Source organism: Effusibacillus lacus (assembly GCF_002335525.1).
In the GTDB taxonomy this organism is placed as follows: Bacteria; Bacillota; Bacilli; order Tumebacillales; family Effusibacillaceae; genus Effusibacillus; species Effusibacillus lacus.
This window is the reverse complement of sequence record NZ_BDUF01000010.1, coordinates 1-57,671: the sequence shown is the minus strand read 5'-3', so window position 1 is coordinate 57,671 and position 57,671 is coordinate 1. Positions and strand designations below refer to the sequence as shown.

The following is a 57,671-nucleotide window of genomic DNA, read 5'->3' as shown; positions in this document are numbered from 1 at the left end:
CGTTGCCGCTACTTTTCGGATCAATGGCAAATCGGTATTCTCAAAAGAAGCGATCTTGTATAAGGCTGTATCCAAAGTTTCTAGGAACTCAACCGCAGATTCGTCAAAGGGTGTACTAAACGGTATCATTCCAAGTTCCCTGCATCTGTCAAAAATCGGCTTGTGCCATTCCCATGGCGTATAAGCTTCCTGATAAAGCTTATATAAGGACTTGCCTTTCCATAGGCTGTCTGGATCCTCGATAAAAAACTCCCCTTGTTCAACATCAAGTGTCATTGTGTCAGCCGTATAGGTTTGGATCTTCAAAGCATGTGCACCAGCCCTTGCTGCAGCTTCCACTATCTCAAGGGCTCTTTCCAAGGACTGGTTATGATTTCCTGACATCTCTGCAATTACGAAAGGAGGATGGTTGGGTCCGACTATTCGGTTTCCTACTTTAATCTCTGTCACTGTATTCACCCATCTCAAAACACAGCTTTTCCAGCTGTTTATTCAAATCCCGCCAATTTTTTTGAAAAGCAGCTAAAACGACAATATCTTCATAAACTCCGTTTTTAAACACATGTTGAAGGAAGCGGCCTTCTTCCACAAAACCAAGTTTCTTATGATAACCAAGACTTACGCTATTAAAAGCGAATACTTCTGCACACACTTTGTTTAGGTTTATTTCTTCGAACGCGAACTGCAGTGAAAGATACCCCATGGCTGATCCGCTCCCTTTCGGAGCATCACTTTCCCCAATATAGAATCCCCACTGGCATCGATGGTGGTTTCTGTCAATCTGAGTAAAGTTGACGACTCCAAGCGGGATTCCTTTATGTTCAAAGATTTTGCAAATGGGTCCATTCCCTTGTTTGACCCTCTCAAACCAGGATCTGTGTTCAGCCGGGGATATGAGATGATCTGTATACATGTGAGTTCGAATCCGCTCGGAATTTCTCCAGCGAAGAACCAGGTCCAAATCCTGTTCTTCGATTCCTCTTATCAAACAATCCTCACGACGAAGCATGCTATCCCCCCAGGATCGCTCTCGCAACTTCACTTCGGGTTGAAGTGTCCCCCATAAGCCGGAAAGCGTTTTGCCCCATCTTCTTTAGAAGGCCGGGATTTTCTATCGCCCTTCGAATTTCTCCGGCTAATTGAAGCTCATCAATTTCATAGTGCCAACCCAAGTTGATCACCAATTCTTCTTTGGCAGCAGCTTGAGCAGGCTGTATCTGATTTTCTGCTAGAATCACTACCAGGGCGGGCAACCCAAGATAACAGCGTTCCCAGGTCGCCGTTCCTCCTGCCCCAATCGCAAGATCGGCAGCCGCCATCAACTCGGCCATATTTTCAATTTGACAATGATAATTCACATTGGGTATGGAATAACAGAGATCCCGGATCTCGTCTTTTCGGGGATTTGAGGACCCCACCACTACATCCACCTGGATCTGAGGGCTATTCAAACTTTGGATGGCTTTTATCGCTTTGGCTGTTTCATTCGTAATGTCACTGCCCCCGAAAAAAACCAAAATTCGATTCACCTGTCCGTCCCTTTGCCGCAGGCGAGTTCTGGCTTCCAAAAATTCTTTTCGAAGCAATGCATACCTAGGCCCCAAGAATTTAAGACATTCTGTGGAAACCAATTTGTCATATCGTATCTCCAGATCTTCAAACAAGTTCTGATCTAGCAGCAGGTCGCAATCATGCCGACGGTCAGCGAGATCGTCTATAACCATGATTTTTTTAGCTTCAGACCTTTGGTAAGACTCCCACTGCCAATCCAATGCATAGTGATCCACAATCAACCAATCGACACCCTGGACACAGCTACTTAATACTTCTTTCGTTTCTTCTGCATCCAGTTGCCAGCTTACCCCCAACCACGTGGAATTCGGGGTTCTTAGGCTTTCTTCTGCTTGTGCCGAGTAGGGTAACCTTGCTACCTGAAACCCCTTGCTCTCTACGTAATTACACATATGACCTGGCAGTTCCCTGGAGATAAATGATACAGTTGCATGCCGTTCCTTCAGTTCAGTAGCCAACGTCAAGCAGCGCATCAGATGTCCCGATCCAATTTGTTGGGATGAATCCACTCGAAAGAAAATATGCATAGGTTCCATCAAGCTTTCTTTTGTTCGATATGGGCGTTAATGGCAGACCATTCCGGGTGCAGTTCCAATAGTTCAAGGACATCCCTTAAGGTAAATTGGGGATTCGTGGGATAAATGGTTTCCAGGATTCTGGAAATCAGTTCAAAGTCCTCTGGGGTGTCGACCGTCCAACGATGGTGGCTTTGATCTGAATCATATGCCAAATCCCCTATTCGATAGAACTCAGGGTTCCTGTATAGATAAGGAGTAACATGCTCCCGTTCAGAACAGTCAACAGCATTTTCATAAGCTTCACTCAATACTCTGAAGGAGAAAACTTCCGTATCCATTCCTCTTGGATATGTTCGACAATGTACATTGGATACGTAATCAAACTCGGATTGGTGATCCTGGTAATATCGGATATGGCGATCAATTACCTCGGGGTCAATAAGCGGGCAGTCAGATGTAACCCGCACGATCAAATCTGCTTTAAATTCCTTAGCTGCCTCGTAATATCTCGCCAGCACATCATCCTCGGATCCACGCCAATAAGATACCTGCAGACGTTTACACAGATCTACTATAGGCTGATCAGTTTCATTGGTAGTGGTTGCAATGATAATTTGGTCAGCTAAACGAACCCGTCGCAAACGTTCAATCTGAAACTCAAGCAATGATTTACCAAGTACAGTTTTCAAGACTTTTCCCGGAAGCCGGGTTGATGTCATACGGGCTTGTACAATGATCGCTGTCTTCATGCAAGGATCCTCGAAAGTGTATCAATCACATAGTCTTGCTCTCGGTCTGTAAGGCCGTAATACATGGGAAGGCTGATGGCTTCCCTGTAATATTGTTCGGCCTTCGGGAAATCGCCCAATCGAAACCCAAATCTTTGATAATAAGGTTGGGTATGAACAGGAATATAATGAAGATTGACCAAAACTCCCGCTTCCCGAAGTTCTTCAAAGACTTGCCGATGGGACTTCCGGATTTTATCGAGTTTTAAACGAACTACATATAAATGGTAGGCGCTGTACGAATCCGGATGCTGCCAAGGCGTAACAATAGGCAGATCTTTAAACGCTTCGTTATAACGCCTTGCAAGTTCATGACGCCTTTCAATAAAATCATCGATCCGCTTCATCTGACTGGTTCCAAGTGCCGCCTGAATGTCGGTCATGCGGTAATTGAATCCCAAATCAATTTGCTGATAATACCATGGACCCTCCGAAGGTCCCTGCATAAACTCGGGATTGCGAGTCATGCCATGGCTTCGAAGCAGGGTCAATCTTTCATAGAGTTCTTTCCTGTTTGTAAGCACAATTCCACCTTCGCCAGTCGTGACAATTTTTACGGGGTGGAAACTAAATACAACCATATCTGAATACTCACAGGATCCGACTCGTTTGCCTCGATAACTGCCGCCAATGGCATGGGAAGCGTCTTCGATTATAGTAATGCCGTACCTGCTGGCAAGTTCGTGGATCTCTTTCATTTCGCAAGATTGTCCGGCAAAATGAACCGGGATCAGAACTTTGGGCAGTTTTCCTTCAACCTCTGCATGTTTCAGTCTATTCTCCAATTCTGTAACAGACATGTTATAGGTCTGAGGGTCAATGTCAACAAAATCCACTTCGGCACCACAGTATAAACCGCAATTCGCTGAAGCCAGGAATGTGTTGGGGGAAGTCCACATTATGTCTTCCTCTCCAAGACTTGCTGCAAGACAGGCAATATGAAGTGCAGCAGTCGCATTGCTGACTGCAACCGCATACTTGGCTCCACAGTATTCAGCAATGGTTCTTTCAAATTCTTCAATTCTCGGTCCCTGTGTAAGCCAATCCGACTGTAATACTTCAATAACCGCTTGAATATCCTCTTCTGTTAGATTCTGCCTCCCATAAGGGATTGGTTTCATACTCCAATCAACTCCCTGAGTTGCCCAACGGTCAGGAAATGAGGATTTGTATTGGAATTATATTCAAATCCTTGCTCGACAGAAGTTCCTCTTTCCCCAATAAGATTGACTGTATAATCAACCGGATCCACGAAATTGATTGTAGGTTTGATTACATAGTGATCGTGAAATTCCAATGTTAAATGAGAATCGTCTGCTGGGCACATAACTTCGTGCAGTTTTTCCCCTGGACGAATTCCAATAATTTTGATAGGGGTTCCGGGAGACAGGGCTTCCACCAAGTCAGTAACCTTAGTGGAAGGAATTTTCGGCACAAATAGTTCTCCGCCCTGCATACGTTCAAAATTCTTTAATACGAAGTCCACGCCTTGTTGTAAGGTGATCCAGAAACGGGTCATACGCGGGTCAGTAACCGGGAGTTCTTTGGCTCCTTCCGATATCAACTTTTTGAAGAAAGGTATAACCGACCCTCTTGAACCCACTACATTTCCGTACCGTACAACGGCAAACCTTGTCCGATGTCCGCCAGCTATATTGTTGGCTGCAATAAAAAGCTTGTCCGATGCCAGTTTGGTCGCACCATACAAGTTGATAGGATTGGCCGCTTTATCAGTGGAAAGAGCAATCACCTTTTCCACTTCATTATAGAGGGCTGCGTTAATTACATTTTGTGCCCCGTGGACATTCGTTTTAATACATTCCATCGGGTTATACTCAGCAGCCGGAACTTGTTTCAGTGCCGCCGCATGAACTACATAGTCAACCCCTTTCATTGCTTGACGAAGACGATCTTCATCTCGAACATCTCCCAAAAAATACCTCAATGTCGGAGAGTGAAACTCCTGCTGCATTTCAAACTGTTTCAATTCATCTCGGGAAAATACTATCAATTTACGAGGCTTATATCTATCCAGAACAGTTTTAATAAACTGTTTGCCGAATGATCCTGTTCCCCCAGTAATCAGGATTGATTTGTCGTTAAACATCACTTTCCACATCCCTTTGAATGATGGTTACCACTATCTTAGCTAATTGCTTCTACCTTCTCTTTAAATAATTCTCTTTCCGCGTCAATATTCTTACCGTCTATTAACTTAATGAATTCTTCCAGTTTTAGATGATGGCAGCCTTTAATGAAGGCTCCACCTTCAGTTGCGTTGTAGAATTGTATAGCTCTGTTATCCTCGATGTAGCGTACAATCCATCTTAGATAGGACTTCAAGTTGTTTGAAGTAGCCACTTTCCCCGTTTGATAAAAGTTATCTACGAATGTCGTAGTATCCATAGGATCAATTGTTCTGTACAGATGTGTTCCCGTCGCGTGTGTTCGACCGTTGGTATATGCGAGATCTTGTCCCACAAAACAAATGAGATTGGCGCCCATTTTGATCATAAGATCCAAAAGTGTTGTTGCAACAGAACCGCCTGTTAAAATTGCTGGAACTCCCCGATCGGCAGCCAAATTTTCAGCTTCAATAAACCCTTTTTGATATACCATAAATTTCGGGCCGATATAGGTTTCAACTACCCCTGAAAAAACTGTACTTAAATAAAATAATACGGACTTATTACAATCCCTAATTTGCTCCAAAGTATAATGTTTTGGATCCGTAACCATGAAAAAGTCAGGCTCGATTCCTGCTTTTAAAAGAGGAGTTAGCGCTGTACCGACGGCGCCTATAAGAGCGTGATTCTTAACCTTAGTCAGAAGGCTAATGTTTTTGCCTAAGGATGGGCCCGCACTCACAAGCACCATCGGAATCCCGTCAAAAAGTTGATGGAAAGATGACCAATCGTAATAGGGTACACTGACATTTTTACGAAAGTTGTTTAAAAGCAAATTGGATGTGGCTGAAACTGTTTGTCTTTGTATGTCAATATCAATCAAAATTTCTTTCAAATGATTGAGCTCATCGGGAATCAAGGGAAGGGTCGGCTTGTAGACAATCATTTGGCAGTTTTGCACCTTGTCTAGATTCTCGAGAATGGACGGTTCCTTTTTCGTTATCACTAGGTTAATCCTTGGATTCTCCAGTATTTCTCGAAAATCTATAAACCCAAACGAGTAGTGGACAAGTTCCGGATTAAAATCAAATACATACAAAGTCAGACCCGGGTACTCCCGAACGAGTTCTTTGATTTGGTAACCACACCCCAAACCGTAAAGGATCAACTGGGAATTCCCGGATTTACCAAGCGTCTCGTTGATCTTTGCGAGGTTTCCTTCGAGAAAGCGCTTGGCTTCCTTTTTTGGGGTGTATTTACTGTGGACAAACTGTTTTACATCATCTTTTCTATAAGAAATAACGGGATTTCCATCGCGACTTAATTCAAATGAGATTTTATGGCTTTCAACGAATTCACTTGGAAACTCGATGGGGTCGGAATAATGTTTTCCATTCAAAAGGACTTCCTTATTCCTTAAGTACAAATCACTCGAGAACTCCAACACCTGTTACAGGGCCTCCTCTACCTTCTTCAGCCATTGCTCAAGGATGGGAGTAATTTCATAATCTAATAAATCCCCCATCAATACGTAATCCCGGTTTTGCAGTGCTTCTTCAATTTCTATCAGCTTCGGATTTACTTCATCGACCTGAATTCCGGGTATTTTGGAATGATCAAGATTTTGAATTCCCCGTACGGACTGTTGAAGCCAATCGATTCCTTCTATATATAATTGAAACAAATCCAGGCCTTTAGCTTCTTCGTTCCCCTGAAAATACGTTGCCAACTGTTCATGGGCCTCGATAAGTCTAGGGATGTACTCTTGGCATGACTGTAATGTCTCTTCAACCAACTTGTTCATGTTTATCCCCCCATTAGGTCTGATTATCGAAAAAGATGGGATTTGCGTAAGAATTTTGGTTATAGGGATTTTTATTTTGTTTGATAATAGCCAGTTTTTCAATTTCAGATTTAAGCTTTTCTTTCATCCCGAGGACAGCAGTTCGTACGGACGTCTGAAGTTCAGACAAATGTTTGAACCTTAGTTCAAAGTGTTCCTTTTGCTCAATGTTTGATTGAGCCATGCTGACTGTGACTTCACTTTGCAGTAGAGTAATCTGTTCCAAGAGTTTATTGATTTCCACATGAGTGTCTTGTTGTTCTAGTAGAAGCAAGATTTGTTTATAACATGTTTCCATTTCAGAAAGCATCAAATTCAACTTTTCATTTATTGACATCAGGCATTCGCCTCTTTCATCGCTTGAGCCCAAGTGGTTCTCAAGCTAATGAACAAATCAAGAACGTCCTGTGCTTTCCTTTTGCTTTTCTCAATGTTTGCCTGTGCGGCATGACGAATCATGAAATTATAAAGTGATTGAAGCTGTACTGCGATTTCACCTGCCTCCGGATTAATGCTTGCCAATAATTCCTCCAGAATATCCTGTACTTTCTTAAAACTGTTATTTGTAGCTTCCATCTTCTTTTGGTCTATAGACTCCATTACCAATTTCAATTGTTTGATTGCTTCATCATACAGCATTAAAATCAGTTCTTGGGGTCTTGCTGTTTCAATCTGTACTCTTTTATATTGCTGATAGGGATTTGCCATACTCATTTTATATCTCACTGCCTTTCAGATCTTCTATAACTTCGTTAATAACTGGAATCATTTCCTTTGCCGTATGTTGCAATGAGTTGTACAAAGTCATAGACTGATTGCCAATTCGAATCCCCTTTTCTCTTTCTGTCTCATTCGGAACTGGTTTAAAGCCTTTCAATACTTTAAAAATACCAACTTGCATCATAATCGAAAGGAATACGTGCCTTCCTTCCAATTCCTTGATCGAAGCGTCAATTTGGTCCAGTTTTTCAATGAGGTTGGCTATGTCGTTGTTTTTTTGCAATCGGTAGCAAGAAACCAGTTTCTCAGAAATCTTCTTCCCTTTACCAGCTAAAGTCTTGATTTGTTCCACTTCAATTACATACTTTTCCAGTAAATTTATCAATCTCTCGCTGATGTTTCTGTCAAATCGGTTGTTTTTATGGAGTATATCCAATTTCTTTCTGGGATCAAAAGAATCTTTACAATATTTATCGATAAACTGTCTGAAAGACATTTGTTCTGTCCCTTTGATTTTAGCCCCGCCTTCAGTTGCGTTTATCACTACAGGATCTTCATATCCTTGTCGTCTTAAAACATATATATAGTTCTCAAAATATTTCAACATGGAATACATAGAAACATCTGTCAAAACTGTGTCCCTATGATATCCGGGTATAGACAGACTGTGTTTGTTTTCCGAGACTTGAGTGTTCTCAAACAAACTTCCCGAAGCATGGGTCCTGTTGTTTGTATAAGCCAAATCCTGACCAATAAAGCAGATGGGGTTTCCTTTTAATTTCACTGCCAAATCAAAGCAAAAGTTTGCAACAGATGGTCCGGAGCGTAAAAAACCGGGATTCATTTGTAGTACTTCATCATTTATCCAATCATCAAAGTGTTTTTCCCAATTCTGAAAATACCATGCAGGTCCTTTGTGATTAGTTGGAATTTCAGGATGACAGGATCCTGAAAAAAACAAATGGTAGTCTTTTATCGACAAAGATCTGAAATGTTGGGCATTGACCTCTCCGCCATCAATTGTGACTACAATATGGGGAAGGATGTCGTGTTTTGCGAAAGAACGAATTGTTGAACCTGCACATATAATTAACGCTTTGTCATCTATTTCTCGCAATAGTTGAATGTTTTTATCAAGGGAAGGACCTGCCGAAACAATTACAATCGGTCGGTTTTCGAATGAATTCGTTTCCTGCAGCACAGAAAAAGGTGAAGAATTTACTATAGAGGAAAGATTACGCACATAGTTTTTTTGCCACTTCTCAGCAAAGTAAAAAACCGTATTGAGGTCTACTTTCTTTTCACTTATTTTTTTAAAGAACTTTTCGGTTGTAAGTTCGTAATGAGAAGGAAAAAGTTGTTCATATGGAGATAAATGCTGAAATTTTAAAGAGTCTAAATCAACATAATTGATATGATTTGAATATAAGAAATCCAAATCATCTTCAGATGGTTCAATATATAGTACAAATCTGCCATCCATAATTAGATCAGTATAGTCTCTTGCGTTTAAGCTGAAGGACAGCAGTTCTTTGGAAGGTTCGATAACTACAACAGTATCGTCTTCCTCGCAATTGTCTAATAGATTCTCAATATGATATCCCAAACCAAAGCCATAAACAAAATAGGTTGTACCGGGGGTACCTTGTATACTTTGCGTCCATCGGTTTGCTTCTTTCCGGGGATCAAATTTGCTGTGAATCGCATATTTCTTAGAATTTTCGATCACTACCATTGTCGGGTCCCCATTTTTTGCGATAATCGTTTCGTATTTTGTCGAATTTACAGGCTCGATCTCAACATGAAACCGTTGCTTTAACAGTTCCTGATTGCTCTGAAAGAACAAGGTGTACCCCCCTGTTTAACCTATTTTTGCGCAGTTAGACCCGCCAGCTGCCCGGCCAACCAATTTCCCTGGCTGTTCAATTGGGCAAGAGCCGTTTCCATCGCCAAATATTGTGCCCTTAAGTTTTTTTCCCTTAACTCCATCCGAGCTTCAAAAGATTCGATTTGCTTGTCCAAATCCTTGATGATCGAGTCGTAATTTTTGTCTTTCTGGGCGAAAACCCCACTTTCCGCCTTGACGTAGCTATCAATGAATTTGTCTAACTTGTCACCCACTCCAGGTTTCGTTGTGTCTCCAGAGAAGAACAGCACCTTCACATCAGTGGGATTTTTCTCAATGGCTGCTGTGAGTTTGCTGGTATCTAAAGTAAGAACTCCTGTCTTATCTGATGATTTAATACCAATTTGACTCAGGTCCGTATAAGCTCCCACTTTAGCAACCGAATTGTGGAGATCGAAACGAAGTCGGTCCATTAATCGTTTGGCAGATGTATCCCCTTTAAGCGTACCACCTGTTTTTGAATCTTTATCCAATTTGGTTTGATCATTAATGTAGTTAATCAGATCATTGTACGTGTCAATGATCTTTTGAACAGCTGCAGTAGTTTTCTCCACGTCGTTTTTCACTTCGATGGTGGCTGTCTCCCCCAGACTTTGCTTTACTAACGTAAGTGTGACACCCGAGAGAGCATTTTTTACCTCGTTTGAATCCGAGTAAACGTCAAGACCGTTAACTTTAATGTGAGAATCTGCAGCAGTTTGAAGTCGATTGGCAGCCGAATCGTAAAATCCAAGATCTCCGACCAAGACTCCTCCCTGATCATCAGTAAAACTCAAGGTGTTTGCAGCTCCGGTATTAACCCCTTCGATCATCAGGCGGCCGCCAACAACAGTAGCTGTAACCCCTTTAAAAGTAGTATCTGAGATTTTCTTGTTGGATACTGCTTGATTAATCTTTGTTGCTACAGCGTTCGCATCATCTCCAGCAGCTAAGGAGATCGAAAGTGATTCTGCTCCGACATTTATAGTGAGATTCCCAGAACTGCCTAGAGTTGTAAATGTAGTATCGCTGACATACCTATCAACCTTAGCCATGGATACAACTTCAACAGTGTATTTCCCGTTTACCGCCGTGGAGTCGGCTGTCCCCTTCACTATTTCTTCTTTGCTGCTGATCACTTTCTTGGAGTTGAATGTAGCATCCAGTTTCAGATCTGCCAAAGCTGTATCAAAAGCGCTCAGCTTTGTATTGATTTGCTGCCAGATGGATTTCTCACTGCTGTAATTGGATCTTTGTGTTTCCATCCGCTGCAGAGGTAACCTTTCTATTTCCATCAATTGGTTAACTAGGCTATTCCAGTCCAATCCTGAACTAAGGCCTGTAAAACTTATACCGTTCGACATTCTTTCACCTCCTATTTTCTTTCATCAACGATTAATCCAACAGCTTCTCGAATGCGGCCAATCAAATCGAAAAACTCTTCCGGCGGCATAGTTTTAATTACTTTGTTGGTTCCAGCCTCTACAATCTGTACAAAGAACCTTTCACTTTCCTTGTGATATTTGAAATGCAGCATCTGCCCCAAAGAATCCAATACATTATTCGCTCTGTCCAATTGTTCGTTTAAATTGGCTTCGATAACTTTTGTTTCGCGTTCTCCTTCAGGTCTCCATTCCGCTTTGTCAAATTGCAAGTTTCCTTCGATAGCAGAATGTTCACGGGGCATCCCGGCATAAGCTCGGTTTATGGGATCGATTTTCATGTTAAGCCCCTCCTAATAATGGTTGATATGGAAGAACCGACCGCAGGAGTACGACGGCCGGTTCTCTTTTCCCAAAGGCTTTTAGCCAAACTATTAGCCGAGCAATTGGAGAACGCCCTGCGGCTTCGCATTTGCTTGAGCCAACATTGCAGTACCCGCTTGAGCAAGAATGTTGGTGCGGGTGAACTCCATCATTTCTTTTGCCATATCTACGTCACGGATACGGCTTTCTGCGGCTTGCAGGTTCTCAGCGGCAGTATCCAAGTTTGCGATAGTGTGCTCGAGACGGTTCTGAACAGCACCGAGGCTGGAACGCTGGCTGGAAACTTGCTCAAGAGCCTTGTCAATGTCACTCAACAAAGTGGTAATAGAACCAGCAGATTTAGCAGAAATAATGGCAGCCAGGCCCGAAACCTTCACACTGGAACCAAGAGCAGAAGCAGTCATAGTTGCGATTTGCAAAGAGATGGTTTGGCCACTGTTTGCACCGATCTGGAAATCAAGAGCTTTCGAAGCCAGATTACGAGAGCCATCCAACAATTTCTTGGTGTTAAACTCGGTGGTTTTTGCAATCCGAGTAATTTCAGAAGCCAGTGCACGAACTTCCTTTGCGATCTGCTGCCTGTCAGAAGTGGTGTTGGTGTCACTGGAAGCTTGAACAGTCAGCTCACGGATACGCTGAAGAATAGAGTGAGTTTCGTTCAAAGCACCTTCAGCAGTTTGAACCAAAGAAATAGCATCTTGCGCGTTACGGCTAGCTTGGTTCAGACCTTTGATCTGCCCACGCATTTTCTCGGAAATGGCAAGACCCGCAGCGTCGTCACCAGCGCGGTTGATCCGAAGACCGGAAGACAGTTTCTCAAGAGCCTTTTGACCAGCAGTGTTGGTGTTGGACAATTGACGGTGTGCATTTAATGCACTCAGGTTGTGGTTGATAATCATGTTTTGTTTCCTCCCTGAATTGTATTTAGCATCCATGCTAATTAATTTGAAGAGAACCAACCGGGCCCGGTTTGATTTTCTTTCGACAATATTCTTATCGACAAAAAAATTGTTTTATTTATTTTCAGATACGGACGAATACAGTCAAATTTTGGTTTATACTACGGTTATCCAAAAATAGATTGTACTATCCTATAAAATACTTTATTTTTCGTTGTTTTTTGTCTGCAAAAGTATTTGTGAGAGCCCTTCAAGCAGATCAAGTCCTGCTTGACTTTGAACCGCTTCCTGATTTTCCTGCTGAATGGCCAGGAAAATTTCTTTGCGGTGAATCTGAACATGCTTGGGAGCGTTAATTCCGATCCGGACCTGATCTTTATTGACTCCCAAGATCGTTACCTCGATTTCATCACCTATAATTACAGACTCGTTCGGTTTACGGGTAAAGACCAGCATCTCATTCACCCGCCCCTTGTTCAGCATTCGACTGCAGAATAACCAGTGGATGACGTGTGGAATAGTCCCCTTTTTCCAAAATAACCTGTTGCGCTTTATTCATTTTTGTATTCAGGATTACTGGCGCTTTAAGATTCACTGTACTTTCACTTATGGGTTCCCGCAACACGACAATCGACCAAACTTGAACATCCTCTGTTTCTTGAATTTTCAGTTCCTGCTTTACAGAATCTGTAATTTGAATCTCATAGTGTGGCATGACCGTAAAGGGACTAATCAGAATAAAAGCAACCTCCAGATTGCCAGTAGATTGCAAGATAACGAAAGGACTTCCCTCTCCGTGAGATAGCAACACAAATTGCTTCTCCTCCGGAAAGCCGGGCAGTCCTTTGTCAAAGTGAATCAGACATTTCTCCGAGATGTCGATTTCTCCAAAAAACTTGGTCGTAATCCTCAAGTAACTCACCTTTTTCAAATTTTGAAGTCGATAGGTCGTAAGCTAGAGTCAATATCCACACTGTAATTCTGTTGCAAATAAACTTTAATTTCTCCCCTTTGAAAGGAAAGAGCAGGTTTATGGGGGATTGCTTCCAAAGAGATTTCTCCCGGAAGATAATCAACCTTGACACTTCCGGGAGAAATTTCAATATGAATTCCATTATTGATCGTAGGATCCACCACTTTAATAGCAGGGTCTTCCCATATCGATTCTCGTTTAACTAGATCAGCAAACACCTTTTTAGGATCACGCCCCAACTCGATTCGTGCCATGTCATCACCTGCGGCACTAATCTTTCCAATGGCTACTATACCAGCCTGCAAACCTTCACTTCCAAGTTCTTTCGCAAACGAAACAGGAGAATGCATTTGAAACGCTCTACGCAATCCTGAAGAATCAACCGTTAATTCGGCATCAATTTGCTGAATACGTAACCGGGCAGGTTTTTGATTAAGATTAAGATCGGCATGCTCAGAGTCAACATTCAATATGGCAGGGGTATTTCGGATTCCAGTCTGCGCAAAAGTCTGCTGTATGAGTACATGTCCGATTTTCATATCACCACATCCAAATAATCAAAACTCTCTAAGATTACAGTTTACTTATTATCTTAGGAAATCAACCAAGGAAGGCTGAAGAATTCTGGCTCCCGCCCCCAAAGCCGCTCTATGAACGTTCTCAACCATCTTTAAATTTGTGATGGTTTCTGCCATATCTGCATCTTCCACTTTAGAGCGCAGATAGGTTATATCGTACTCAGCGTCCTTTAATCGATTCTGAAGAAGTTCAACCCGGTTCGCTCTCGCCCCAACTTCTGCCCACGCATTCTGAATTTGAGTCATTCTCGAATCAATCGTATCAATTAAAGAACTGATACCTGCAGAATCTTCAGGTGTAGCACGAAGTTTGTTTCTTAGATCATCCAATATTTCGAATGCATTGTTCGAATCCGGAGATGAAGTTGGATTTGCCGTTCCAAACACATCCTGACCGTTGATACTATACTCAAAAGTGACTCCATCAGAAACAAAAAGTTTCAGTTTATTGGTGTCAACAGCATCAGCCCAAGGGCTGGTTGTCGAATATGGAGGGGTATCCGTTTTATACCCGTTAAAAATATGTTTCCCATTAAACTTTACATTTCCAAGTTGAACTAGCTCATCAAGCAACTGGTCAACTTCTTTCGCAATCTTCTCACGAGCGTCTTTGGGAGTTGTATCAGAAGCACCTTGAACCGCCAATTCTCGTACACGATGAAAAATGTCATTAATTTGAGAGATGGTCGTATCAGCTACTTCGAGATACCCTTGAATAGAATCCAGATTTCTCAGATATTGATCGTTTCTTTCCAACTGTGCTTTGTAACGCATCACTGCTCCAACTCCAACCGGGTCATCGGAAGGCTTGTTAATACGTTTGTTTCCGGAGAGCATTTCTTGATATTTTTCAAGCCTGACATTGGTGTTACGCAAGTTACGCAACAATTGGTTGTTTAGCATCGACTGGGTTACACGCATTTATAAACAAACCTCCCTTACTAACGAGTTAATCCCATTCCGTTAATAATCCGGTCAAGAATCGAATCTATCGTCGTTATTACGCGGGCAGCCGCATTATAAGCATGTTGGAATTTAATCATGTTAGCCATTTCTTCGTCAATCGAAACATCACTGATAGAATGACGCTGGTTGGAAATCTGGGTTACGATCGCTCCCTGATTCTGTTCCATGTATTCAGCATGCCTTTGTTCCACACCTAGTTGGCTGATCATGGATTGAAAGAAGTCTTCGAAGGTAGTATCCACTGTACCGTCAGAGTTACTGTCAAATATCTTGGAGTTAATAAGCCCTGCAACTTGCAGTGCGATTGAATTGTCCCCAGCATTCCCTGATGTACCGCTTTGAATATTGGTTTCGCTCGCTTTGATTGTGGGATCCAAATCCATAGTAGCCGCCCCGGTGCCAATAAAGAACGAAGGATGGACACCGTTTACAGAATTGATAATTCCGTTTGCCAATGTGTCCAGTTGGGTCAAATAATCCCCAATTGACTTTTTTGACTCAAGCATTCCCCTGAGTTCCCCACTGGTTACCTGAGTTCCCCCAATACTAAATGTCGCTACCGAAATTGTGGATGGATCCAGCGGACTCATCGTTCCGGTGGTACTATCAAGCAATGTTACCGTGTTAGGTGCGGGAGCTGTAGTTTTTAAGGTGTATCCGTCCGGACCATCAGTTACGGACACATCAATCATCTCGGCAATTTTATCTACTAGAAGGTCTCTTTGGTCGCGAAGATCATTTGCGTTATCCCCCAGCATCTCGAGCGTTTTGATCTTCCCATTGAGATCATTGATTTCGGAAATAAGTGAATTTACTTCGCTGGCTTTGCTTGTAATGGACAAATTAATATCGTTATCAAGAGTATTCAAACGGGCTGCAACGTGTTGAAAAGTTTCCACCAAAGAAATCGCCGTTTGTCTGACCACTTTCTTGGCACTCACACTATCAGGGGATTCACTCAAATCATGCCAAGATTTAAAAAACTCATTAATAACGGTTGACAAACTGGTATCCGAGGGTTCGTTGAGGATAGCGTCGATCTTATCGAGATTTTCCCTCTTTACTTCCCATTGCCCCATCAATGAGCTTTCATTTCGATACTGCCTGTCCAAATATTGATCCCGCATCCGCCGAATCGAATCCACCCAGGAACCCTGGCCCAACTGCCCCGCTTCCGTCCCGCGGGACATGGCAGGATATTGAAGCGGATGGAAAGCGGACATGTCCACTACCTGCCGGGAATATCCTTCTGTATTCGCATTCGCAACGTTATGCGATACCGTATTCAATGCAGTCTGTTGCGTATAAAGAGCCCGTTTCATTGCTTCCAGACCGTGAAATGTTGAACGCATGGCGTACCTCCAGTTAAGTGATTCGTCTCCACCATATATTCGTCAACTGACGAACGGATTCTTGTTTCCAGTCCTATTTCCTGATCACACTTGTGTATCAAAGAACCTTCTCGGACCGGCAACTGCTTGTCCTGAATCCCCATTGCCCGAATAAGTTCCCGAATCAGGCATTTCCGTCATCAAGTCAATCGTATGTTCCACTAACTCAAGGGATTGTCTGATCAATTGCCCGTTTAACTCATTTGCCATACGAAGATCCCCCATGATCTTTACAAACTTACCGGTTAGCAGGTTAAACTTGGCAGCCCGTTCTTTGTCCAGGTCCAGTTGCACAAGTTTTGACGCAGTCAGTTCTTCAATCGGCAGCCCAAACTGTTCCGCGATTAACCGGCCTTGCCTGATCCGCTCTTCTTCCAGCTTCTCCACCCGGCGAATAAACTGCACCTCTTGGTTCACGATTTGCTGCAGCTTTTCTATGTCCCCTTTAATTAATGCCCGTTTCTTCTCTTCTGCCACCTGCAGAAAGGCTTCGTGTTCTTCCAAGAGTTGTTCAACTGTTTCAATCAATTGCCCGAATGGCATGTTAATACTCTCCTTATTCCCCTAACAGGTATCTGGCAATTTTGTCCGCGATCTTATGTTCATTTACCTCATAGGTTCCATTCTCGACCAATTGTTTAAGTTGTTCCAGTCTATCTGTGCGGGAGAGTCGTTTGTCTCCGTTTGCCGGTGTCATTCCCACCTGAGCCATTTCCAAAGCTTCCTGCGAGATGCTCAATTCATCTTTGCCGCTTGATTTTGCTTTGACAAGACCTGGTTTGGCAGCCGGCTGGTTCTTTTGATAAGCCTGAAGGGACTGAATCCGCCCATTTTCATAGATTTTCATGAATCCCACCCCCGAAAATTAAGAAAACCGATACTCCGAGTCTCTATCGGATATATCGGTAATTTGGCGTTTTATAGTAAACCCCATTTTTGGCCATATCGGGAAATTAAATCGATCTTGCTAATTCATTCTACCCAATTCACCACAAATCGTTACTTATCTCCGATCAAACCGGTTTTTCAAGTAAAAATCGTCTCTCCCCCTGGTCTTGTGAGGATCGTGAGCAGCAGCGGTCTCTCCATGAGTGATCCTGTTGATCTCCGCCTTCAACTCTTCTGTGCAATTCCGGCAAAAACGCCCCATCCCAATCGGAATCCCGCACCGTTCACAGGGATAGGTCATATTGGGGAAATGGGTCGCAATCAAACGCCCCTCCCGGATATACCGGTAGATCTTGTCAAGCGACACGCCTGTCGCCTCATTCACCTCCTGCGGCGAAGCCCCCCGGTTCTCCCGCAGGAATCCGCTTACCTTGTAGAAATCGTTCTCGTCTGCCTTGACACAATCAGGACATATATCTTTCATATATCGATTAAACAGCCGTCCACACTGCTTGCAGTTGGTAAGAGCCATCGCCGGCACCCCCTTTTTCGTCAACAACATTATACTGGATAATTTATTCATGAACTAGCAAGTTAACAATATTTTGAAATTTACCTGGCCACAGTTATCACATACACCTGCTCTGCCCCCGCCTCCATCAAAGCCCTGGCACAGGCTTCCGCCGTGGCGCCCGTGGTGTAAATGTCGTCAACCAGCAAGACACTGCTTCCGGAAACTGCGTCCAGAAAAGCAGGGTCACATACGTAGGTTCCCTGCAGAGCCTTTAAACGTTCCTGTCGGTTCCGTGTTGCTTGGCCTTTCAGGTGAATTTGACGCTGCAGAGCGGGGAGCAAAGGGATATTCGAATAGGAGGAAAGGTGGAGGGCCAGACGTTCCGCCTGGTTGTACCCGCGTTCCTTGATTCGTTTGGGGTGGGCAGGCACCGGAACCAGCCAGTCAGTGGAAAAATGGGCCATGTGCAGATTCCAACCCTGACACAAACAAGACCCCAGGATGGGGAGAAGCTTCTCTTCCCTTGAAAACTTGAATCGATGAAGCATGTCTCGGAGGACACCCTCGTACTTTCCATAAGAACGGGAAAGTACGAAAGCGGATCCGCGAATGCATTCCGGGCAGCGTCCCGGTTCTTCAATATGCCGTCCGCAAAGCAGGCAGTAAGGCGGCTCTATGGGAATCAGATCAGCCTGGCAACGGGGGCAGAGGGGGATCTCGGAGGCCCATCCTGCCACCGGCTCCCGGGGTAAAGATACCGGCCAGTCACCTGATGGGCCATTTCGATTCCAGGTCGAGTTCTCTTCGGGCAGAGAACTGCGGCAGGAAAGACAGGAACGCTCCTGGGGATACAGAAGCCCCAGGAGCGCCTCCATGTAATCCCGCAAACTCATCCCATGTAATAGGTAATGGCCAGCATTCCCGGGCCCACGTGTGTCCCGATCACAGGGCTCAGTTGAGTTAGTTGAGGGTCGAGATCCGGAAACTCGTTCCCGATTCGTTCCTGAAACTGCTTCGCTTCCTCTGGTCTGTCCGTGTATACCACGGAGAACCGGCTCGGCTGGCCCGGCTTGGCTTCCTTGTCCGCTCGGAACAACTCCACAATCCGGTCCAACGCTTTGCGTTGCGTCCGTACTTTATCAAACAAGTCCAGCTTTCCGTCTCTTGTTACATGAATAATCGGTTTTACCTGCAGCAGGGAGCCCAGCAGAGCGGACACACCGGAGATTCTGCCCCCTTTGTGAAGGTGGTTGAGGGAATCTACCACAAAGTAACCCCGGTTGTTATCCGCAATGTATTGCAAGCGGGCAGCGATTTCTTCCTTGCTTTTCCCCGCGTCCCGCATCTCCACCGCTTCCCTGATCATGGACTCCAGCGGAAAGCTGGTAATCTTCGAATCAATCACTGTAATGTCGCCTTCCACCATACCGGCCGCCGTCCGGGCTGTGGAGAAGGTGCCGGAAAGGTTGGCGGAAAGAAACGCGCCGATAATGGAATCGTGGGTTTCCAGCAACTTTTCAAAAGCCTGCACAAACTCCCCAACGGCCGGTTGGGACGTGGTAGGCAGTTCCTTCAAACCCGGGAGCATTTGATAGAACTCGTCCGCCCGGATCTCGATCCCCTCCCGCCGGGATTCGGTGCCGAAATTGACCGATAAGGGAACAACTGTGATCTGGTGCCGCTCTATGTAGTCATCTGACAAATGCGCCGTACTGTCCGTTACAATCGCAATCTTGGCCATGATAAACCCCCTTTGCCGCTTTTTTGTTCCACACATCATGTGTACAACATTATAGCAAACGGATGTCCCGTCTCGCACGTTTTTTCTACCATTTGTTCGCACGGCACCTGCACTCGCACCCAACCATATCCTGTATTTGCCGTACCATGCAAAAAGCCTTTGGGCACAGGGGCCCAAAGGCTTGAGCGGTCGTTTTTGTTTCACTTGCGGCTTTTCTCGCTTTGCACCGCGTTGATTCCGAGGGCAGTTACCATCTTTCGGAACACTTCCGTATTGTCCATGTATCCTGTGAACAGTTCGGAACCGGGTCCCATGGCGTTGATCGGCACATCATCAAAGGTATGCACTTCCACCGCTTCATCGTGCGGCAGGTTGCCTGTGAAATGAACACCGTTCGGATCTCTGTCCGGATTTGCGATATACCACGGCTTGTCTTTCACGTTGGGATCTTGGATAGTCGGGCTCATCGGCTTCTGATTCGTCAAGAAATCATCGTTGTAGTCCGGATGATTGCCCCAACCGACAGCCAGTTTCCATTCGGAATCCGGATTGTCCGGGAAGCCGTCCCCGTCTTTGTCCTCATAGGTCGGGAACTTGGAGTTCTCATAGGTTCCGACAAACTCCCGCAATTCTTCCCCGGTCTTGCCTTCTGCCGCCTTCGTGTTGTAAGTCCCGTTCAGCGTCATGGAGTGTCCATGATCGGACGTTACAATCACCAAAGTGTCTTTGTGCTCCTCAGCATATTTTTTGGCCAAACCGACAGTCTTGTCGAACTCGATTGTGTCCCAGATCAGGCGTTCCATGTCCATCGGGTGCGCCTGTTTATCGATGGAAGCCGCTTCCACCATCAGGAAAAATCCGTTTTTGTTGTTGTCGAGGGCATCGATCGCTTTTGCGGTCATTTCCATCAAGTTCGGCTGATCCGTGTCTTTGCCCAACACTCCGTTGTTCGGCCTGTATTCACGGTCAAAGTATACGTCCATGTTACCGGACTTGAACAGACCGAGAATTTTGTCGGTGTCTCCGAGCTTGTTCAATTCTGCCGCATTGGCCGCATACGAATATCCTTCCGCCTTGAATGCTTCGATCATATTTTTACCGTCTTTGCGCTTGCCGCCTTTGTCAGCCGGCAGGAACCATGCAGATCCGCCGCCCATCAACACATCGGGACGGGAACCATGCTCAAAGAACATATTGACAATCGCTTCCGATGTGCTGCGCTTGCGTGTATGGGTTGCCATCGCTGCCGGAGTTGCATCCGTCACGTCAGAGGTTGTTACAATACCGGTAGCCATTCCTTTTGTGCGCTTGACCATCTCCACAATATTTTCGACACGCGGATCGTCAAGCGGATCCGATGTGTTGTCCGGATACACGCCTTCGGCGCTGACTGCCGTTTTGTGTCCCGTAGCGTAAGCGGATGCGGAGTTCGCGGAGTCGGTCACGATGGAATCCATGCCGGAAGTGGTTACCATACCCATGTGATCCATCTTTTCCATCTCCAGCCAGCCCTTGAACTTGCCTTCCTCAATGCCTTTTGCGACAACGCGGGCTGCCGTCCGAATGTTGGCGCTCATGCCGTCACCGATCATCAAGATTACATTCTTGGCTTTTTTCCCGTTTCCAAAAGCTTGATATACCTCATATTTCACCGTTTTCGTCAAGGTCTTGTCACCGATTTTCACTTCAGCCTTCACTTCAACGGCGCCTGCTTTATCAAATGAAACGCTGCGAATCGTAAACTCGGCGCTGTTTTCGTTCGAATTCGTGCGATCAGCCGTCTTTCCAAAGAATTTTTCCGCATCAATTCCGTTGATCGTGACTTTGATGTTTTCCTTCTTGGCAATTCCGTTGTTCAATTCCACGCGAAAATCAAACTTTTGCCCTGCGAGGATGGTAGCGCGATCAATCGGCAAAATCGTGATGGCAGGAGATGCCTGTGGTTGTGTTTGCTCACCTTCTGCAAACAGAGCAGATTGCGGCACGGTTGACAAAGCTGTTATTACCCCCAGCATGGCAACAGCCAGTTTCCAACTCAACTTTCTCCTCATGTCTCGTCCCCCTAAAAGAAAAGTCTGGTAACCTCTTTTCCAACTTTACTAGACTTTTATTAAGCGAGGATTGAAGAACTGTTAACGTTTAGTTAAAAGCCCTGTTGGATCATTTCCAACAGAGCTTTTCTATCCCCTTCCGATTCCTTTCCACCCCTGACCTTAGTCGCCTGTAGCGGTTTCCTCCGGATCTTCATTCTGCCGCTTGATGTTGATCGCCGGAGCATTGTTGTGCATATAGGAGTGAGGTAAGCCAGTCCCGTCCGGATTTTCGATGGTATCCTGATCGTAGAAAAATCGGTCCATCTCCATGTTCGCATCTATGGTTTCGGAATGGGAGGTTGACTGCTGGTTGGCTCCCCTCACTTGCGGGTCAGGCATTGGAAGACCTCCTTCAATAAGTTTCTCTCAGGGGGTATCTTTTCCTGACGTGCTATTTTCTAACCGGGTGCCGCCCCCAACTTCCCTGACTACTTAATAATGTGCCGGCTCCCCATACCCCTGAACTTTTGAACAGTGCCCCGTTCTTCCATACCCAGTTCGATGCCAGGAATAAGACTGTGCGTCAGTCCTATTTTGGGATTTAGCCAACTATCCCATAAAATAAGACTGTAATCCAGTCCTATTAGGACCACCTATACCTCCACCCGGTATAAAACAACCGAAAAAGACTGCCCTTCAGTCTTATTTTGGGGTGAGGCCTGCACGAGGCGAAATAGGACTGAAAAAACGTCTTGTTCTTAAGCGAGTTATCTGGGCGAGGAGGCGGGAGCGGTCCAAAAACGAAATAACGGATTGAAAATCCGTTGTCACCACTCTGAGTTTACATAACGCCAAGAAGGTGGATTATAGACCGCCAAGCCACTCCGCTCACTCATCCCCTTGCCGCTTTGGCAGCGTAAACGAGAACGTGCTGCCCCTGCCGGGATAGCTGTCCACCCACACCTTTCCTTTGTGGGCCTCCACTATGTGCTTGACGATGGCCAGTCCCAACCCTGTGCCGCCGGAACGGCGGGCCCGTGCTTTGTCCACCCGGTAGAACCGCTCAAACAAACGGGGCAAATCGTCTTGCGGAATGCCAATCCCCGTGTCTTTTACCCGGACGATGACCTGATCCACACCGTCCTCCACGGTTACATCAATCCGTCCTCCTTCGGGCGTATAGGCAATCGCGTTTCCGATCAGATTGATCAGCACCTGCGACACCCGGTCTCGGGCCACTTCCGCATAGACAGGTTGACCTGCCGGGTGGGATTCGAGAACCAAACCGTTTTGCCCGGCCTGATGCACCAGTTTGTCCACAGTGGTCCGCACCAGTTCATTGATTTCACATGGTTCAAACTGCATGACCACATGTCCCGACTCAATCCTGGACAACTCCAGAAGATCGTTGACCAGACGGCTTAACCGGTCCGACTCCTCATAGATAATCTTGATAAACTGGCGGCGCATATCCGGATGTTCCAGGGCGCCATCCAGAAGGGTCTCCGCAAACCCCTTCACGGCAGTGATCGGCGTCCGCAGCTCATGGGAAACGTTGGCCACAAATTCCGTCCGCATCTGTTCCACACGACGCCATTTGGACACGTCATGAAGCACCACAACCGCGCCTACGATGGAATCATTTTTCCCTTTAATCGGTGTCGCGTACAATTCGACGCTCGTATCCGCGGGAGACATCAATGTAATTTCTTTGCGCTGCGAATCTCCTGTTACCAGCACCTCATCGATCATGGAGGAAAGGCCGTAAGAACGACCGACTTCCCAATGCCACTGCCCCAGCAGACTGCGCCCGGAATGGCTGAGCAGGTTCTTGGTCGCCTGGTTCACAACCTGGATCCGTCCCGACCGGTCCACCACCATCACACCTGACTCCATGCTGGCAATGATTCCTTCCAGCTTGCTTTTCTCCTGGGTCAGATCTTCAAACTGGTCAGAAATCCGGTCGGCCATCAGATTGACAGATTCCCCCAATACCCCCAGTTCGTCCTGGCTTCGGTACCGTACCCGTTCGGTGAAAGCCCCCCTCGCAATTTGCCGGGTCACTCTTGTAATTTCCTCAATGGGTCGGGCAATGCCTGAGGCGAAGTACATTCCCACCACCGACGAGATTACGGCAACAGCCAGCAAGGAAATGCCAACCGAGACCCATAGGTTGCCCAGTTCCTTATATACCGGGTTCAAAGGGATACCCACCCGTACTGCCCCCTGGACCGTTTCCCCATCCACAATTGGAACTGCAACAAACAGAGAGTTGGAGCCTTTGGCGGAATCCAGCCGGGTCTCGCTTCCAATCCGGCGATTGAGCGCTTCCTGCACCTCCGGCTTGACAGCCGATTCTTCCACAGATCCCGGATGAGTATCATAAAGAGACTTTCCGTTCCGGTCATACACTGTGATCCGCTTGCCCGTGGAAGAGTTCACCGTTGTTGAGACTTCCGCCAGAAACGGCAAAGAAGAATCGGGTGTCACCATATACGGCGACACCCAATTGGCAACGATCTTGGCTTCGTCTATGAGTGTTTTCTTCAGATTCTCCATGTAGACCCGCTCGATGAACTGCAAGATATAGACCCCGGAGATCAACAGCGTGACCACAATCAGAATCATATAGGTGAATGTGATTCGTCCGCGAATTCCCTTCACATTACGCCTCTCCCTGGACCAACTTGTAACCGACGCCGCGAACCGTCTTGATGTATTCCGGGTTCTTCGGCTCTTTCTCCAGCTTGTCCCGCAAGTGCGAGATATGGACATCCACAATCCGGGTGTCCCCCGCAAACTCATATCCCCATACCTTGTCCAGCAGATGGTCGCGGCTGAGCACCCGTCCCATATTTTTGGCCAAATAGTAGAGCAGTTCAAACTCGCGGGGGGTGAGATCCACCCGTTCGCCGCGGATTGTCACTTCGTACTTGTTCACATCGATGGTAATGTCGCCGCAATGGAATACGCCATCCACATTGCCTGGTTCGTCAGAGGCCCGGCGCAGAACCGCTTTCACACGCGCCACCAGCTCCCTCGGGGAGAAGGGCTTCGTTACATAGTCGTCCGCTCCCATTTCCAGGCCCAGAATCCGATCCACTTCATCATCTTTGGCGGTCAGCATGATAATCGGGGTGGTGACCCCTTCCCGGCGCAGGCGCTGGCAGACATCCATCCCACCCATTCCGGGAAGCATAAGATCGAGTATGATCAGTTCCGGCCGCTGGCTGCGAACCGTTTCAATTGCGGACAGACCGTTGTCTGCCGTCAGCACTTCAAAACCTGCCTGGGACAGGTTGTATTCCACCAACTTGACTATCGATTCCTCATCGTCGACCACTAAGACACGGGTAGCCATGCACCGCACCTCCACATTGGACATGGATCGTCCTTAAAAGATGGAATCTATCAACCAAAAGCCAAGACCTGCCAAAACCGCGCAAATCGGAATCGTGATCAGCCAGGTCAGGATGATGCGTCCTGCCATCCGCCAGTGAACCCTGTAGAACTGTTTGGCCGCTCCGGTTCCCATGATCCCCGAAGAAACGACATGAGTGGTGGAGACCGGCAATGCCAGAGCGGTGGCTGTCTGGACCACGACAGATGAAGTCAGGTCGGCAGAAAAGCCGTTCAGAGGCTCAATTTTGATGATTTTGGAGCTGACCGTCTTGATGATCCGCCAGCCGCCTACCGATGTTCCAATCCCCATCGCAGTTGCAGCCACGATTTTGACCCAGAGGGGGACTTCCAGATCGGTTTGGAATCCGCCTGCCACCAGCGCAAAAACGAGGATGCCCATCGCTTTTTGCGCGTCATTTCCCCCATGGGTGAATGCTTGCATACCGGCAGAAAAGATCTGCAGAAAGCGGAACCATCTGTTCACCCGGTGGGGCGACAGGTTCCCGACAATCCATTTTAACAGCTTCATTACCAGAAACCCCAAACAGAAGGCGAGAACAGGGGCCAGGATCAAAGCTTGTACAATCGAGGCAAAACTGCCCCAATCCACTCCGCTGGCTCCTGCACCTGCAAATACGGCACCTGTTAACGAACCGATCAAAGCGTGGGAAGAGGAAGAAGGAATCCCGTAATACCAGGTAATCAGATTCCAGGCAATGGCCGAAATCAAGGCTGCCATAACAATCTCCACACCGTTGTCAATCTTGGACGGATCGGCGATTTTCCCGCCGATGGACTTGGCTACCTCTGTCCAGACGAGTGCTCCCGCAAAGTTAAGAACCCCCGCATAGATTACCGCAAACCGCGGAGACAGAGCTTTCGTTGAGATGGATGTGGCAATGGAGTTGGCTGTATCATGAAAACCGTTGATGAAATCAAAAGCGACCGCCAATAATACAATAATGACAATCAGCGTCACAATACACTTCCTCAAGCATTCGTCATGACAATCGATTCCAGAACCTGAGCCGCTTCTTCACAACTGTCGGACACCTCTTCCAGCATCTCATAGACTTCCTTCAACTTGATGATTTCCACCGGATCCGTTGTTCTGGCAAACAGGGACTTGATGGAATCACGCATCAGCTTGTCCCCTTCGTTTTCAAGTTGATTGATTCTTACTGTATACTGGCGGATCTCCAGCATGTTTCTTTTCTGCAGAGCTTTCATCGCCTGCTCCAATTGTCCGGAACAGTGCACAATGTTGGCTGCGAAATCCAGCATAAAGGTATCGATCGTCCGGATGTCAAACATGTCAAAACGGTTGGCGGCCGCTTCAAGACCGTCCAGGATCTGATCGAGTTTGGTCGCCAGTGCCAGGATGTCCTCCCGGTCAATGGGAGTCATATAAGTGGCGTTCAGTTCCCGGATCATTTGATGGGTATATTCATCCCCGGCCGTTTCGTAGGGTTTGATGGAGAGAAACAATTGATCACCGTTCCGATAGTTTTTCAGCCCGTCCTGAAACACCAGTGCCGCATTCAGCAGATTCTCAGTGATCCGGACGAGCATGTCAAAGAACCGGTTCTTCTTTTTAAACACAAGAGGTTCCCCCTGAGGGAAAGGAATCCCGCAGGGGCTCCTTCCGCATTACAGATTCAGATCCTTTCGCTGACCGGTGACCATGTAGATCACCCATTCGCCAATGTTTGTCGCGTGGTCGGCCACACGTTCCAAATAACGGGCTACCATCAGCAGATGAGTCACTTGACGGTTCACCGACAGATCGGTTCCCATCAACCCGATGATCTCCTGGAAGATTTCCGTATAAAGCTTGTCAACCTGGTCGTCTTTCTCCGCCAGGCCTTCTGCCCTGGCAACGTTCTTCTCGACAAACGCCGTCAGCGCGTCCCGCAGCATTTCCTTTGCAATGTCAGCCATTCTGGGAATATCAACCAGCGGTTTCACCAGTGTTTCGCCGGCCAGACGCCTGGTGGTTTTTGCAATGTCCACCGCATGATCGGCAATCCTCTCCAGGTCGGTGACAATCTTCATGGCCATGCCAATTACGCGCAGATCGCCCGCCATCGGCTGCTGCAGCGCAATCAGACGCAGGCACCGCTCCTCAATCTCCAGCATCATCTGGTCAATTTTGTCATCTTGCTCAATCGTTTCTTCCGCCATTTTGACATCCATCCTGGCGAGGGATTTGACCGCCTGATAGATCGCCTCTTCCACGAGCGTTCCCATTTTCAGGAGGTCTGCCTGCAGTTCTTCCAATGATTGGTGAAAATTCGACCGTGTATCCATCCAATTCCTCCAGCAATAGATAAGATTCGAGTATTAGCCGAACCGTCCGGTGATGTAATCTTCGGTTCGCGGGTCATTCGGGGCCGTAAAGATTTTGTCCGTTTCCCCCGATTCGATCAGATACCCGTTAAGGAAAAAGGCCGTAACCCCGGAAATCCTGGCTGCCTGCTGCATATTGTGGGTTACGATGACGATGGTGTACTTCTTTTTTAATTCTACGAGCAGCTCTTCGATTTTAGCAGTGGAAATCGGGTCGAGGGCAGATGTCGGTTCGTCCATCAACAGAATCTGCGGATTGACCGCCAACGCCCTGGCGATGCACAAACGCTGCTGCTGGCCCCCGGACAAGCTGTAGGCCGGTTTTTTCAGCACATCTTTCACTTCATCCCACAGAACGGCCGCCTTTAGGCTGGTTTCCACAATCCCGTCCAGTTCCGAGCGGTTTGTAATGCCGTGCAGCCTCGGGCCGAAGGCAATGTTGTCGTAAATGCTCTTTGGAAACGGATTCGGCTGCTGGAACACCATACCTATATTCTTGCGCAGAACTTCCACGTCAATGTTGTCCTCATATATATTGTTCCCCGCCACTTCCACGGTTCCTGTAATTGTTACTCCCGGAATCATATCGTTCATCCGGTTCAGCGTCCGAAGAAAAGTTGACTTGCCGCAGCCGGACGGACCGATCAGGGCGGTGATGCTTTTATCTTCTATAGAAATATTCACGTTGAACAGTGCCTGACGTTCTCCGTAAAAGAGGTTCAAATCGGTTACTTCAATGATGCTCACTATTATATCGCTCCTTTTCTCAGGCGTTCCCTTTGTGTCAGGTCAATCGGCCTAGAAACGTTTCTGATATTTGTTGCGCAGATAAACCGCCAGTGCGTTCAGAGTGAACAACACCGCAAGCAGCACCATGATGGCCGCTGCCGCAATATAGCGGAATTCCTCTTGGGGACGGGCTGTCCAATGGAAGATCTGAATCGGCAAGACCGTAAACAAATCAAACGGCGAATTGGGCACAAACGACATAAAGCCAACCGCACCGACCACAACCAGTGGAGCCGTTTCCCCGATGGCCCTTGAAACCGCCAGGATGACCCCGGTCAGAATGCTGGGAAAAGCGGCCGGCAGCACCACCCGCCAGATGGTTTGCCATTTGGTGGCACCCAGCGCATAAGATGCGTTTCGCAGATGCTGCGGTACGCTCCGGAGCGCTTCCTGGGATGCTACCACGATGATCGGCAGGATCAGCAGCGCCATGGTCAGGGCGGCAGACAGGATCGAGCGGCCAAGACCGAGGTTCTTGACGAACAGGCCGAGACCCAGAATCCCGAATACGATGGACGGCACACCGGCCAAATTGTTGATATTGATCTGGATCAACCGGCTGAAACGGCCTTTTTGCGCGTATTCTTCAAGATACAATGCGGTTCCCAGTCCCACGACAAATGCAACCGGAGCCGTAAATCCGATCACCCACAAGCTTCCGATCAACGCCGGTTTAACCCCTGCCTTTTCCGGAAAACGGGAGGGAAAGCTTGTAAGAAACTGCCAGTCCAACCAGCCGATTCCCTGCGATATGATGTTATACAATAATATGGCAAGCGCTATGATTCCAAAAGACGTGGCAAGAAAAAAGACGGCTTTGGACAGTTTGTCCATCGTTTTGCGAAGTTGAAGTCGTCCGGAAGACATTAATATTCCTCCCTATATCTGCGGGTGATCCACTGGGCAATGATGTTGATCAGGAGCGTCAGCAGGAACAGGGTCATCCCGACTGCAAAAAGCGTCCTGTACTCAATGGTGCCATGCTGAATATCGCCAAGGCTTACCTGCACGATGTAGGCCGTCATTGTCTGGACGCTTTCCAGCGGATTCAAGGTTAGCTTCGGTGTTGCACCGGCAGCAATGGTCACAATCATGGTTTCGCCGATAGCACGGGAGAGAGCCAACACGAACGAAGCAATTATACCGGAAAGCCCTGCCGGCACCACGACTTTGGTGGCAACTTCCATCTTCGTTGCACCCAGTGCGTACGCACCGTCACGCAGACTGCGGGGAACAGCCACCATCGCGTCCTCGCTGAGCGATGCCACCATTGGCAAAATCATGATTCCCACCACAATGGAAGCGCTCAATGCGTTAAACACACCCGCTGTGGGGAAGATGGCACGGATAATGGGAGTTACAAACGTCAAAGCGAAAAACCCGTATACAATGGTAGGAACGCCGGCCAGGATCTCCAGAATCGGCTTAATTGTCCTCCGGACCCGGTCCGGTGCATATTCACTCAAATAAATTGCGGTTGCCAAACCGAAAGGCAATGCGACCAGACTTGCCCCGAGCGTAATCAGGAAAGATCCCGATAAAAGCGTTAAGATACCAAAGTGCTTGTCCTGAAAAGTTGGACTCCACTCGGTATCCGTAAGAAAATCAAACAAAGAAACTTCCCGGAAGAAGTTGATGGTTTCAAACAGCAATTCAAATACAATGCCAACGGTCGTCAGGATCGACACGCTTGCGCAAAGCAGCAAAAACGACCGGATGCCAAAATCCCGCTTATTCTTCGTCTTTTTGGCGACTATCGGTTGGTTGTTGGTCATGACATGAGTCCTTTCCGTAAAAAACATGCTGAAGTGTGGCGCCATTTTTTCAACAACGCCACACTTCTTATTATCCGTTTACCAATTCATTTATGCAAGCGAGAAAGTTATTGAATCTTGGTCAGCAGTTCCTTGTACTTGGGCTCATCCAACGGAACGTATCCGACTTCTTTCACAAGCTTCGGAGCATTCTCGATGTAGAACTTGATGAACGCTTTTACTTCCGGACGCTGCAGGGAAGCCTTGCTTACATAGATGAACAGCGGACGGGACAGCGGCTTGTAGGTACCGTCCTTGATGTTGCCGATGTTGGGAGCCAGCGCTTTGCCGTCGCCATTATCGATCGGAACAAGCTTCAGCTTGTCTTTGTTCTCTTCATAGTAGGCGTAACCGAAGTAGCCGAGACCGCCTTTGTCGCCGGAAACACCTTTTACAAGGGTATTGTCGTCTTCGCTTGCGGTGTAGTCCTTGCGGCTGGCTTTTTCCTTGCCGTTGATTGCTTCGGTGAAGTAATCAAACGTACCGGAATCGGTTCCTGGACCGTACAGCTTGATTTCCTGATCCGGCCAGCCTGGACGAACTTCGCTCCACTTCTTCACTTTGCTGTCCGGCTCCCAGATCTTCTTCAGTTCTGCAACCGTCAGCTTGTCAACAAAGGTGTTTTCTTTGTTAACTACTACTGCAATACCGTCTTTTGCAATTTCGAGTTCAATGTACTCAATTTTCTTTTCTTCCGCGGCTTTCTTCTCCGCATCCTTGATCTTGCGGGAAGCGTCGTTAATATCTGTCTCACCTGCGGTGAATTTCTTGAACCCGCCGCCGGTGCCGGAAATACCTACAGTTACTTGCACGCCGGGGTTAGCTTTCTTGAATTCTTCTGCAACTGCCTCAGTGATGGGACCAACGGTGCTGGAACCGTCAGCCTTAATGGTTCCGGACAGTTTCGGAGCTTCTGCTGCCGGCTTGTTGTTGCCCTGTTCTGCCGGTTTGTTGGCGGAACCGCAACCGGCCAGCACACCCAGACCCAGGGTGGCGACCATAGCCAGTCCCATTGCTTTCTTCGACATACCTTTTAACATGGAGTAAATCCCCCTTTAGGCTTAAGTTCTCCTTCATGGTACCAGCCCTGTGTAAACGAATCATTGCAGGATTGTTAAGAAATTGTAAAGATGCGAAGAAAATCGAAAACTGTCGACATCATTTACATTTGCTTAACCAATTTCCAAATCAAACAAAGTATAGTAGTGAAATGGAACCTTTTATTATCACCGCGACAAAGGGGCAGAAACCATGTACCTACCCATTAAAGTGCCCAAAATAGCCAAGATTTTACTCAGTTTATCAACGGTAAACCTGTCGGTCGGAAAGAAACTGGCGGCCAGTTACCTTTTGATTTTGCTGTTGATGTCTGGACTTGTGGCAGTCAGTTGGTACGGGATGAACAGGATCCAACAGGAAACGGACAGGATTGTTTCCGAACTGATTCCCTTGCAGACCGCTTCCTCCAACATCCTGAACGATCTGCTGCAGGAGCAGACAGGTGTCCGCGGATATCTGGCTTCAGATGAGGAACGTTTTCTGCAAAATTACAAGCTTGGAAAAGAACGGATCCAGAAGAATCTTCAGATTATGGAGTCTTTCACAAATGAACATCCCGAGTTAAAAGAATTGGTGAAAGAAGCAAAGGAAAAGTCCGGAAAAATCGAAAGCCACTTTGAAGAGGAAATCGCTTTGCTAAAGGCTGGGAGTCTTGCGGAAGCGAGATACAAAATCGGGGAAGAAAAGAACCTGTTTGACAGCTTCTGGGCTACTGACGACAAGCTGAAGAAAGTGATTAACGAACTGACAGGCAACGCTCAGGCCAGGGCGGAACGAACCCAGGCCATCGCGCTTTCCATATTGATCCTTGTAGGTTTTGCAGCTCTTTTCTGCACCGTTGCAGTAGCATGGCTCCTCAGCCGGAGCATTTCCCGCCCGGTCAAGACTGTCTCGGCAGTCTTGCAAAAAGTCGCTGACGGAGACCTGGCTGTTGAGGAAGTCAAAGTAAGAAACAAGGACGAAATCGGATTGCTGGTAACATCTCTGAATAAGATGGTAACCGATCTGAGAAACATTGTTTCCCTCATTGGGGATTCCTCCATGCAGGTAGCCGCCTCCTCCGACGAATTGACAGCGATTGCCGAGCAGACATCCAAGGCGACAGAACAGATGGCTTCCGCCACACAACAGGTTGCGGCAGGTGCGAAGGAACAACTGGACAGCGTCAACGAAACGGTTGCAGCCATCAATCAATTGTCAACCGGGATCCAACAAGTCTCTTCCCACAGTGAGGATGTGTCAAAACATGCAGTGCAAGCAGCCTCTGTCACAGAGAAAGGGGTATCGTCCATCCAGTCCGTTGTTTACCAGATGAACCAAATCAATGAAACTGTACTGGAAACCGCATTGATCATCAGTCAGCTTGGCGATCATTCGCAAAAAATCGGCAAGATGGTCAGCGCCATCACGGCCATTGCCAGCCAGACGAACCTGTTGGCGCTGAATGCGGCAATTGAAGCTGCGCGTGCCGGTGAGAGCGGTCGCGGGTTCGCGGTAGTTGCCGATGAAGTCCGCAAGTTGTCTGAGGAATCGGCAGAAGCTGCCAAACAGATTACTCAATTGATTGGGGTCATCCAAAACGATATTGACAAGGCCATTGCTGCCATGAAGGAAAGCACATCCATGGTAGCAGACGGCCTCTCCAAGACACGGCAGACCCATGAAGCGTTCCAACTGTTCAGGGAAACTGTCGCCGGCGTCGCGGACAAGGCACAGGAGATGACATCCGCCATCGATCAGATGACAGCCGGTACCCAACAGATTGCGGGCGCCATCGAAGTGGTGCGGAAAGCTGCCGAAGAGGGCGCCAGCGCCAGCGAACAGAATTCGGCCGCCAGCCAGGAGCAGTTGGCGACCATGCAGGAAATCTCCACCTCCGCCCAGTCTTTGTCGCTGCTGGCGGAAGATATGCAGAGACTGTTGGGCAGGTTTAAGGTCAGTTGAGGAGGGGGTTACCCCCTCCAAGCTCCGAGACCCCAAGCGGGTCGACAGATGCCCGTTGATGAAATCAAGCACTTCTTTGGCAGTAATGACCCGTTCATTTAAACGAATCAAGGCCCGGCCTGTGCTTGGGTTGCATACAACCTCCTGAATCCCGTTCAAACCATTGATATCACTGGGCAACTCGGTCGGTGGAATGTCTCCATGACCGGGTTTTAGTTTACATAATGCATTCGTTGTAAAAATAGAACTGATTGTCAGCCTTATTTCTGATTGTTTGATTGTCATCTCAAGAATAGAACTGAATTTCAGTCTTATTCGGATAAGTTTTGAGGTGTACAAGTAAGAAATAGCATATAGGACTGATAAACAGTCCTATTTCCGGGAGTACCTTTGAGTCGACAAAAATAAGCCTGAAATGCAGTCCTATTTTTTCTTACCTTTGCAGATGCAGCTTCCCTGCGCTTGGGCCGGTCAGGACTTTCCAGGAACTATTCCAAGATTGAATCTTTAACGCCTCATGAAGATTTCGTAAAGGAATGCCTTTCCGTCCGACGGCGAATAATGAAGGGGAACCAGTTCATGGAGGGATTCGAATATGGGAAAAATCGGCCTCGCGCTGGGAGGCGGCGGGGTGGCCGGGAGTGCACACCTGGGTGTTCTGCTGGCATTGGAAGAAGCGGGAATTCCGGTTGACTGCGTGGCGGGAACCAGTGCAGGAGCCATTGTGGCTGCCCTATATGCTTACGGATACGGGCCGGAGGAGTTGATCGGCATGGTATCTGCCATCAACAAACGGTATCTGGATTATGACTACCTGTCACTCTTCCTGCGGTTGATTAACCGGAGTGTAACAGTTCAGGGGATTATCAAGGGCGAAAAACTGCGGGACTTGATTGTAAACAAAACCGGGAATACACGTATTTCCGATATCCGGCGTCCGTTGGCTCTGCTTTCCTCCGACCTGCAGCATGCAAGGCAGGTGGTATTCGCTTCCTGTGAATACAGGCACGATGACAACGAGGTGGATGTAATTACGGACATCCCGATTGCCGATGCCGTTCAGGCCAGTTTTGCAATCCCGGTCTTGTTCAGACCCGTGGCCCATAACGGTAGGCTGCTGGTTGACGGAGGGATTATGGACAACTGCCCTGTGACGGCGGCCCGGGCCTTGGGTGCCGACAAGGTGATCGCCGTCAATCTTGTGTGCGCCAATCCGGTTAGCACACCGTTTCCCTCGATCATGTCGGTGCTGTCCCGCGTGATCAGCATGAATCTGGCGATTCAGGCAAGAAGCATTGCCCGTCACGCCGACATTGTTCTGCACCCAGATGTCGGAACGGTTGGAGTTCTGGAATTTCCGAAACTCCACGCCTGCATCGAGTACGGTTATGAGCACACTCGGAGCCGGATCAAGGAAATTAAGGAGACCCTGGGTTGGTAATTATACAAAAGGCGGATCCCAGGCTCGCTTCCGCCAGCCGAGCGAATGGCTTACGACGTTCAGATCGCGGTCCAGCCGCACGTCTACACCAAAGGGCAATTTGCTGTCATACCAGAAACGGACATCGCTCCAAGAGACTTCATATCCGTCCTGCAGCTCCCGGCAGGTCACATGGATCCGCTGGGCGAATGCGAGGAAGGTCCGTACCCCGTCCGTTTGCTTGGTCGCTTCAATGATCGGATTGGGGTTTTCTTTTGAATACCTCTCCTCCGTCAGGATCCGGTTGTAAACAATCCTTCCCGTATGGAATCCACCGTCCGTTTCCACGACAAACCGCCAGTGAAACCAGTGAAAGCTGGGAACCACATGGCAGATTCCGGTGATTTTCAATTTGCTTTTGACAGCCCCAACCAGGAATTGATGATGCAGGGCCCGCAACCCTATATACCCGAAAGTGACTGCATACACCACCGTGAATACGACTCCCGGCTGATAGTCAAACTCCAGCCACACAAGCAAACCTGCCAGATGCAGCAGGAACAGAAACGGCTCAAAGATAGACAGGATGTCCAGGTGAATCCACTTCCTGGTGAAGGGACGAAAACACTGAACACCATAGGAATTGAACATATCCAGAAACACATGGAACACGACCGCCAGCAATGACCACAGATAAAGGGTCGCAATTGAATCTTCCGCACCAAGCCCGTAAGCCAACGGAATTGCGATAAGCGCGGGCCAGAGGAACAATGCCGGAATGGAATGGGTAATTCCGCGATGATAGCGGATGTAATGGGAATATCCCTTGAGCCTCATCACTGTGTCAAAATCGGGCGCGTGCGAACCAATCAACGTACCGGCCAGCACCGCTTGTGCCAATGCAGGGTTCTGGGCTACCGAGGGATCCAAATGGGCCAGTCCTGCCAATGTCACGCCGAACAACAAATGGCTTCCCGTATCCAAATCTGCCGCCTCCATTCGTTAGGCTACCAATGATCCAAGCCACAAGTACAATCCAACCCAGGCAACAACCCCAACAAACGCACTTATGGTATATTCCCGCGCCGGGAGCCGCAGCAAACCGGCTCCGTAGGACACGCCCATTCTCACGCCGGGAATGAAATAGGAGACAGGCACTGCCCATATCCCATATCGTCGCATAATGCGGACTGACCGTTTCCATCTGTGGACCGGAAACCCGATCCGTCTTCCCCAGCGTGCCATCTTCCAGACACCGCACAGGCTTGCCACCCGGTAATTGACAAAGGAGCCCAGCATGACTGCCCCAACGGACACAACCAATGCGGGTACAAAACTCATCAAGCCCTTGGCAATCAGGACACCGGCAAAGAACAGCACCCCTTCATCCGGGACGGGAAAGCCCAACACCCCGGACAATACAATCAGAAACAAGAAGAAATATCCGTATTCTTGAATCAGAACAAAGGAATCAGGCAACGGTGGCACCCCCGTCTTCCACTCGATCGGCCGATTCAGTTCGTACCACTTGTTCCGATCGCTGCACTTGTTCCGTTCCTTTCACTTGTTCCGTTGGTTCCCAACGCTCTTCCGAATTGAACCAGTAGAACCACTGCCCCGGAACCAATCGGCGGATCACCCGTTCCATCAGAATGTTCAACCGATTCGTTGCCTCTGTTCGCTGATGACGCTCAAATTCCTCATGCAGGTAAACGGGCGGACCAAAGCACAAACGGTGTCGAAATCCCTTAATTCTGCAGCCGTAGAAGGGCACAACCGGCACCTGTTGGTCCAATGCCAGAGCAGCCGTTCCACCGGGACTGCGTGTCTCCCTTCCGAAGAATGTGGCCTTCGGAAACGCGGGCCGCCAGAAGTCCCCCAGCAGAAACACCACACCGTTTCCTGCCAGGTGTTTGCGCAAAGTGCGAATCAGTTCCAGATGCGGGGTCTCGTCGTAATCCAGCCCATGACAGCCCAACTGCTGAAAGATCAGATACAGAGGCCGGATCTCCGGGCTGCTTGCCGTCACAACAGTCAAGCAGGGATATTTTTGGGACAGGTACCAATAGTAGTAGAAAAAGTTGCCTACGTGGGCCGTGTGCAGGATCGCTCCTCGACCGTGACGGAGGGCTTCCTGCAGATGTTCTTCCCCCTCGGTGAGAAATCGCCAGTCTTTTGTGGATTCCAGAGTATGAGAATCCAACAGAATTTCATAGAGAACCAGAGGCAGGTTGCAGAAATACTCCCGGCTGAACCTGGCAATTCGACCGGGGGTTTCTTCCTGCAGCAGTTCGGCCATGTTTCTCCTGACTTGCTGCCTGACACTTCCCGCGCCCAAACAGATCAGCCAACCAATCGTCCAAAGCGTTGCATAAACCAGGGGGCGAGGAACCAGCCGCATCCATCTTGCCAGAATCTGCAGCCGTTTCTGATCTTGCGTGAGGGTCCCGATCCAGTTGTACAAACTTTCTCCTCCCGTTCAAACTGCTCATCAACGTCCCAGAAAATGGCGGCGATATCTCCTGGTGACTTTTGCCGTATCCAGCACAATCAAGAAATCGGTGGTGTCAAATATCGGATCATAGGCGGGTTCCCCGCCGATTTCAGCCCCCAGCCACTGATAGCCTTTCATTAGCGGAGGCAGCCTGCGAAACACTTCCTTGTCATCCGCTTCCACCGGCGTAAATTCAAGATCCTTGATCCGGTGCGCAGGAAGCGGTTGAATCCCGAACCTGTCGGTAATCACGCCTTTGCTCCGCAACATGCTGTAGAGTGCGTTCAGCTCCTGCAAATTTTTCATATGAACGCTGGCACAGCCGATCAGGTATTGATGGCCGTGTTCCGTAATATATCCGGCAATGCCTTCCCACAGCAGCTGAATCGCCTTGCTCCCTCTATACTCCGGTGCAATACAGCTTCTTCCCAGTTCCAGTGTCTGCAGTTTATACTCCCGGAAACCGGACAGGTCGAACTCCGTCTCCGAATAAAAACCTTTATTCCGCACCGCCCTGTCGCCGGGCAGCAGCCGGTAAGTGCCAATCACTTGCTCCGTTTCCAGGTCGGTGACAATCAGATGGTCACAATACGCGTCGTACTCGTCAGTCTCCAGCTTGCTTTCATTCAGTAAGCGCAGGTTCCCGGCTTCTTCGACAAACACTTTGTACCTTAACCGCAGCGCCTGTTCAATCTCCTCCGCCCGAACGGCCAGCTTCACTTCAAATGCAGACGCCTGTTTCAGTCTCTCGGCAGGTTGACTCATCCTTACCACGCCTTCCGCATCGTGACTCAACGGTCACAATGAAATTTGCGGGTTTTTGACCGGATGCGGTCCGTAATTTGCTGCGAATTCGCAAAATCGCTTGACCGAATCACCGGTGAAACCCTTGGCAGATCAGCAATTGCAAACTCCATAAAAAAAGGTTTCGGTTTTCCGTACTGCTCGATTACTTGTTGTTTCGTCAACCCGTGCACTGTCTCGCAATGAACTGTCGTCAACTGTTCCAACAACTCGAAGCAAACCGGACACTTCAACAACTGCAACTCCCCTTTTCACTTGTTGCATTAAGGGTATCAGACCGGCATAAAGAACTCGTTTCGTTCGTGTAAATATTTCGTAATTTTTCGGTTAAGGTGAATTGTGAATAGAAATCGCAATTGTTTCCCATATTATGTTGCAACATCTTGTTTAAGGAGGAGCCTGTTATGATGAAGCGGATTTTTAACATGTCTTCCCCTCTGGGGATTGCCTTGACAGTTGCCGGCGTCGTTTTGGCACTGTCCCCGGAAGCCAGGAAAGCCACCCGGCAGGTTCTGGTTAAGGGAACATCCCTTTTGCTGGGTGCCGCCGATACGGTCAAAAACGCAGCAACCGGCCTTGCAGCCGGTGGGACTCATTCCACCGGTACGATGAGCAACATGCTGAACGAGTCCCGTGATACAATGGCACATCTGATGGAGGGATCTGCCGTTGATTCGGGAGTCAGCGAGAGTCGCCCGCAAATCCATTGAATCTTAACGATTTGACCAAGTTATCTCCAGAATCGGGATATAGAATGAAAGGTGGGATTGATTGGACTTAACGGAATCTGCAAAGAGTTCAGTTTACATAATGTACCAATTGTGGAAATAAGACTGATTGTCAGCCTTATTTTGGACTTATTGATTGCCGCTTCAAAAATAGGGCTGAGATTCAGTCTTATTCGGGTGTGTTTCGAGGTCACAAGCAAGAATTGGCATATAGGACTAAAAAACAGTCCTATTTCAGGGAGTTCCTTTGAATCGACAAAAATTAGCCTGAAAAACAGTCCTGTTTTTTCTTACCTTTGCAGTTGGCAGCTTCCTTTTACATACACGCTGCCGACACGCTCCTTGGCCAACTTTTTCAGTTCGCCCGCCCGCTTTGAGATTACCTCCAGAGACAGGCAGGACATATCCCCGCCAAGACACTCCAGCAAAGCAAGGGAAAGGCAGACCCCCTTGGCAGGCACAACCTCTCCCTGACGGTTGGTAACAGACAACCATCCGCCGCCCGAATCCAACGCCTCAAGCAATTGCTGGTCGTAATAATTGCGAATTTCTTTGTCAAACTGGCCGATAATGTGCTCACACAATTCGGACGGATTCGGGTGCGAGGTGATCATGATAAAATCGTCCCCGCCGATATGGCCGACAAATTCATCCTCCACATTCGCGATTGCCGTAGCGGCTTGCAGCAGTTCCGCCAGGAAACGGATCACCCTATCCCCGCGTTGAAACCCATACTGGTCATTGAACCATTTGAAATAATCCAGATCCGCATAGATGATGGAAAAAGGCTTGTTTTGACCGATACGGCGGGCCAATTCCCGCTCCACCCGCCGGTTTCCCGGGAGTCCGGTCAGCGGGTTTGATTCCTTGGCAAGCTCTATTTTGACGTCGGTCATTGTGTCCAGGATGGATTGAATGCTGACTACCCCGCTGATTTCACCTTCGCGGGTTGCAATCACATAATCATAGATTCTTTGTTGATCCCGGGCCATTGCCAACCGCGATGCGGTTTCCACCGGTACGCTTTCCTCCAGTACAAGCGGATATCCGTCCATCAGCTTTTGGATGCTTCGTTTCCAGTAAAGGGGCACTCCGTATTGAGAGGCCAGACTTTGGAACAACTTTTCCCGCATGACAAGCCCGACCGGTTTTTTTCCCCGGACGATGACAACTCCCGATTCATTGGGAAGTTTGTTGAAGTATTCAACCACTTCGGACACCAATGTCTGCTCCTCAAACATCCGGATGGGGCGTACAATATCCCCCACTGTCATTGTGTTGGTTGAACTTGTCAGATCCGGCGCCCGGTGTTTCTTGATAAGCTCAACTGCCTGGTCCGAAACACCGGCAAACCCGGCACCCGGCCGGCCAAGCAGGTATCCTTGCCCGAAATGGGCTCCCAGCCGTATCACTTTCGTCAATTCTTCGTTGGTCTCGATCCCTTCGGCAATGATGTGGCAATTGATCTTGCGCGCAAAATCAATCAGGGTGTCGAGCAGGATTTCCTTGATCTTGTCCCTGTCAATATCCGAGATGATGGACCGGTCAATCTTAATATAATCAGGACGCAATTCTGCAATCGCCTGCAGGGAAGAATAGCCGGCCCCCGCATCGTCGATGGCGATCCGGTACCCCTGCTTCCTGTAGTACTCCAGTACTTTCGTGAATGTGGAAAAATCATCGATCGATTGCCGCTCCGTAATTTCAAACACAACGTTTTGCGGCGTCAGATTGAACTTCTTCAACAGCTTCAACGTCTGCCCCGGTGTAAACTGCGGATCCAGAATCACATTCGCGTTCATATTGAGAAACAGTTTAAGGAAAGGGTCGTTGCCCGCAAAACTGATGATGGCCCGCTCCCGGGCGATTGATTCCAGGGCATAGAGCTGTTCTTCCTTCTCGGCAAAATCAAACAGCCTCGTGGGCGCTGCAAAATAGCTGTCCTTCGGTCCCCTTGTCAAAGCCTCATAGCCATATGCTTCCCCTGTGGACAGGGAGACAATCGGCTGATAATGAGCCGTGATGTTCTTCCGTTCCAGGATCTCTCTGAATTCCGCCCGCAGCAGGGTATATTCCGTGTCCGCTTCACTCTTGGCTTCGAAAATGGCCTCTTTGATGGCATGATACAACAGGTTGTCGATGCTTCGTTTGGAATTCTGGTTCAATATGGATGTCCCAGAGTACAGTTCAATGTCTTCCGGAAGCACCTTCAACTGGTTCAACTTGTTCTGCAACTCGATCCGCAACTCCTGCGACACGTCGCGAAGACCTGCCTTCATGATTTTTGCTTCATCCTGTTTCATCCGGACAAAGAGAAACACATCATCCCCAAGGATCTTGTAAACCAGGATTTCTCCCTTGTCCGATTTGGATGCCTCGACAATCAGCTGCTTCAGCGCCCTCAGAATCCGGTCGCAAACCTTGTGGCCGTATTTCCGCTCAATCTCGCCAAAGTGTTTGATGTCGAGATAAATCAGGCCGATCGGGTGTCTCTTCAATTCTTTGCTGATCTGCTCGGCAAACTTCATATTATTCAGGCTGTCCGACAGGAACATCAGAAACGAAAGCCGATCGGCCATCTGTAAGGACCCCTTTTCGACATTATACGCCAAATAACGATGGTAAATGAAATTATATCATGTCCTTACATTTAAAAGTTAAACGTTTTGTAAAAATAATCGATCAACAAAAAAAGCCCGATTTTGGGCTTTATTAAAGTACCGGAAAAGGCAGACTATGCGGTTGGTACAAGGGAATTCGCCACATGTTCCTCGGAAATCCCCACTGGGATATAATGGAATCCCAATTGTCTCATCACTTGCGGGGCAAAGAGGTTGCGACCGTCGACCAGCAGCGGTTGGTTCATCAGCTCCCGCACTCGCTCCAGCTCAAGACCATAGAATTCATCCCATTCGGTCAATAGAACAGCCGCATCGGCATGGGTCACCGCCTGGTAGGCATCTTCCGCAGGTGTAAATCCATAGAGCGGACTTAAATCTTTCATATCAACTACCGGATCGTAAGCGACCACTTGCCCGCCAGCCTGAACAATCTGATGGATGATGGCAAGCGCTGGCGCTTCCCTCACATCATTTGTATTCGCCTTAAACGCCAACCCCAGTACGGCGATCCGTTTGCCGGCAAGCCCTTCCAGACGGGCCTCCAGTTTCTTGACGATTCTCACACGCTGTTCGTGATTGATTCGAAGCACTTCCTGAAAGAGCGATACGTTGACTCCATAGGTTTCTCCCAAAGCTACCAGAGCTTTGGTGTCTTTGGGCAAACAGGACCCGCCAAAGCCGATGCCCGGTTTCAGGAATGCGGGGCCAATCCGGCGGTCGAGGCCGATCCCGAGGGCCACTTGGTAGATGTTGGCATCCGCTTCTTCGCACAGGTTGGCAATGGTGTTGATAAAAGAGATCTTCATTGCCAGATAGGCATTGGCCGCATACTTGATCATTTCGGAACTTTGCCAGTCGGTAAAGATCACCGGACAGTCCAGCGGTTCAAACAACTCCTTCATGCTTTGTCTGGCAGCCTCTGTCCTGCATCCGATGACCATTCGGTCAGGCGACATGAAGTCGTTGATGGCAGAACCTTGACGAAGAAATTCAGGTGCGGAAATGATGTCGAACCTGCCTTCCCGGTCTTCATTCAGAAAGCGGGATACGGCAGCGCACGTTCCCACCGGCACGGTGCTTTTTATTGCAACCAGCACATGATCCCTGATGGAAGCTTTCAGGGATTTTACCACGTTCCAGAGGGCGGTCAGATTCGGATGCCCATCCTCTCCGGGTGGCGTCCCCACCGCAACCATCACCAATTCCCTGTCTTTCACCGCCACTTCCCAATCGGTGGTAAAGCGCAGCGACTTTTTCTCCATATTGCGTGAGACCATCTCCGGGAGCCCCGGTTCGTATACCGGCAGATTCCCCGCCCTGATGCGCCCGATCTTCAGGGGGTCATTGTCAAGACAGACCACATCGTGCCCCCAGTCAGCAAATACGGCAGCCGACACCAATCCCACATATCCTGCACCCACAACGCAAATTCTCATAGATTCCGCACCCGCCTTTATTTCAGTGCCGCAAACGCTTCGCGGCCCAAAGATTCGATTTCCAACACCGACAGATAGCTTTTCGCCAGACGGTCAAAGACCGAGTCCCAATCTCTCCTGACAGCTTGAATGCGTGCAAAATGGGCCATCTGCAGCCGGAGGTTGTCATTGCGAACCAGCAAAGCGATTCCTTCCCGGAAGGATTCCACCGATCGGGCATGACACAGGAGACCATTCTTCATATGTGTTACAATGTCCAACACACCTCCAGCTTCCACCCCGACCACCGGCAGTCCGGATGCCATGGCTTCCAAAGCCACGTTGCCGAAAGTTTCCGTGCTGGAAGGAAACACAAACAAATCACATGACGCGTACATTTCGGCGAGTTCCCTGCCACGCAGGAATCCGGTCCAGGTGATGGACGTTTCCTGCTGTTGTTGAATCTTCGACATCAGCGGCCCGTCTCCTACCATCATCAGGTGCACACGGTCTGCCACATCCTGGGGCAATGAGTGAAAACTTTCCAGCAGGATGTCGATGTCTTTCTCGGGTGCCATGCGACCCACGTACAGAAGCAGCAGCTTGGAGTCGTCTATTCCGTATTTTTCCCTGATATGGGGGTTACGGTTCTGCGGTTGGTAACGGGAGGCATCGATTCCCCGGCTCCAGATCTCCACATTGGGGATTCCGTTGGCTTCAAGTATTTCTTTGGTGGCGGAAGAAGGGCAATAGGTGCGTTCACAATTACTATGGAACCAGTTCAGATAGGACCAGAGCATTTTTTTGAGGAAAGACAAGCGGTAGTAATCCAGGTACTGGTCAAAATTCGTATGGTAAGAGGCGACCATTGGAACGTTATGGCGCTGGCCAAAGCGGAGACCGATCAATCCCAGCGTGAAAGGCGTTACCAGGTGCAACAGATCCGGCTTGAATTCGAGGAGTTGTTTTTCTATCTTTGCGTAGCGGGACAACGGAATGCGGCATTCGGGATACAACGGAAACGGAAAGCTCAGCACCCGCCGGATATGATCCGTATCTTCAACCCGTTCCGCATCGTCAGGAGCAAACACCAGAAACTCGATTCCTTTTCTTTCCCAGTAGTTGACCAAGCGGTTCAGCGTCATGGTGACTCCGTTAACTTGAGGCGCAAACGTGTCTGTAAACAGTGCAATCCGCAAACCAATCCCCCCTTGATATCTGACATATTTACCGGATCATCCGCAGGCGGGAGTGCCGTCCACGGTGTTCCAGCGCTTTCTCCATCACAGCTTCCGCAATTTCCTCGGCAGCTTTCGGACGACGGATGGTCTCCATGCGTCTGATCATTGTTTCCCGAACCGTCTTGTTCTCCGCAAGATAAAGAGCCAGATCAGCCGCTTCGTCCGGTGTATCCGCGGAATAAGCCACTCCCAACCGGGTCATCAGCTCCCCGTTTCGCTGTTCCTGTCCGGGTATCGAAGTATACAGCACCATCGGCAGTTTCATGGTCAGGGCTTCCGATACGGTCAAGCCGCCCGGTTTGGTAACAAGCACATGATGTTGGGCCATCAGCCTGGCAATCTGTCTAGTGTACCCGTATATAGTAATGTTGCCGTTCTGTCCGTACCGGCTCTCCAATTCTTCCTGCAGGGTCTGATTGTGGCCGCAAACCACAGTGATCTTGCAAGCGCCGCAGGAATCGGCAATCGACTCGACCATTGGGGTTACGCCGATTCCCAAGCCTCCGCCCATAATCAGAATTCTGTTTTCAGAATCCGGTCTGATACCCTCTGCGGTTTCCGAACCGGATAACGCTTCCAGAAACGAACGGGATACGGGAATCCCTGTCACCCGGACTTCTGCGGGATAACGGAGACGCTTATGCAGAACGTTTGCGATTGGTTGCGCAGGAACGCAGTAGAGATCCACCCCTTGGTGTGTCCAGTATCCGTGCATATCAAAATCGGTAATGACTGTACACAAGGGAACCTGCAGCCCCTTGCGTTTCATTTCCGCGATCAGGCACGCCGGGAGCGGGTGCGTGCAGACAACCGCATCAGGAGCCAGGCGTCTCAACCAGGAACCTACGTCTTTTTTCAACACACGGTGAACAATCAGGCGGCTGAACCCGTTCATTTCCTTCTCCCGCTGCCACTCGTACCATTTCCCCCACCAGCCCGGCCGCCGGGCCAGTGTTTCCAGATACAAGGCGCGAGTCACTTTTGCCGTGAGCGGGCGAAACGTATCCAGCAGGTTCAGTCTCGTCACCCGCGCATCCGGGAAGGATGTCAGCAACGATTCTTCAATCGCGGAGGCAGCCCGGTCATGACCCGCTCCAATCGATTCGGACAACAATACGAAATGCGGCATGGGTCCCTCCTTAAGCTATCACCAATGCGGTAACGGTACCAAGCATTGCACCGATGGCAATGTCAGTCGGATAATGCAAACCGAGATATACCCGGGATAAAGCCACGAGTACGGCCACACCGTAGAACACAGCCGTAAAAGCGGGAAATGCAATTGTCAACACGGTCGCCATGGAAAAAGCGGCCGTCGAGTGTCCGGAAGGAAATGACGCGTCACAGAGCAACTTGCGCCCGGTGCATACATCTTCAAGGGCCTGATAAGGCCTTCGCCGCGGATATACTTTCTTGCACACGCTGACAACCAGATGACTGATCAACAAACTCAAAGCCATATGAACGCCCGTCTTCATCAGGAACGAATTGCCGAAGAGCAGCAAAGCCAGTGCCAGCAGAATGCTCCAGACCGCCCCTCCGAAGTGGGTGATGCATGGCATTATTTTGTCCAGCAGCGAGGATCTCAAACTATGGTTCACCCAGAAAAATGTCGTGATGTCTCCGCCCCGTACCCAATCGGTCATTTTCTGCATCAGGTGGTTCCTCCCTTCCTCTCAGTCTTAACGTACCATCGAATTATTAAGAAAATATAAAGGTTAGCTTAAGAATTCAAATACTAGCGCTTATCTTACAAGTGCAAAAAGCGCTTCTTGGAATGTTTCAAGAAGCGCAGGGAATTGTCGGAACAACAGGATCAGGACACTTTCTTTTCCGGTTCGGGGTCATCAAGCAGCAGATTGCGGGTCGAATCCTTAAACTCCTTAATGGTTCTGCCGAAGACACGCCCCAATTCCGGCAGCTTTTGTAAACTATGTGTAAAAACGGCAAACAGACCAAGAGATCCCTCAGGAGAGGGATCTCTTGGTTGTGGGGGGTAGGGGGATTCCAAAAGGGTCAATGAGGAAACCTTTTGTGGGATTGAGCAATTCACCGGAACAATCAGCAGCCTGGCGATCATAGCTTTCGCTGTAGACCCATGGCTTTGCGTCCCTGTCTTTCGATCAGGTTTGCCCTTTGTGATTGACTCATTCCTTGTCTTAAATTTTACATATGTCGACAAAATAGTACATAGGACTGTAGGACTATTTTTCGGGAAATTACTTTATAATTCGACAATTACCGCCAAATAAGGGATTATTTTCCTGTTATTTTTATATCCCCGCAGGTCGATCAGGAGAAACGGACTCTCAGTTCCTGTTTCTGCCCACAATGCCCGTATCAGCTCCGGATCAAATTCCTGACTGCTTTCCACCAGTTCGATTCTGGCGTCATTTTCTTCCAGGCGTCTTATGATTTCCCGGGTCGTATCCCGGGATCCGGTATCCACCAGCACAATCCGCATCTCTTTTTTGGACAGAAACGCCCTGTAGCAGATAGTGCGAAGGAGTCCCTCCACGTAATTCTCCCCGTCCTGCACCAACAGTACCAAAGTCAGGCGGTTCTCTGGCGAGGAACGTCTATAGAAAAAACGGACCAGTTTGGTTACCCCTACAATCAAGCCGTATACGGCAAAAGCCCATATCAAAAGGGCCAGCACACCTGCCACCTCCCCTTGTGGTGTCAATATATGCCGGCCCCTATGTAGGCGTTCGTCAGAGTCGGACCCACCCGCGTCGGGCAGCTGTAATAACAGCTTGGGTTCGGTCATCAACCCCGAGTTTTCCCAGTATGGAAGAAACGTGATTTTTCACCGTTTTCTCCGAGATAAACAGGGTTTCCCCAATGTTCCGATTGCTTTTTCCTTCCGCCATTAAACGCAGAATTTCCATTTCCCTTTGCGTCAGCAAATCCTGCCAGGTGTCCTGTTCCACGGCAGTTGCGATTTCATCCTGGAACACCCTGCCGCCACCCATCTTGTAGCTTAGCCGTTTAAATTCATTGATCAGCTTCGTTGTAACCTGAGGATGGATAAATGCCGTTCCGCCGGCCACCTGTCGGACCGCGTCAACCAGGACTTCCGATTCGACATCTTTCAGGAGATACCCGTTGGCTCCTGCACGAATTGCTTCGAAGATGTAGGCTTCGTCGTCATGAATGGATAAGATAAGAACTTTAATTGCCGGGTACATCTCTTTGATCTGCCTTGTTGCTTCGACTCCGTTTCTTTCCGGCATGTTAATGTCCATCAGGATTACGCTCGGAGTCATTGTACCGGCCAAAGCCACGGCTTGTTCGCCGTCAGTAGCTTCGCCTATAATTTGAAAATCTTCTTCCAGCTCAAAAATTCGTCTCAATCCTTGGCGAAATAACGTGTGATCGTCCGCCAAAACGATCTTAATCGGATTCTGAGGGCTCATTTGCTTTGCCTCCTTGATGAGATATCGGCAGAGTAATGATCACTTTGGTTCCCTCTCCGATCTTTGAACGGAATTGCACCCGACCCCCAAGCAGTTGAATCCGCTCTTTAATCCCCAACAACCCGTAATGCCCTTTCTCAACCAGCTTGCCCCTTGCTTTCTTTGTGTCAAACCCTTTTCCGTTATCCGCAATATGGACAACAATTTCAGTTTCTCTCATCTCAAGCCTCACTGTGGCAAGCGTAGCTTCCGCATGCTTGCGTATATTGGAAAGCGCTTCTTGCACCGAACGGAATACCGCCACTTCCAAAGGGCCCTGCAGCCTTTTTTCCTTCCCGAGCAGGATGAAATCGGTCTGGATCCCATGTTTTTCCTGAAACTTTGCAAGATAGCGTCTTAATGTGGGGGCAAGTCCCAAATCATCCAGTTCCATGGGTCGCAGGTCAAAGATGATTTGTCTGACTTCCGACAGACTGTCACGAACCATCTGCTTCAGTTCGCGCAGCTCCACACGAACTCTGTCCACATCCCGGTCCAGAACTTTCTCCACAATTTCGGATCGCAAGACCACGTTTGCCATCATCTGAGCCGGACCGTCATGAATCTCCCGCGCCAACCGGCGGCGTTCTTCCTCTTGTGCCTGAATCACCCGGATACCGAGATATTGCTTTTCCTCAACCGATTCGAGAATCGCGTCAATGTCCTGATGCTCTCCCGACAGGTAATTAAGAGCCACGCTAAGTTGTGTAACCAGGCTTTCCGCTTTCGTTACCAATTCCCCTAATTTTACCAGCCGTTGGGACAAATCGTCACGTCTGAGGCGCAGCTGCTTTTCCCTTTCCCGGACGACCAGCAGCGCAGTCTGCAGTTGTTGTGCCTCTTCGTAAGCCTCTTTCATCTGAACTTCCGTATACATGCCAAAGCTTCTGCTGACCAGCGCCAACCGGTGACGGGATTTCAGCAATTCGGTTTGCAGCCGGTCGACTTCTTTCGCCGTCTCATATACCTGTGCCTGCACACCGGCAACGTCCCGTTCCAGGGTCTGGTACTCCTTGCGGGAAGCTTCGGCAATCTCGAAAATTTGGTGCTTCCCCTGGTGGATTGCCTGCAATGTGGACGAGATTGCATGGTCGAGGATCCGGGTGTCGAATGGATGGGACACAGTCCGAACCTCCCCTGATACTTTTGACCTATTAATTCTTTCATCAAGACCCAATTTCCTGCAACCCGATCCCTATTTTTTGTCATGAAAAATCAACAATTGTCGAAAAACCGGAACAGAAAAACGAATGGAAGGCACAGCCAAGGCCGTGCCCTCCAATGCAATGGGGTAAGGGTGATATATATAGTTTTCGCTGGATATTTTTTCTTTTTGGGGGTCTACAGCCCGGCCTTCTGTTTGAGGATCGCCGCTTTGTCGGTCCGCTCCCAGGGCAGATCCAGGTCGGTGCGGCCAAAGTGACCGTAAGCAGCCGTTTGGCGGTATATTGGACGGCGGAGATCCAGTTCCTTGATGATGCCTGCCGGACGCAGGTCAAAATTCTCCTGAACCAGGCGAACGATCACTTCCTCTTCCACTTTGCCTGTGCCGAAGGTGTCAACCATGACGGAGACCGGACGGGCAACCCCGATGGCATAGGCCAACTGTACTTCACACTTGTCGGCAAGACCGGCAGCTACAATGTTTTTGGCCACATAACGCGCTGCGTATGCAGCGGAACGGTCAACCTTGGTCGGATCTTTGCCGGAGAATGCGCCGCCGCCGTGGCGAGCGTATCCGCCGTAGGTGTCGACAATGATCTTGCGGCCGGTAAGACCCGCATCCCCTTGCGGTCCGCCAATTACGAACCGGCCTGTCGGGTTGATGAAATATTTGGTGTCTGCATTCAGCAGGTCAGCCGGCACTACCGGTTTGATGACATGTTCATGCATGTCCTTTTCAATTTGTTCATGGGATACGTCTTCCGAATGCTGGGTGGAGATGACGATGGTATCGATCCGCACCGGTTTGTTCCCTTCATACTCTACGGTCACCTGGGTCTTTCCGTCTGGGCGGAGATACTCCAAAGTCCCGTTCTTGCGCACTTCGCTCAGACGTCTTGCCAGCTTGTGAGCCAGCGAGATCGGCAGGGGCATCAACTCTTCCGTTTCGTTTACGGCAAAGCCAAACATCAAACCTTGGTCGCCGGCTCCGATTGCCTCAATTTGTTCGTCGGTCATTTTGCCTTCACGGGCTTCCAGTGCCTTATCGACACCCATGGCGATATCTGCGGACTGTTCGTCGATGGAAGTGATCACTGCGCAGGTGTCAGCGTCAAAACCAAATTTTGCCCGGGTGTACCCGATTTCCCGGATGGTTTCCCGAACGACTTTTGGAATATCAACATATGTATTGGTAGTGATTTCGCCTGCAACCAGAACAAGTCCGGTTGTTACGGAAGTTTCGCAAGCAACGCGGGCGTTCGGGTCTTTGGACAGAATGGCGTCAAGTACCGAATCGGAAATTTGGTCGCATATTTTATCCGGATGCCCTTCCGTTACGGACTCCGAAGTAAACAGATAACGACGTGTTGACACGGAGGTGCCCCCCTTTTATGGAAGATGGAATACAATTTAAGTCAATTAGCAATACTATCCTAAAAACAGCCCCCTGTCAATCTCTTCATATCGTATCGTTTATCATGCGCCGCAAAGATATGCGCCGCCTCCCGCATAGGGAACAAATAACAGGAGACAAATAAAAGGAACACTCCCTCCGGAGTGCCCCCTTGTAACAGGTTATTTAATTTCGCTTGCCAACTGTTTCTGGGAGAACGCCACCAGTCGCTGCACCATTTTTCCGCCGACCGCTCCCGCGTCGCGGGTTTGGATATGTCCCCAATAGTCTTCACTGCCTTGGTATACCGGCAGCCCAAGCTCGGCGGCGATTTCATACTTCATGTCATCCAGCGCCTTGTGTGCTTCAGGAACCAGTTGGTTTCCTTTCCGGCCTGCTCCTAATGCCACATGAACCGCCTCCTGACGCAGTTTCCGGAATAATCATATTCCGGTATTCCTAGTTTGCGTCAGAGCCGGAAAGCTAGCCTGTCAAATTGCTGGAGTTATGGGGAATTACTGTATCGAATAGGCTCCGCGTACCAATACATAAGTGATCCCGGCGCTGTTGATCTTGATTCCGCGACCGTCGTTGCGGGCCAGGATAATCAGGTGGTTTAACGGCACCTGTGCCCCGCCGGACATGTCCTGCCCGGTTGTTACGTTGGCCAGACCGCCCAATTGCCCTTGAATCGCCGTAACGCTGCCGCTTCGGACAATAATTTCCAGGCCTGCCGCAGACGATGCCTTCAATGTCTGCCCCTGTTGCATCTCAAGCACCGTGAAACCGCCGGTTGCGGCACTGCCGGAGCCCGCGCCTGCTCCGATTCCCGCCAGCTTGCTGTCCACATAACTCTTGGTCACGATCGGATCATCGGCAGATCCCGGAACCGGATTGGTGTTTGCTTTCCCCACCTGCCCCAACATAAAGCCTGCGCCAAGTGTCAATACCATCGTACCGATAAATGCGGCCCGTTTACGCAAAAACATAAATTGCCGTCCTCCTAAGGTTCTTTATCGATGGTATTCGACATAGCCTGCCAAAATCCTCCCGCTATTTCCCAAAACGCTTGAGCAAAACGGTCAGGGCAAACTTCGGAAGAGCCAACTGCCTGCGCCAGCGGCTTGGCTGCTTAAGCAGCCGGTAAAGCCATTCGATGTTCAACTTCCGGAACAAGACAGGCGCCCGTTTCACCGTGCCCGCATAGACATCGATACACCCGCCGATCCCGATTGCAAGGGGAACTTGCAGATCTTGCAAGTATTTCGCGATAAACTTTTCCTGTTTGCCAAGTCCCAGCCCGACGAGCAGAAGCTTCGGGGCAGCAGCACGAATGTCCGACAGAAGGGCAGGAATCTCCTCCTCCCTGAAAAATCCGTCTCTGCCGGTGAGTTTCAGATTGGCATACAAGCGGGACAGGTTTGCTTGGGCCAACCGGTTTGATTCGGGACTCGCCCCGAGGAGATAGACCGTCCAGCCCTCCCGGTCGGCCTTCCGGAACAAAGGGGGCAGTATGTCCGCCCCCGTTACCCGTTCCCTTATGGGACCGCCAAGGATCTTGGCCGCATACACGATCCCTATTCCATCCGGCGTTACCAGGTCTGCCTGCTGCAGAATCCGCTCCATTTCTTTATCTTCCCGGGCATTCATCACAATCTCCGGGTTTGCCGTCACTACTTGACGGGGGACAGCGCCTCCCATCCAGTCTTCAAGCAGATTGATGGTCTCCGCAAAAGAAAGGGTGCTGAAGGGCACCCCCAAAATATCAAAAGTATTGTCAACGGTTTTGGGCATATTCATGACTCCCGCCAATTATTCAACAATTGTTGCAGTCGTTCCTGTTCGTCCTTCTCCACAAAAAAATACCACAAACCGTCGCTGCGGGCTACCTGGTTGACCCCCTTGACGGTCTCCGTATGAATGCTGCCCGGGTCGAACCCGTAAAAGGATCGTACCCACAATAGCAATTCCGTCGGGGAAATCGAAGTTTTCACATGATCGCCGAGGATATTCAGAATGGGGAAAAGCTTGGGAACAGCATCCAAGGTCAGGCCTTGATGGATCAACGCCCGGACAATCTGCTGCTGCCTGCGGATTCTGCCCGTATCGGCTTCCGGATCATGGCGGAACCGGGAGTAGTCCAGCGCCTGTTTTCCGTTCAGCACTTGATCTCCTGCGCGCAAATGGATGTGAGTTCCGTCTGACGGATCGTCATAATCCATCTTCTTTTCCACGTTCACCCGAACGCCGCCCAACAGATCGACCAGCTGCTCAAATCCTTTAAAGTCCACCACCACCGTATGGTCAATGGGAGTCTGCAGCCATTCTTCCACCGTCCTCTTGACCAGTGGCGTGCCGCCATAAGCGAAGGCATGGTTGATTTTGGTGGGCCCGTGGCCCGGTACATGTACATAAGTATCGCGCGGTATTGGAATTACATTGACGGTGGGACGCTCCGGATTGAGAACGGCCAGCAGGATGGAATCCGACCGGGACGATTCGCCGGTCCGGGTATCAATGCCCAGGATGAGAAACGATTTTGGGCGGAGTCTGGTCTGACTTCTGGGTACCAATGGCCTGTTTTCAATTGGCCGGTCCACACCGTAACCTGTCCCTGGCTCGCCTTCGATTGCCGGATTTTTTCCAGTCCCCGATTCTCCATCGATAGGGTTCAGACCTTTAGAACCTGCAACAGAACCGGTCACCAGAAGGCCTGCCATGGTAGCCAGCAGAAGAAAGTTGTGAAACCGCATGATCCACCCCCATCCGCAAACACAATCTTGCCCGTAATGTTGGTTTCTTCTAGTCTTTGCAGGGGGAGCCGGTTTGTTGCCTTGAATGTTTTGCCTTTCCAGATTCGGGCTGAATTGATATACTTGAACACGATGGGACAGAAGGAGGGGACTTGATGCCGAGAATTCTCATATCCGGTTACTACGGATTTGACAATTTGGGAGATGACACGGTTTTGTTCGGCATCATGTCGGCTATCCGCAAGTTGCGTCCCGACGCCGAACTTGGTGTTCTTTCCAACCAACCGAAACGAACCCGGGAATTGTTCGGAATTCCCGCTTATAATCGTTGGAGCCTGCCAGTGATCACCCGCGAATTGATGCGTTCCGATCTCCTGGTCATGGGTGGAGGTTCCCTGCTGCAGGATGTCAGCAGTCCCCGAAGCGTGATCTACTATCTTGGCATTGTTGCGTTGGCCAAGCTGTTTGGAAAGCCTGTGGTGTTTTATGCACAGGGGATTGGTCCGGTTAACAGACCGTTTTCCAAAAAACTGATCCGGCAGATTGTCAACAAAGTGGATCTGATAACAGTTCGTGACGACAAGTCTTTCGACGATTTGAAAAAAATCGGCGTTCACAAACCGCCCATTCATGTTACGGCCGACCCGGCCTTGTCGATTGATACGACCCTTTTCCCAAAAGAAAACGGTCGCGAAATACTTAAAGAATTTGGCGTTACATTTGGTAATACCGGCACAGCTTCGAAACCGGTGGCGGGAATTGCCATCCGAAACTGGAATACCAGTCATCCCTACAAGAAAGTGCTGGCGGAGGCCTGTGACCGATTGTCCCGCCGCGGCTGGCAGGTAGTGTTTATCCCCATGCAATATCCGGGAGATGTCCGGGTATCCGCCGAAGTGATCTCCCTTATGCAGGAACCTGCGGTCCTTTTGGACAGGCAGTTCTCGTTCCGTGACATATCCAGCATCATTGCAAATATGCAGATGATCGTGGGGATGCGTTTGCATTCCCTGATTCTCGCTGCCCTGTATGGTATTCCCTTTGTGCCGCTGTCCTACGATCCGAAAATTGACCGGTTCGTTCACCGGCTGGGGTTGCCACAAGGAGAACGGGTTACCAGTGTCACCGTCGAGGGGTTGAACCAACAGATCGAGAAGGTGGAGCAAAACCTGGACAAGATCAAACTGCAAATGGCGGAGCCGTTGAACCTTTTGCGCCGGGAAGCGGAAAAAAGCGGCGAATTCGCAGTGAAATTCCTGAAATAGCATTGTTTCCGTGAGGTGGTCTCTTTTGAAAGCATTATGGACTTTCCTCTTCTGCGGGGTACTTCTGACCATCACTGCCTGCACCCCTGCTGCAAACCAGACATTTGCACCCCCCGCACAAGAACTGCCACAGCCTGCTGCCGCAACACCACCCGGTCAGTATAATGCCGGAATTCCACACGATCAGTATAATGCTGAAACTGAACCCAGTCAGCATAATGCCGCCAATGCCTCAGGAACAGCCGGTTCTGCAGCAAGCTCAGAGAACACACAAGTCGCCGCAAAAATCCCAATCCTGATGTACCACTCCATCTCCGAAACTCCAAAGCATGATCTGCGGGTCCCGCCCCGGCTGTTTGAACAGCAGCTGCAGCATCTGAAAGAGGCGGGCTACCAGACCCTTTCCTTCAAAGAACTGGAAGACTGGACTGCAGGCAAACCCTTGCCCGCAAAGCCGGTCGTCATCACATTGGACGACGGATACAGAGACAATTACACCGCCGCTTTCCCGATTCTGAAGAAACTGAACATGAAAGCCACCGTCTTTATGACCATTGACCATCTGGATCAGGAGACCAATCTGACGGCTCAGATGATTAAAGAGATGCATGAAAGCGGTTTCGTCGAATTCGGTTCCCACGCCCTGACCCATGTACGGCTGACGGAGCACAAAGACAACGACAGGCTTCGTGCGGAAATAGTCCAGTCCAAATATGAACTGGAAAAATTGACGGGCACTCCGGTCACTTCCTTTTGTTATCCATACGGGGCGTACAACGAGCAGGCGCTGGCTTATGTAAAAGAAGCAGGATACAAATTTGCCGTTGCGATGGACGAAGGTGTTGCGGAGCTTTCCCAGGGCGTGTACACCCTGCTGCGAATCTACATACCCAGTTCCATGACGATGGACCAATTCAAGAAGAAGTTCCCATAGATTTCTATATCCCCTCAAAAATAGGCATGGCCGAATGTCTCACATGACAGGTACCCCGCATATGGTGTGCTGAAACATATGCCCAGGAGGTACGCCCATGAATTCAATGCCGTTTTGTGCGGGACGGGACGATTTGGCTCCCGGCTTTACAGCCCCAGCGCTTACTCAAGATCGGGAAATCGAATACCGACATCTCCCCCTCAGCCCGCAAGATCCAGTATCCGCTGGTCAGTGACAGAACCCAGCAGATCAGCCGGGATTACCGGGTTTTGGATCCGAAAACGGGGGCCTCCCATCGAGCAACTGTTTACATCGACTCCAAAGGGATCATTGTCGCTAAGCTGGTATATCCTGGGGAGGTCGGACGGAGCGGCCCGGAGACCCTGCGCATCCTGCAAGGACTGCAATACGGCCGGCAAACCGGTCTCGGCGTACGGGCGTACCCGCCAATTGGGTGCCGGGAATGCCAGTCATCCGTCCTGATTTCCAGAAAATCGGCACAGTGTAACGGGGAAGCAGTGTGGCTTCCCCTGCACTCCCCTGCACTTCCCCTGACCTCACGTTTTGCTCAAATCCACGGTTCACCCCCCAATATGATCAGTGATCCTCAGAAACCACCCTTTTGTTAAGCAAATTTGTGGGCGATCCAACAGACTTTGCGGGGTGGCCTCCAAAAAGTCTCCGTTTTGTTAAGCAAAATTGTGGGTGATCATAAAGCCGGAAAAAACTTTACCGGGACACGTAACTATTTATAAGAGTCTGTCCGATGAAGCATTTTTGCGGATATTTATTCGCCGTAATTGTATAAACCTTGCATAAATCATAGTCGACGGATAAATATACGAAATTTTTTATCCGTCGGACAGACTTCTATAGAGTTGCCATGACTTCACCGTATATACAGTCAAGAGTTGTAATGACTTTCCCGTTTTTACGATGATCCGGCCAGAACGTTCTCCATTTCAATGGAGGGAGGATGTCACAGTTAGCAATCCTGTACCTATGTAGCTTGGCGTAATGAACGGTAGGTTTGATGTATTGGAACGGAACTTGCGATTACAAGCATTTCAATCATTGAGGGCAAAGTCCCGTTATAACGCGTCTTTTGCAGGAAGCGAAACCACGAAATATATCGTGGCAAATATTTGACTGCAATCCTGTCAAAGCATTGGATCCACTCTCTGAACGGTTCCTGCTCCATTGGCAAAACCCCGGGGTATGGCTTCTTCCTATACCTTACACGGTAGTAGGGGTTGTTGCTTACATTCTGTTTCTTGAGGGGTGGGACAGGTTTCCAGATTGAATTTGCGAACCAGTTTTCCAGCGCTTCCCATAGGGATGTTACATCCCGTAGGAATCTGATGGGAGTTTGGGATTGGGTCGTGGTGGCTGATGGAGTCGTAGGACTTGGTTGGGCTGAAGGACTAGGTTGAGCCGTAGAACTGGCTTGGGTTGTAGAACTGGCTTGGGCCGTAGAGCTGGGTTGGTTTATAGAGCTAGGTTGGGTTGTAGAGCTAGGTTGAGTTGTAGAACTGGGTTGGGTTGTAGAGCTAGGTTGAGTTGTAGAACTGGGTTGGGTCGTAGGGCTGGATTGGGATGGTATACGCTGTTGAGATGTGGTGTCGTGTTGGGAAGGGAGAATCTTTGATGACGGTGAACTCACGGTTGTTTGAGATTCTATTCGGGCAAGGGCCCCAATTATTTTGTGCCGCCAATAGAACAGGGGTTACATAAGGAACTTTCACTTTGATTTCTGCTGTACGAAGGGATTCGCCTTTGATCATGCATTCCAGGAACTTCACCCATTTATGGGGATAATGAGTCCCGTGGAGAGGCGTGCTTGTAAAGTCGTTGAAGGTTTTGCTGCAACATTTACATTTGTATCGCTGTCGATCTCTGTACTTTCCATGGCCAATCACATCATGACTCTGACAATGGGGACAGACAATCTCTCCCTGCTGCTTGTGGCCCCTCAACTTGTTAAGTACGTTCTCGCAAGTTTCCGGATCAGTAAAGCGGTTATAATTACGGCGAAAACGTTCTTTTCGCTGCTCGCCGATTTCCATCTGCCTGTTCACAAATCATCACCCCCTCATCCGAACGTCAGTTCCCATTTTACCATTGATTGCAAATTCCATCTACCCCCGTTTCAAAAAATTTCACCCACAATCTTGCTTAACAAAATGACCTTCTGGTGAAACCCAAATGCTTGAACAATCACCCACAATCCTGTTTAATAAATGGATAAATAATAAAACACCCACAAGCCTGCTTAACAAAAGGGCGGGGTGCCAGATGATCTCGGGAGGCGGTTGGCATAATTCCATGCAAATTAAGATCCGGGGACGAAATTCGTGTGATCGCACCCAGCCGGAGTCTGTCGATTGTTGCACAGAATCAGCGGGAGGTCGCGACAAAGCGATTTGCAGAGATGGGGTTGAAGGTTACTTTCGGAAGACATGTGGAAAAGACACGGTACCTGAAAAAAAGTGTGAATCCACCGGGGATTCACACTTTTGCCGCTTTCAGGGATCAATCGCCGTCAAACAGGTCGCCGAGACCGCCCAGGATGCTGCCTTCCCCGGTACGATGACCGCCGCCTTGCGGAGCGGCTGCAAACACGCGGCTTGCCAGACGGCTAAAGGGCAGGGATTGGACCCATACTTTTCCCGGGCCGCGAAGAGTGGCAAAAAACAGACCTTCTCCTCCGAACAAGGCGGTCTTGACCCCGCCGACGAACTCGATGTCATAGTCGACTTCTTTCGTAAAGGCAACCAGACAACCGGTGTCAATCCGCAGCAGCTCGCCTGGCTGCAGCTGTTTTTCGTAAATGGTCCCGCCTGCGTGAACGAATGCCAGACCGTCTCCTTCAAGTTTTTGCATGATAAAGCCTTCACCGCCGAAGAAGCCGGTTCCCAGCTTGCGCTGGAGCTCTATTCCCACGGATACGCCTTTTGCCGCGCAGAGGAAAGAGTCTTTTTGGCAAACTACCTTACCGCCAAGCTCACTTAGATCCAGCGGAACGATTTTGCCGGGATAAGGGGCCGCAAAGGATACGTGGCGCTTGCCCTGTCCGGCATTGGTAAACACGGTCATGAAGAGACTTTCACCAGTCAGCAGCCGTTTTCCGGCACTGAACAACTTGCCCATAATCCCTTTGTTCTCCTGGGAGCCGTCGCCGAAGATGGTTTCCATGCTGATGCCGTCTTCCATCATCATCAGCCCGCCGGCCTCCGCAACGACACTTTCCTGCGGGTCCAGTTCAATCTCAACAAACTGCATGTCATCTCCGTGAATCTTAAAATCGATTTGATGCGCGTTCATCTAACATTCCTCCCTCAATAAATTAATGTTTTCTACGTTTTTCTCGCTCTATCACAATATTTCATCTTTGACGTACGAAGCACCCATGGATAATATTTG

The 57,671-nt window shown here is 49.0% G+C and carries 60 protein-coding genes, 1 pseudogene and 1 riboswitch (1 of these 62 running past the window's edge); of the genes and pseudogenes, 6 read left to right on the top strand and 55 right to left on the bottom strand.

What is annotated here, in order from left to right; genetic code table 11:
- From pseI to EFBL_RS02585, 35 genes are all read right to left on the bottom strand, one after another.
- Window positions 1–450 carry the beginning of a pseudaminic acid synthase gene (pseI, locus tag EFBL_RS02755; RefSeq protein ID WP_096180615.1) on the bottom strand. Its footprint begins 603 nt before the window's first position, so only the first 450 of its 1,053 coding nucleotides appear in the window; its start codon is at window positions 448–450; its stop codon lies off the left edge, out of view.
- On the bottom strand, window positions 437–1,009 hold the full coding sequence (gene pseH / locus EFBL_RS02750) for a UDP-4-amino-4,6-dideoxy-N-acetyl-beta-L-altrosamine N-acetyltransferase (RefSeq protein WP_096180614.1): 573 nt from the start codon (window positions 1,007–1,009) through the stop codon (window positions 437–439). The genes pseI and pseH overlap by 14 nt, the downstream gene beginning before the upstream one ends.
- A 1-nt stretch (window position 1,010) precedes the next feature.
- On the bottom strand, window positions 1,011–2,108 hold the full coding sequence (gene pseG, locus EFBL_RS02745; RefSeq protein WP_207907620.1) for a UDP-2,4-diacetamido-2,4,6-trideoxy-beta-L-altropyranose hydrolase: 1,098 nt from the start codon (window positions 2,106–2,108) through the stop codon (window positions 1,011–1,013).
- Complete coding sequence (locus EFBL_RS02740; protein WP_096180613.1) at window positions 2,108–2,839, bottom strand: cytidylyltransferase domain-containing protein; 732 nt, start codon at window positions 2,837–2,839, stop codon at window positions 2,108–2,110. Before EFBL_RS02740 ends, pseG begins: the two co-directional genes overlap by 1 nt.
- Entirely contained in the window at window positions 2,836–3,999 is a 1,164-nt protein-coding gene (gene pseC, locus EFBL_RS02735) for a UDP-4-amino-4,6-dideoxy-N-acetyl-beta-L-altrosamine transaminase (protein ID WP_096180612.1), read from the bottom strand. Before pseC ends, EFBL_RS02740 begins: the two co-directional genes overlap by 4 nt.
- Window positions 3,996–4,985, bottom strand: a complete 990-nt coding sequence (pseB, locus tag EFBL_RS02730) for a UDP-N-acetylglucosamine 4,6-dehydratase (inverting) (RefSeq protein ID WP_096180611.1) — start codon at window positions 4,983–4,985, stop codon at window positions 3,996–3,998. The genes pseC and pseB overlap by 4 nt, the downstream gene beginning before the upstream one ends.
- Before the next feature lie 38 nt (window positions 4,986–5,023).
- Window positions 5,024–6,403 (bottom strand): motility associated factor glycosyltransferase family protein, encoded by a 1,380-nt coding sequence (locus EFBL_RS02725; protein WP_131927795.1) that lies wholly within the window; start codon window positions 6,401–6,403, stop codon window positions 5,024–5,026.
- 51 nt (window positions 6,404–6,454) lie between these two features.
- Complete coding sequence (locus tag EFBL_RS02720) at window positions 6,455–6,808, bottom strand: DUF8042 domain-containing protein (protein WP_096180609.1); 354 nt, start codon at window positions 6,806–6,808, stop codon at window positions 6,455–6,457.
- A gap of 13 nt (window positions 6,809–6,821) precedes the next feature.
- Window positions 6,822–7,184 carry a hypothetical protein gene (locus EFBL_RS02715; protein ID WP_096180608.1) on the bottom strand — a complete coding sequence of 121 codons (363 nt, stop codon included), beginning with the start codon at window positions 7,182–7,184 and terminating at the stop codon, window positions 6,822–6,824.
- Window positions 7,184–7,561, bottom strand: a complete 378-nt coding sequence (gene fliS, locus EFBL_RS02710) for a flagellar export chaperone FliS (RefSeq protein WP_096180607.1) — start codon at window positions 7,559–7,561, stop codon at window positions 7,184–7,186. Before fliS ends, EFBL_RS02715 begins: the two co-directional genes overlap by 1 nt.
- A gap of 1 nt (window position 7,562) precedes the next feature.
- Entirely contained in the window at window positions 7,563–9,413 is a 1,851-nt protein-coding gene (locus tag EFBL_RS02705) for a motility associated factor glycosyltransferase family protein (RefSeq protein ID WP_096180606.1), read from the bottom strand.
- Between the two features lie 20 nt (window positions 9,414–9,433).
- On the bottom strand, window positions 9,434–10,816 hold the full coding sequence (fliD, locus tag EFBL_RS02700; protein ID WP_096180605.1) for a flagellar filament capping protein FliD: 1,383 nt from the start codon (window positions 10,814–10,816) through the stop codon (window positions 9,434–9,436).
- Window positions 10,817–10,827: 11 nt separating this feature from the next.
- Window positions 10,828–11,175: a flagellar protein FlaG gene (locus EFBL_RS02695; RefSeq protein WP_096180604.1), complete on the bottom strand. Its 348-nt coding sequence runs from the start codon at window positions 11,173–11,175 to the stop codon at window positions 10,828–10,830.
- Between the two features lie 93 nt (window positions 11,176–11,268).
- Window positions 11,269–12,117, bottom strand: coding sequence for a flagellin Hag (hag, locus tag EFBL_RS02690; RefSeq protein WP_096180603.1), 849 nt, complete (start codon window positions 12,115–12,117; stop codon window positions 11,269–11,271).
- 204 nt (window positions 12,118–12,321) lie between these two features.
- Window positions 12,322–12,573, bottom strand: a complete 252-nt coding sequence (csrA, locus tag EFBL_RS02685; RefSeq protein ID WP_096180602.1) for a carbon storage regulator CsrA — start codon at window positions 12,571–12,573, stop codon at window positions 12,322–12,324.
- A gap of 1 nt (window position 12,574) precedes the next feature.
- On the bottom strand, window positions 12,575–13,039 hold the full coding sequence (gene fliW / locus EFBL_RS02680; protein WP_269432672.1) for a flagellar assembly protein FliW: 465 nt from the start codon (window positions 13,037–13,039) through the stop codon (window positions 12,575–12,577).
- Window positions 13,040–13,044: 5 nt separating this feature from the next.
- Window positions 13,045–13,629 carry a DUF6470 family protein gene (locus tag EFBL_RS02675; RefSeq protein WP_096180600.1) on the bottom strand — a complete coding sequence of 195 codons (585 nt, stop codon included), beginning with the start codon at window positions 13,627–13,629 and terminating at the stop codon, window positions 13,045–13,047.
- Between the two features lie 48 nt (window positions 13,630–13,677).
- Window positions 13,678–14,589: a flagellar hook-associated protein FlgL gene (gene flgL, locus EFBL_RS02670; protein ID WP_096180599.1), complete on the bottom strand. Its 912-nt coding sequence runs from the start codon at window positions 14,587–14,589 to the stop codon at window positions 13,678–13,680.
- 20 nt (window positions 14,590–14,609) lie between these two features.
- Window positions 14,610–15,986, bottom strand: coding sequence for a flagellar hook-associated protein FlgK (gene flgK / locus EFBL_RS02665; RefSeq protein WP_096180598.1), 1,377 nt, complete (start codon window positions 15,984–15,986; stop codon window positions 14,610–14,612).
- Between the two features lie 84 nt (window positions 15,987–16,070).
- Complete coding sequence (locus EFBL_RS02660; protein ID WP_096180597.1) at window positions 16,071–16,568, bottom strand: flagellar protein FlgN; 498 nt, start codon at window positions 16,566–16,568, stop codon at window positions 16,071–16,073.
- 13 nt (window positions 16,569–16,581) lie between these two features.
- Window positions 16,582–16,872: a flagellar biosynthesis anti-sigma factor FlgM gene (gene flgM, locus EFBL_RS02655; protein ID WP_096180596.1), complete on the bottom strand. Its 291-nt coding sequence runs from the start codon at window positions 16,870–16,872 to the stop codon at window positions 16,582–16,584.
- Window positions 16,873–17,028: 156 nt separating this feature from the next.
- Window positions 17,029–17,445, bottom strand: coding sequence for a TIGR03826 family flagellar region protein (locus EFBL_RS02650; RefSeq protein ID WP_165912730.1), 417 nt, complete (start codon window positions 17,443–17,445; stop codon window positions 17,029–17,031).
- Between the two features lie 80 nt (window positions 17,446–17,525).
- Window positions 17,526–17,975: a ComF family protein gene (locus EFBL_RS20865; RefSeq protein WP_216640712.1), complete on the bottom strand. Its 450-nt coding sequence runs from the start codon at window positions 17,973–17,975 to the stop codon at window positions 17,526–17,528.
- A 341-nt stretch (window positions 17,976–18,316) separates the two neighbouring features.
- The gene (locus EFBL_RS02640) at window positions 18,317–19,168 is read right to left on the bottom strand and encodes a DegV family protein (RefSeq protein ID WP_165912728.1); all 852 of its coding nucleotides are present in this window, start codon (window positions 19,166–19,168) and stop codon (window positions 18,317–18,319) included.
- A 200-nt stretch (window positions 19,169–19,368) separates the two neighbouring features.
- A complete protein-coding gene (locus EFBL_RS02635; protein WP_207907618.1) occupies window positions 19,369–21,219 on the bottom strand; it encodes an alkaline phosphatase in 1,851 nt (616 codons plus the stop codon).
- A 162-nt stretch (window positions 21,220–21,381) separates the two neighbouring features.
- The gene (locus EFBL_RS02630) at window positions 21,382–21,600 is read right to left on the bottom strand and encodes a hypothetical protein (RefSeq protein WP_096180592.1); all 219 of its coding nucleotides are present in this window, start codon (window positions 21,598–21,600) and stop codon (window positions 21,382–21,384) included.
- Between the two features lie 489 nt (window positions 21,601–22,089).
- On the bottom strand, window positions 22,090–23,865 hold the full coding sequence (pnpS, locus tag EFBL_RS02625; RefSeq protein WP_165912727.1) for a two-component system histidine kinase PnpS: 1,776 nt from the start codon (window positions 23,863–23,865) through the stop codon (window positions 22,090–22,092).
- A 1-nt stretch (window position 23,866) separates the two neighbouring features.
- Window positions 23,867–24,562, bottom strand: coding sequence for a winged helix-turn-helix domain-containing protein (locus EFBL_RS02620; protein ID WP_096180590.1), 696 nt, complete (start codon window positions 24,560–24,562; stop codon window positions 23,867–23,869).
- Window positions 24,563–24,595: 33 nt separating this feature from the next.
- The gene (locus tag EFBL_RS02615) at window positions 24,596–25,582 is read right to left on the bottom strand and encodes an inorganic phosphate transporter (protein ID WP_096180589.1); all 987 of its coding nucleotides are present in this window, start codon (window positions 25,580–25,582) and stop codon (window positions 24,596–24,598) included.
- An 11-nt stretch (window positions 25,583–25,593) separates the two neighbouring features.
- Entirely contained in the window at window positions 25,594–26,205 is a 612-nt protein-coding gene (locus EFBL_RS02610; RefSeq protein ID WP_096180588.1) for a DUF47 domain-containing protein, read from the bottom strand.
- Between the two features lie 48 nt (window positions 26,206–26,253).
- Complete coding sequence (phoU, locus tag EFBL_RS02605) at window positions 26,254–26,913, bottom strand: phosphate signaling complex protein PhoU (protein WP_096180587.1); 660 nt, start codon at window positions 26,911–26,913, stop codon at window positions 26,254–26,256.
- Window positions 26,914–26,946: 33 nt separating this feature from the next.
- Entirely contained in the window at window positions 26,947–27,699 is a 753-nt protein-coding gene (pstB, locus tag EFBL_RS02600; RefSeq protein ID WP_096180586.1) for a phosphate ABC transporter ATP-binding protein PstB, read from the bottom strand.
- A gap of 51 nt (window positions 27,700–27,750) precedes the next feature.
- Window positions 27,751–28,608 carry a phosphate ABC transporter permease PstA gene (gene pstA, locus EFBL_RS02595; RefSeq protein ID WP_096180585.1) on the bottom strand — a complete coding sequence of 286 codons (858 nt, stop codon included), beginning with the start codon at window positions 28,606–28,608 and terminating at the stop codon, window positions 27,751–27,753.
- Entirely contained in the window at window positions 28,608–29,516 is a 909-nt protein-coding gene (gene pstC, locus EFBL_RS02590) for a phosphate ABC transporter permease subunit PstC (protein WP_096180584.1), read from the bottom strand. Before pstC ends, pstA begins: the two co-directional genes overlap by 1 nt.
- A 107-nt stretch (window positions 29,517–29,623) precedes the next feature.
- Window positions 29,624–30,595, bottom strand: coding sequence for a PstS family phosphate ABC transporter substrate-binding protein (locus tag EFBL_RS02585; protein ID WP_096180583.1), 972 nt, complete (start codon window positions 30,593–30,595; stop codon window positions 29,624–29,626).
- Window positions 30,596–30,806: 211 nt separating this feature from the next.
- Between EFBL_RS02585 and EFBL_RS02580 the strand changes: the two genes are divergently transcribed.
- Both EFBL_RS02580 and EFBL_RS02575 read left to right on the top strand, forming a co-directional pair.
- Entirely contained in the window at window positions 30,807–32,558 is a 1,752-nt protein-coding gene (locus tag EFBL_RS02580) for a methyl-accepting chemotaxis protein (protein ID WP_096180582.1), read from the top strand.
- A gap of 595 nt (window positions 32,559–33,153) precedes the next feature.
- Window positions 33,154–33,999, top strand: coding sequence for a patatin-like phospholipase family protein (locus EFBL_RS02575; RefSeq protein ID WP_096180581.1), 846 nt, complete (start codon window positions 33,154–33,156; stop codon window positions 33,997–33,999).
- On the opposite strand, the gene EFBL_RS02570 is transcribed toward EFBL_RS02575, so the two are convergent.
- The 5 genes from EFBL_RS02570 to EFBL_RS02550 are packed head-to-tail and all read right to left on the bottom strand — an operon-like array spanning window position 34,000 to window position 37,512.
- Window positions 34,000–34,962 (bottom strand): metal-dependent hydrolase, encoded by a 963-nt coding sequence (locus EFBL_RS02570; RefSeq protein WP_096180580.1) that lies wholly within the window; start codon window positions 34,960–34,962, stop codon window positions 34,000–34,002.
- An 18-nt stretch (window positions 34,963–34,980) separates the two neighbouring features.
- On the bottom strand, window positions 34,981–35,457 hold the full coding sequence (locus EFBL_RS02565; RefSeq protein ID WP_165912726.1) for a DedA family protein: 477 nt from the start codon (window positions 35,455–35,457) through the stop codon (window positions 34,981–34,983).
- Window positions 35,450–36,442: a lysophospholipid acyltransferase family protein gene (locus EFBL_RS02560; protein WP_096180578.1), complete on the bottom strand. Its 993-nt coding sequence runs from the start codon at window positions 36,440–36,442 to the stop codon at window positions 35,450–35,452. Before EFBL_RS02560 ends, EFBL_RS02565 begins: the two co-directional genes overlap by 8 nt.
- Before the next feature lie 27 nt (window positions 36,443–36,469).
- Window positions 36,470–37,237, bottom strand: a complete 768-nt coding sequence (locus tag EFBL_RS02555; RefSeq protein ID WP_096180577.1) for a GNAT family N-acetyltransferase — start codon at window positions 37,235–37,237, stop codon at window positions 36,470–36,472.
- Window positions 37,238–37,263: 26 nt separating this feature from the next.
- A complete protein-coding gene (locus tag EFBL_RS02550; protein WP_096180576.1) occupies window positions 37,264–37,512 on the bottom strand; it encodes a hypothetical protein in 249 nt (82 codons plus the stop codon).
- 168 nt (window positions 37,513–37,680) lie between these two features.
- Here EFBL_RS02550 and EFBL_RS02545 point away from each other — a divergent pair, with 168 nt between their 5' ends.
- The gene (locus tag EFBL_RS02545) at window positions 37,681–37,986 is read left to right on the top strand and encodes a hypothetical protein (RefSeq protein WP_096180575.1); all 306 of its coding nucleotides are present in this window, start codon (window positions 37,681–37,683) and stop codon (window positions 37,984–37,986) included.
- A gap of 308 nt (window positions 37,987–38,294) precedes the next feature.
- Here the strand turns inward: EFBL_RS02545 and EFBL_RS02540 are convergent, their stop codons facing one another.
- The 13 genes from EFBL_RS02540 to EFBL_RS02475 all read right to left on the bottom strand — a co-directional run bounded on the left by EFBL_RS02540 (window position 38,295) and on the right by EFBL_RS02475 (window position 52,049).
- A complete protein-coding gene (locus EFBL_RS02540; protein WP_096180574.1) occupies window positions 38,295–40,583 on the bottom strand; it encodes a GGDEF domain-containing protein in 2,289 nt (762 codons plus the stop codon).
- 155 nt (window positions 40,584–40,738) lie between these two features.
- Entirely contained in the window at window positions 40,739–42,061 is a 1,323-nt protein-coding gene (locus tag EFBL_RS02535; protein ID WP_096180573.1) for a UDP-glucose dehydrogenase family protein, read from the bottom strand.
- Between the two features lie 17 nt (window positions 42,062–42,078).
- Window positions 42,079–43,239, bottom strand: coding sequence for a glycosyltransferase family 4 protein (locus EFBL_RS02530; RefSeq protein ID WP_096180572.1), 1,161 nt, complete (start codon window positions 43,237–43,239; stop codon window positions 42,079–42,081).
- Between the two features lie 28 nt (window positions 43,240–43,267).
- A complete protein-coding gene (locus tag EFBL_RS02525; protein WP_096180571.1) occupies window positions 43,268–44,410 on the bottom strand; it encodes an MGDG synthase family glycosyltransferase in 1,143 nt (380 codons plus the stop codon).
- 10 nt (window positions 44,411–44,420) lie between these two features.
- Entirely contained in the window at window positions 44,421–44,936 is a 516-nt protein-coding gene (locus EFBL_RS02520; protein ID WP_096180570.1) for a phosphatase PAP2 family protein, read from the bottom strand.
- A 405-nt stretch (window positions 44,937–45,341) separates the two neighbouring features.
- Window positions 45,342–45,425, bottom strand: a riboswitch (cyclic di-GMP riboswitch).
- 80 nt (window positions 45,426–45,505) lie between these two features.
- Window positions 45,506–45,940 (bottom strand): glycosyltransferase, encoded by a 435-nt coding sequence (locus EFBL_RS02510; RefSeq protein WP_096180569.1) that lies wholly within the window; start codon window positions 45,938–45,940, stop codon window positions 45,506–45,508.
- Window positions 45,941–45,995: 55 nt separating this feature from the next.
- A complete protein-coding gene (locus tag EFBL_RS02505; RefSeq protein ID WP_096180568.1) occupies window positions 45,996–46,700 on the bottom strand; it encodes a response regulator transcription factor in 705 nt (234 codons plus the stop codon).
- Window positions 46,678–47,862, bottom strand: a complete 1,185-nt coding sequence (locus EFBL_RS02500; RefSeq protein ID WP_165912724.1) for a sensor histidine kinase — start codon at window positions 47,860–47,862, stop codon at window positions 46,678–46,680. The genes EFBL_RS02505 and EFBL_RS02500 overlap by 23 nt, the downstream gene beginning before the upstream one ends.
- Window positions 47,863–48,080: 218 nt before the next feature.
- Window positions 48,081–49,277, bottom strand: coding sequence for a methionine adenosyltransferase (gene metK / locus EFBL_RS02495; protein WP_096180566.1), 1,197 nt, complete (start codon window positions 49,275–49,277; stop codon window positions 48,081–48,083).
- Window positions 49,278–49,478: 201 nt separating this feature from the next.
- A complete protein-coding gene (locus tag EFBL_RS02490; protein WP_096180565.1) occupies window positions 49,479–49,706 on the bottom strand; it encodes an alpha/beta-type small acid-soluble spore protein in 228 nt (75 codons plus the stop codon).
- Between the two features lie 105 nt (window positions 49,707–49,811).
- Window positions 49,812–50,285, bottom strand: a complete 474-nt coding sequence (locus EFBL_RS02485; protein ID WP_096180564.1) for a hypothetical protein — start codon at window positions 50,283–50,285, stop codon at window positions 49,812–49,814.
- Between the two features lie 64 nt (window positions 50,286–50,349).
- Window positions 50,350–51,090: a WecB/TagA/CpsF family glycosyltransferase gene (locus tag EFBL_RS02480; RefSeq protein WP_096180563.1), complete on the bottom strand. Its 741-nt coding sequence runs from the start codon at window positions 51,088–51,090 to the stop codon at window positions 50,350–50,352.
- A 2-nt stretch (window positions 51,091–51,092) separates the two neighbouring features.
- Complete coding sequence (locus EFBL_RS02475; protein ID WP_096180562.1) at window positions 51,093–52,049, bottom strand: LCP family protein; 957 nt, start codon at window positions 52,047–52,049, stop codon at window positions 51,093–51,095.
- 155 nt (window positions 52,050–52,204) lie between these two features.
- On the opposite strand from EFBL_RS02475, the gene csaB reads away from it, so the two are divergent.
- From csaB to EFBL_RS21595, 3 genes and pseudogenes are all read left to right on the top strand, one after another.
- Window positions 52,205–53,314, top strand: coding sequence for a polysaccharide pyruvyl transferase CsaB (gene csaB / locus EFBL_RS02470; RefSeq protein WP_096180561.1), 1,110 nt, complete (start codon window positions 52,205–52,207; stop codon window positions 53,312–53,314).
- 25 nt (window positions 53,315–53,339) lie between these two features.
- Window positions 53,340–54,248 carry a polysaccharide deacetylase family protein gene (locus EFBL_RS02465; RefSeq protein ID WP_096180560.1) on the top strand — a complete coding sequence of 303 codons (909 nt, stop codon included), beginning with the start codon at window positions 53,340–53,342 and terminating at the stop codon, window positions 54,246–54,248.
- A 188-nt stretch (window positions 54,249–54,436) separates the two neighbouring features.
- Window positions 54,437–54,756 (top strand): annotated as a pseudogene (locus EFBL_RS21595) (redoxin domain-containing protein); the annotation flags it as partial.
- A gap of 1,042 nt (window positions 54,757–55,798) precedes the next feature.
- Here EFBL_RS21595 and EFBL_RS20220 read toward each other — a convergent pair.
- Together EFBL_RS20220 and EFBL_RS02450 are read right to left on the bottom strand one after the other, a co-directional pair.
- Entirely contained in the window at window positions 55,799–56,326 is a 528-nt protein-coding gene (locus tag EFBL_RS20220) for an IS1/IS1595 family N-terminal zinc-binding domain-containing protein (RefSeq protein ID WP_131927791.1), read from the bottom strand.
- 454 nt (window positions 56,327–56,780) lie between these two features.
- On the bottom strand, window positions 56,781–57,572 hold the full coding sequence (locus EFBL_RS02450) for a TIGR00266 family protein (protein WP_096180558.1): 792 nt from the start codon (window positions 57,570–57,572) through the stop codon (window positions 56,781–56,783).
- Window positions 57,573–57,671: the final 99 nt, after the last annotated feature.

Bases quoted from the DNA above. Each gene is read 5' to 3' on its own strand.
- flgK (WP_096180598.1), bottom strand. From the start codon at position 15,986: ATGCGTTCAACATTTCACGGTCTGGAAGCAATGAAACGGGCTCTTTAT.
- EFBL_RS02660 (WP_096180597.1), bottom strand. From the start codon at position 16,568: ATGCCATTCGGGCAATTGATTGAAACAGTTGAACAACTCTTGGAAGAA.
- EFBL_RS02535 (WP_096180573.1), bottom strand. From the start codon at position 42,061: ATGAGAATTTGCGTTGTGGGTGCAGGATATGTGGGATTGGTGTCGGCT.
- pseH (WP_096180614.1), bottom strand. From the start codon at position 1,009: ATGCTTCGTCGTGAGGATTGTTTGATAAGAGGAATCGAAGAACAGGAT.
- EFBL_RS02585 (WP_096180583.1), bottom strand. From the start codon at position 30,595: ATGTTAAAAGGTATGTCGAAGAAAGCAATGGGACTGGCTATGGTCGCC.
- flgL (WP_096180599.1), bottom strand. From the start codon at position 14,589: ATGCGTGTAACCCAGTCGATGCTAAACAACCAATTGTTGCGTAACTTG.
- EFBL_RS02555 (WP_096180577.1), bottom strand. From the start codon at position 37,237: ATGAGTCAACCTGCCGAGAGACTGAAACAGGCGTCTGCATTTGAAGTG.
- EFBL_RS02630 (WP_096180592.1), bottom strand. From the start codon at position 21,600: ATGCCTGACCCGCAAGTGAGGGGAGCCAACCAGCAGTCAACCTCCCAT.
- EFBL_RS02720 (WP_096180609.1), bottom strand. From the start codon at position 6,808: ATGAACAAGTTGGTTGAAGAGACATTACAGTCATGCCAAGAGTACATC.
- EFBL_RS02520 (WP_096180570.1), bottom strand. From the start codon at position 44,936: ATGCAGAAAATGACCGATTGGGTACGGGGCGGAGACATCACGACATTT.
- csaB (WP_096180561.1), top strand. From the start codon at position 52,205: ATGCCGAGAATTCTCATATCCGGTTACTACGGATTTGACAATTTGGGA.
- EFBL_RS20865 (WP_216640712.1), bottom strand. From the start codon at position 17,975: ATGCTTCATCGATTCAAGTTTTCAAGGGAAGAGAAGCTTCTCCCCATC.
- EFBL_RS02485 (WP_096180564.1), bottom strand. From the start codon at position 50,285: ATGTTTTTGCGTAAACGGGCCGCATTTATCGGTACGATGGTATTGACA.
- EFBL_RS02450 (WP_096180558.1), bottom strand. From the start codon at position 57,572: ATGAACGCGCATCAAATCGATTTTAAGATTCACGGAGATGACATGCAG.
- EFBL_RS02635 (WP_207907618.1), bottom strand. From the start codon at position 21,219: ATGAGGAGAAAGTTGAGTTGGAAACTGGCTGTTGCCATGCTGGGGGTA.
- pseG (WP_207907620.1), bottom strand. From the start codon at position 2,108: ATGGAACCTATGCATATTTTCTTTCGAGTGGATTCATCCCAACAAATT.
- pstA (WP_096180585.1), bottom strand. From the start codon at position 28,608: ATGTCTTCCGGACGACTTCAACTTCGCAAAACGATGGACAAACTGTCC.
- EFBL_RS02545 (WP_096180575.1), top strand. From the start codon at position 37,681: ATGATGAAGCGGATTTTTAACATGTCTTCCCCTCTGGGGATTGCCTTG.
- EFBL_RS02715 (WP_096180608.1), bottom strand. From the start codon at position 7,184: ATGTCAATAAATGAAAAGTTGAATTTGATGCTTTCTGAAATGGAAACA.
- EFBL_RS02580 (WP_096180582.1), top strand. From the start codon at position 30,807: ATGTACCTACCCATTAAAGTGCCCAAAATAGCCAAGATTTTACTCAGT.
- EFBL_RS02505 (WP_096180568.1), bottom strand. From the start codon at position 46,700: ATGAGCCCTCAGAATCCGATTAAGATCGTTTTGGCGGACGATCACACG.
- fliD (WP_096180605.1), bottom strand. From the start codon at position 10,816: ATGTCGAACGGTATAAGTTTTACAGGCCTTAGTTCAGGATTGGACTGG.
- csrA (WP_096180602.1), bottom strand. From the start codon at position 12,573: ATGCTGGTCTTTACCCGTAAACCGAACGAGTCTGTAATTATAGGTGAT.
- flgM (WP_096180596.1), bottom strand. From the start codon at position 16,872: ATGAAAATCTATGAAAATGGGCGGATTCAGTCCCTTCAGGCTTATCAA.
- EFBL_RS02695 (WP_096180604.1), bottom strand. From the start codon at position 11,175: ATGAAAATCGATCCCATAAACCGAGCTTATGCCGGGATGCCCCGTGAA.
- EFBL_RS02575 (WP_096180581.1), top strand. From the start codon at position 33,154: ATGGGAAAAATCGGCCTCGCGCTGGGAGGCGGCGGGGTGGCCGGGAGT.
- EFBL_RS02640 (WP_165912728.1), bottom strand. From the start codon at position 19,168: ATGGCCAAGATTGCGATTGTAACGGACAGTACGGCGCATTTGTCAGAT.
- EFBL_RS02620 (WP_096180590.1), bottom strand. From the start codon at position 24,562: ATGGCTACCCGTGTCTTAGTGGTCGACGATGAGGAATCGATAGTCAAG.
- fliS (WP_096180607.1), bottom strand. From the start codon at position 7,561: ATGAGTATGGCAAATCCCTATCAGCAATATAAAAGAGTACAGATTGAA.
- EFBL_RS02540 (WP_096180574.1), bottom strand. From the start codon at position 40,583: ATGGCCGATCGGCTTTCGTTTCTGATGTTCCTGTCGGACAGCCTGAAT.
- pseB (WP_096180611.1), bottom strand. From the start codon at position 4,985: ATGTTTAACGACAAATCAATCCTGATTACTGGGGGAACAGGATCATTC.
- EFBL_RS02525 (WP_096180571.1), bottom strand. From the start codon at position 44,410: ATGCCGCATTTCGTATTGTTGTCCGAATCGATTGGAGCGGGTCATGAC.
- EFBL_RS02475 (WP_096180562.1), bottom strand. From the start codon at position 52,049: ATGCGGTTTCACAACTTTCTTCTGCTGGCTACCATGGCAGGCCTTCTG.
- pstC (WP_096180584.1), bottom strand. From the start codon at position 29,516: ATGACCAACAACCAACCGATAGTCGCCAAAAAGACGAAGAATAAGCGG.
- EFBL_RS02480 (WP_096180563.1), bottom strand. From the start codon at position 51,090: ATGCCCAAAACCGTTGACAATACTTTTGATATTTTGGGGGTGCCCTTC.
- hag (WP_096180603.1), bottom strand. From the start codon at position 12,117: ATGATTATCAACCACAACCTGAGTGCATTAAATGCACACCGTCAATTG.
- EFBL_RS02650 (WP_165912730.1), bottom strand. From the start codon at position 17,445: ATGGCTCTTACCAACTGCAAGCAGTGTGGACGGCTGTTTAATCGATAT.
- pseC (WP_096180612.1), bottom strand. From the start codon at position 3,999: ATGAAACCAATCCCTTATGGGAGGCAGAATCTAACAGAAGAGGATATT.
- EFBL_RS02740 (WP_096180613.1), bottom strand. From the start codon at position 2,839: ATGAAGACAGCGATCATTGTACAAGCCCGTATGACATCAACCCGGCTT.
- phoU (WP_096180587.1), bottom strand. From the start codon at position 26,913: ATGGATACACGGTCGAATTTTCACCAATCATTGGAAGAACTGCAGGCA.
- EFBL_RS02675 (WP_096180600.1), bottom strand. From the start codon at position 13,629: ATGAAAATCGGACATGTACTCATACAGCAGACTTTTGCGCAGACTGGA.